At 44.5% G+C, this 57,671-nt stretch carries 45 protein-coding genes (1 of these 45 cut by a window edge); 26 read left to right on the top strand and 19 right to left on the bottom strand.

The genetic code is table 11. The features are described from left to right. Positions 1-347 precede the first annotated feature (347 nt). The 6 genes from FHS57_RS08570 (at position 348) to FHS57_RS08545 (ending at position 6,361) form a co-directional block, all read left to right on the top strand. Complete coding sequence (locus FHS57_RS08570; protein ID WP_028522858.1) at positions 348-824, top strand: Lrp/AsnC ligand binding domain-containing protein; 477 nt, start codon at positions 348-350, stop codon at positions 822-824. 145 nt (positions 825-969) lie between these two features. Further along, positions 970-2,412, top strand: a complete 1,443-nt coding sequence (locus FHS57_RS08565) for an MBL fold metallo-hydrolase RNA specificity domain-containing protein (protein ID WP_183972536.1) — start codon at positions 970-972, stop codon at positions 2,410-2,412. A 12-nt stretch (positions 2,413-2,424) separates the two neighbouring features. After that, positions 2,425-3,378, top strand: coding sequence for an acetyl-CoA carboxylase carboxyltransferase subunit alpha (locus tag FHS57_RS08560; protein ID WP_183972535.1), 954 nt, complete (start codon positions 2,425-2,427; stop codon positions 3,376-3,378). Next, the gene (locus FHS57_RS08555; RefSeq protein ID WP_183972533.1) at positions 3,375-4,001 is read left to right on the top strand and encodes an HAD family hydrolase; all 627 of its coding nucleotides are present in this window, start codon (positions 3,375-3,377) and stop codon (positions 3,999-4,001) included. The genes FHS57_RS08560 and FHS57_RS08555 overlap by 4 nt, the downstream gene beginning before the upstream one ends. Continuing rightward, complete coding sequence (locus tag FHS57_RS08550) at positions 4,002-5,156, top strand: site-2 protease family protein (RefSeq protein ID WP_310586983.1); 1,155 nt, start codon at positions 4,002-4,004, stop codon at positions 5,154-5,156. It abuts the gene before it with no gap. Between the two features lie 47 nt (positions 5,157-5,203). Further along, positions 5,204-6,361: a pyridoxal phosphate-dependent aminotransferase gene (locus FHS57_RS08545; protein ID WP_183972531.1), complete on the top strand. Its 1,158-nt coding sequence runs from the start codon at positions 5,204-5,206 to the stop codon at positions 6,359-6,361. Between the two features lie 17 nt (positions 6,362-6,378). Here the strand turns inward: FHS57_RS08545 and FHS57_RS08540 are convergent, their stop codons facing one another. Then, the gene (locus FHS57_RS08540; RefSeq protein WP_183972529.1) at positions 6,379-7,059 is read right to left on the bottom strand and encodes a hypothetical protein; all 681 of its coding nucleotides are present in this window, start codon (positions 7,057-7,059) and stop codon (positions 6,379-6,381) included. A gap of 311 nt (positions 7,060-7,370) precedes the next feature. On the opposite strand from FHS57_RS08540, the gene eno reads away from it, so the two are divergent. The 5 genes from eno to FHS57_RS08515 all read left to right on the top strand — a co-directional run bounded on the left by eno (position 7,371) and on the right by FHS57_RS08515 (position 11,818). Beyond that, a complete protein-coding gene (eno, locus tag FHS57_RS08535) occupies positions 7,371-8,648 on the top strand; it encodes a phosphopyruvate hydratase (RefSeq protein ID WP_183972527.1) in 1,278 nt (425 codons plus the stop codon). Between the two features lie 135 nt (positions 8,649-8,783). Continuing rightward, the gene (locus tag FHS57_RS08530; protein WP_183972525.1) at positions 8,784-9,098 is read left to right on the top strand and encodes a septum formation initiator family protein; all 315 of its coding nucleotides are present in this window, start codon (positions 8,784-8,786) and stop codon (positions 9,096-9,098) included. Positions 9,099-9,172: 74 nt separating this feature from the next. Beyond that, positions 9,173-9,667: a low molecular weight protein-tyrosine-phosphatase gene (locus FHS57_RS08525; RefSeq protein ID WP_310586982.1), complete on the top strand. Its 495-nt coding sequence runs from the start codon at positions 9,173-9,175 to the stop codon at positions 9,665-9,667. 14 nt (positions 9,668-9,681) lie between these two features. Next, positions 9,682-11,217, top strand: a complete 1,536-nt coding sequence (gene gpmI, locus FHS57_RS08520) for a 2,3-bisphosphoglycerate-independent phosphoglycerate mutase (protein WP_183972521.1) — start codon at positions 9,682-9,684, stop codon at positions 11,215-11,217. 37 nt (positions 11,218-11,254) lie between these two features. Continuing rightward, entirely contained in the window at positions 11,255-11,818 is a 564-nt protein-coding gene (locus tag FHS57_RS08515) for a hypothetical protein (RefSeq protein WP_183972519.1), read from the top strand. A 70-nt stretch (positions 11,819-11,888) separates the two neighbouring features. Here FHS57_RS08515 and FHS57_RS08510 read toward each other — a convergent pair whose 3' ends face one another. Then, on the bottom strand, positions 11,889-12,461 hold the full coding sequence (locus FHS57_RS08510; protein WP_183972517.1) for a DUF4136 domain-containing protein: 573 nt from the start codon (positions 12,459-12,461) through the stop codon (positions 11,889-11,891). A gap of 101 nt (positions 12,462-12,562) precedes the next feature. Continuing rightward, positions 12,563-13,591, bottom strand: coding sequence for a 3-dehydroquinate synthase (gene aroB / locus FHS57_RS08505; protein WP_183972516.1), 1,029 nt, complete (start codon positions 13,589-13,591; stop codon positions 12,563-12,565). A 236-nt stretch (positions 13,592-13,827) separates the two neighbouring features. Here aroB and FHS57_RS08500 point away from each other — a divergent pair, with 236 nt between their 5' ends. Genes FHS57_RS08500 through FHS57_RS08490 form a run of 3 tightly spaced genes read left to right on the top strand, consistent with a single transcriptional unit; the run spans position 13,828 to position 19,381 of the window. Then, positions 13,828-16,953 carry a SusC/RagA family TonB-linked outer membrane protein gene (locus FHS57_RS08500; protein WP_229601289.1) on the top strand — a complete coding sequence of 1,042 codons (3,126 nt, stop codon included), beginning with the start codon at positions 13,828-13,830 and terminating at the stop codon, positions 16,951-16,953. 45 nt (positions 16,954-16,998) lie between these two features. Beyond that, positions 16,999-18,555 carry a SusD/RagB family nutrient-binding outer membrane lipoprotein gene (locus FHS57_RS08495; RefSeq protein WP_183972514.1) on the top strand — a complete coding sequence of 519 codons (1,557 nt, stop codon included), beginning with the start codon at positions 16,999-17,001 and terminating at the stop codon, positions 18,553-18,555. Positions 18,556-18,598: 43 nt separating this feature from the next. Further along, on the top strand, positions 18,599-19,381 hold the full coding sequence (locus FHS57_RS08490) for a DUF4397 domain-containing protein (RefSeq protein ID WP_183972512.1): 783 nt from the start codon (positions 18,599-18,601) through the stop codon (positions 19,379-19,381). 493 nt (positions 19,382-19,874) lie between these two features. On the opposite strand, the gene FHS57_RS08485 is transcribed toward FHS57_RS08490, so the two are convergent. Beyond that, the gene (locus tag FHS57_RS08485; RefSeq protein WP_183972510.1) at positions 19,875-20,588 is read right to left on the bottom strand and encodes a LytR/AlgR family response regulator transcription factor; all 714 of its coding nucleotides are present in this window, start codon (positions 20,586-20,588) and stop codon (positions 19,875-19,877) included. A 15-nt stretch (positions 20,589-20,603) separates the two neighbouring features. Continuing rightward, complete coding sequence (locus tag FHS57_RS08480) at positions 20,604-21,701, bottom strand: sensor histidine kinase (protein ID WP_183972508.1); 1,098 nt, start codon at positions 21,699-21,701, stop codon at positions 20,604-20,606. A gap of 344 nt (positions 21,702-22,045) precedes the next feature. On the opposite strand from FHS57_RS08480, the gene FHS57_RS08475 reads away from it, so the two are divergent. Beyond that, positions 22,046-24,304, top strand: coding sequence for a S9 family peptidase (locus tag FHS57_RS08475; RefSeq protein WP_183972506.1), 2,259 nt, complete (start codon positions 22,046-22,048; stop codon positions 24,302-24,304). A gap of 106 nt (positions 24,305-24,410) precedes the next feature. Here the strand turns inward: FHS57_RS08475 and FHS57_RS08470 are convergent, their stop codons facing one another. Both FHS57_RS08470 and FHS57_RS08465 read right to left on the bottom strand, forming a co-directional pair. Next, positions 24,411-25,541 carry a MalY/PatB family protein gene (locus FHS57_RS08470; RefSeq protein ID WP_183972504.1) on the bottom strand — a complete coding sequence of 377 codons (1,131 nt, stop codon included), beginning with the start codon at positions 25,539-25,541 and terminating at the stop codon, positions 24,411-24,413. Positions 25,542-25,543: 2 nt separating this feature from the next. Continuing rightward, entirely contained in the window at positions 25,544-26,752 is a 1,209-nt protein-coding gene (locus tag FHS57_RS08465; RefSeq protein ID WP_183972502.1) for an ATP-grasp domain-containing protein, read from the bottom strand. Positions 26,753-26,839: 87 nt separating this feature from the next. Between FHS57_RS08465 and FHS57_RS08460 the strand changes: the two genes are divergently transcribed. Then, positions 26,840-28,060 carry an ABC transporter permease gene (locus tag FHS57_RS08460; RefSeq protein WP_183972500.1) on the top strand — a complete coding sequence of 407 codons (1,221 nt, stop codon included), beginning with the start codon at positions 26,840-26,842 and terminating at the stop codon, positions 28,058-28,060. 207 nt (positions 28,061-28,267) lie between these two features. Here FHS57_RS08460 and FHS57_RS08455 read toward each other — a convergent pair whose 3' ends face one another. Beyond that, complete coding sequence (locus tag FHS57_RS08455; RefSeq protein ID WP_183972498.1) at positions 28,268-29,116, bottom strand: helix-turn-helix domain-containing protein; 849 nt, start codon at positions 29,114-29,116, stop codon at positions 28,268-28,270. Between the two features lie 151 nt (positions 29,117-29,267). Here FHS57_RS08455 and FHS57_RS08450 point away from each other — a divergent pair, with 151 nt between their 5' ends. From FHS57_RS08450 to FHS57_RS08430, 5 genes are all read left to right on the top strand, one after another. Continuing rightward, complete coding sequence (locus FHS57_RS08450) at positions 29,268-30,257, top strand: phytanoyl-CoA dioxygenase family protein (protein WP_183972496.1); 990 nt, start codon at positions 29,268-29,270, stop codon at positions 30,255-30,257. Between the two features lie 414 nt (positions 30,258-30,671). Next, positions 30,672-31,454, top strand: coding sequence for an HNH endonuclease (locus FHS57_RS08445; protein WP_183972493.1), 783 nt, complete (start codon positions 30,672-30,674; stop codon positions 31,452-31,454). Between the two features lie 373 nt (positions 31,455-31,827). Further along, positions 31,828-32,826: a serine hydrolase domain-containing protein gene (locus FHS57_RS08440; RefSeq protein ID WP_183972491.1), complete on the top strand. Its 999-nt coding sequence runs from the start codon at positions 31,828-31,830 to the stop codon at positions 32,824-32,826. Between the two features lie 243 nt (positions 32,827-33,069). Then, on the top strand, positions 33,070-33,516 hold the full coding sequence (locus FHS57_RS08435) for a GNAT family N-acetyltransferase (protein ID WP_183972489.1): 447 nt from the start codon (positions 33,070-33,072) through the stop codon (positions 33,514-33,516). A gap of 330 nt (positions 33,517-33,846) precedes the next feature. Continuing rightward, a complete protein-coding gene (locus FHS57_RS08430; protein ID WP_183972487.1) occupies positions 33,847-34,401 on the top strand; it encodes an NIF family HAD-type phosphatase in 555 nt (184 codons plus the stop codon). A gap of 216 nt (positions 34,402-34,617) precedes the next feature. Here FHS57_RS08430 and FHS57_RS08425 read toward each other — a convergent pair whose 3' ends face one another. Both FHS57_RS08425 and FHS57_RS08420 read right to left on the bottom strand, forming a co-directional pair. Further along, a complete protein-coding gene (locus FHS57_RS08425; RefSeq protein ID WP_183972485.1) occupies positions 34,618-37,074 on the bottom strand; it encodes a TonB-dependent receptor plug domain-containing protein in 2,457 nt (818 codons plus the stop codon). A gap of 129 nt (positions 37,075-37,203) precedes the next feature. Further along, on the bottom strand, positions 37,204-38,898 hold the full coding sequence (locus FHS57_RS08420) for a T9SS type A sorting domain-containing protein (RefSeq protein ID WP_183972483.1): 1,695 nt from the start codon (positions 38,896-38,898) through the stop codon (positions 37,204-37,206). A 113-nt stretch (positions 38,899-39,011) separates the two neighbouring features. On the opposite strand from FHS57_RS08420, the gene FHS57_RS08415 reads away from it, so the two are divergent. Together FHS57_RS08415 and FHS57_RS08410 are read left to right on the top strand one after the other, a co-directional pair. Then, positions 39,012-39,467: a hypothetical protein gene (locus tag FHS57_RS08415; protein WP_221225576.1), complete on the top strand. Its 456-nt coding sequence runs from the start codon at positions 39,012-39,014 to the stop codon at positions 39,465-39,467. Beyond that, on the top strand, positions 39,467-40,336 hold the full coding sequence (locus FHS57_RS08410) for an alpha/beta fold hydrolase (protein WP_221225575.1): 870 nt from the start codon (positions 39,467-39,469) through the stop codon (positions 40,334-40,336). Before FHS57_RS08415 ends, FHS57_RS08410 begins: the two co-directional genes overlap by 1 nt. A gap of 41 nt (positions 40,337-40,377) precedes the next feature. Here the strand turns inward: FHS57_RS08410 and FHS57_RS08405 are convergent, their stop codons facing one another. The 4 genes from FHS57_RS08405 to FHS57_RS08390 are packed head-to-tail and all read right to left on the bottom strand — an operon-like array spanning position 40,378 to position 44,879. Continuing rightward, positions 40,378-41,430, bottom strand: coding sequence for a VOC family protein (locus FHS57_RS08405; protein WP_183972478.1), 1,053 nt, complete (start codon positions 41,428-41,430; stop codon positions 40,378-40,380). Positions 41,431-41,488: 58 nt separating this feature from the next. Beyond that, positions 41,489-43,774, bottom strand: a complete 2,286-nt coding sequence (locus FHS57_RS08400) for a GH92 family glycosyl hydrolase (protein WP_183972476.1) — start codon at positions 43,772-43,774, stop codon at positions 41,489-41,491. Between the two features lie 33 nt (positions 43,775-43,807). Further along, positions 43,808-44,398, bottom strand: a complete 591-nt coding sequence (locus FHS57_RS08395; RefSeq protein WP_183972474.1) for an acyl carrier protein phosphodiesterase — start codon at positions 44,396-44,398, stop codon at positions 43,808-43,810. A gap of 1 nt (position 44,399) precedes the next feature. Next, on the bottom strand, positions 44,400-44,879 hold the full coding sequence (locus tag FHS57_RS08390) for a deoxycytidylate deaminase (protein ID WP_122930674.1): 480 nt from the start codon (positions 44,877-44,879) through the stop codon (positions 44,400-44,402). A 64-nt stretch (positions 44,880-44,943) separates the two neighbouring features. On the opposite strand from FHS57_RS08390, the gene FHS57_RS08385 reads away from it, so the two are divergent. Further along, complete coding sequence (locus tag FHS57_RS08385) at positions 44,944-46,044, top strand: DUF922 domain-containing protein (RefSeq protein WP_183972472.1); 1,101 nt, start codon at positions 44,944-44,946, stop codon at positions 46,042-46,044. 3 nt (positions 46,045-46,047) lie between these two features. Here FHS57_RS08385 and FHS57_RS08380 read toward each other — a convergent pair whose 3' ends face one another. The 4 genes from FHS57_RS08380 to FHS57_RS08365 form a co-directional block, all read right to left on the bottom strand. Beyond that, complete coding sequence (locus tag FHS57_RS08380) at positions 46,048-46,821, bottom strand: alpha/beta hydrolase (protein WP_183972471.1); 774 nt, start codon at positions 46,819-46,821, stop codon at positions 46,048-46,050. A gap of 78 nt (positions 46,822-46,899) precedes the next feature. Beyond that, entirely contained in the window at positions 46,900-47,487 is a 588-nt protein-coding gene (locus FHS57_RS08375; RefSeq protein ID WP_183972469.1) for a Crp/Fnr family transcriptional regulator, read from the bottom strand. A 119-nt stretch (positions 47,488-47,606) separates the two neighbouring features. Continuing rightward, positions 47,607-49,136: a SusD/RagB family nutrient-binding outer membrane lipoprotein gene (locus tag FHS57_RS08370; protein ID WP_183972467.1), complete on the bottom strand. Its 1,530-nt coding sequence runs from the start codon at positions 49,134-49,136 to the stop codon at positions 47,607-47,609. A 33-nt stretch (positions 49,137-49,169) separates the two neighbouring features. Then, the gene (locus FHS57_RS08365) at positions 49,170-52,346 is read right to left on the bottom strand and encodes a SusC/RagA family TonB-linked outer membrane protein (protein ID WP_183972465.1); all 3,177 of its coding nucleotides are present in this window, start codon (positions 52,344-52,346) and stop codon (positions 49,170-49,172) included. A gap of 565 nt (positions 52,347-52,911) precedes the next feature. Here FHS57_RS08365 and FHS57_RS08360 point away from each other — a divergent pair. Next, complete coding sequence (locus FHS57_RS08360; RefSeq protein ID WP_183972463.1) at positions 52,912-55,293, top strand: penicillin acylase family protein; 2,382 nt, start codon at positions 52,912-52,914, stop codon at positions 55,291-55,293. Between the two features lie 45 nt (positions 55,294-55,338). Then, positions 55,339-56,442 (top strand): non-hydrolyzing UDP-N-acetylglucosamine 2-epimerase, encoded by a 1,104-nt coding sequence (gene wecB, locus FHS57_RS08355; RefSeq protein WP_183972460.1) that lies wholly within the window; start codon positions 55,339-55,341, stop codon positions 56,440-56,442. Positions 56,443-56,549: 107 nt separating this feature from the next. On the opposite strand, the gene FHS57_RS08350 is transcribed toward wecB, so the two are convergent. Further along, a protein-coding gene (locus tag FHS57_RS08350) for an alpha-amylase family protein (RefSeq protein ID WP_183972458.1) crosses the window boundary here: on the bottom strand, positions 56,550-57,671 show its 3' portion. 906 nt of this gene lie beyond the right edge of the window; 1,122 of the gene's 2,028 nt are visible here — the last part of the coding sequence; its start codon lies off the right edge, out of view; it ends in the stop codon at positions 56,550-56,552.

The following is a 57,671-nucleotide window of genomic DNA, read 5'->3' as shown; positions in this document are numbered from 1 at the left end:
GAATGCTGTAGGAGGGGGATTCGAACCGCCCACGGTGCAGTTAGCCGCGATACAAAGTTTGGTGGTCTACCCCAGTCGACTAGAGTGCCGGCATTATATCGTGTTTGTCCTGAACTCACCACCCCCGAGACAGGAGGGCATGGCTGCCAAGTTTCATCATCCTACAGTATAAAGAACTAAAGTCAACTAATTTACTTGTTGCCAAGTGCTTTTTTCTTTAATTGACAATGCAAAACTAATAGATATTATTTTTTGTTGCAAATTTTCCATAAATATTTTTAAAAATTTTGATTTCATTCAACAAAACAGCACTTTTGTTAAATGAAATCTAATTTTACCACTTCATCATGGAACGAAATTTAGAAATTGATAAAATTGACGCAACTGACTTAAAAATTTTAGCGCTTCTTTTAGAAGATGCACACCTAGCTTACACCGAAATTGGCAAACGGGTTCATGTTTCAGGAGGTACAGTTCATGTGCGAATGAAAAAACTTGAGCAGCTTGGAATTGTTAAAGGGGCACAATTATTGGTTGATCAAACTAAATTAGGCTGGGATATTAGCGCTTTTTTAGGTATATACTTAGACAAAAGTTCGCTCTATGAAGAAGTCGCTATTGAGCTCGAACGCATTCCCGAAGTAGTTAATATTCATTACACTACGGGTATTTACAGCATTTTTGCTAAAATCGTTTGTCGTGATACAGAACATCTGCGGCAAGTTCTTCACGATAAAATTCAAAAAGTAGGTGGTATTCAACGAACCGAAACATTTATCTCCTTAGAGGAACGAATCGCCCGTCCTATTCCGTTAGCAGAATAATGTTTTTTTAAGCTGTTTTTGATACTTTTGCAGAAACCCTTCTTCAATCGCTTATTCGCATTATTGTGTTTAAACCTTTGAAGGAAACGTAACGAACTCTCCTCTTGTTCCGCATTGAGTACATAAGAGGAATAACTGACTTCATATGAAATTAACTTTTTGGGGGGCTTCACAACAGGTTACTGGTAGCATGTACCTCCTAGAATTGGAAGACGATTATCGTATTTTGATTGACTGTGGTTCTGACTTTGAAAGCGGCGACCGAAGACGCGCGCTCAACGATACCCCACCCCCATTTCCAAACGCACTTTTCCCTTTTGAAGCTCCGTCAATTAACGTAGTTTTATTGACTCACGCCCATATTGATCACTCTGGAAATATCCCAAACTTGTATCGAGATGGATACGAAGGACAAGTACTGTGTACCGATTCTACTTTTGCTCTAACCAGTATATTACTTAAAGATGCAGCAATGCTGAATCAGAAGCGAATCAATGAATTGAACAGTTCGGATTCGCAACGTAAACGAAAAAAAGGCAGAAAAAAAGAACTTCCTAAAGATTTATACCTCGAAAAACAAGTACGTCAAGCACTCGAAAACTTTGTTCCACTTGCCTTTAATCGCCGTTTTAGGGTATCCGACAACGTCATTATTACTTTTATCCCCGCAGGGCATTTATTGGGTGCAGCACATATCGTAGTTGAAGTTTGGGAAAACGGGCAGAAAAAAACCATTGGATTTTCGGGTGATGTGGGCCGTAAAGGCTACCCACTTCTTATTGATCCAGCTACTTTGCCCCAAGTTGATTTCTTAGTATGTGAAACAACCTACGGCAATCGTTTGCATGAAAAAGGCGTTTCGCCCGATTTGGCTTTGGCAGATGTTATCAAACGTACCTGTGTTGACATTCCAGGGCGGCTTATTATTCCGTCTTTTAGTGTGGGACGAACTCAGGCTTTATTATATACCTTAAATAAATTATATAATAATCATCAGCTTCCTCCCATCAAAGTTTTTGCCGACAGTCCGCTTGCTTTTGAAAGCTCGCGGGTCTATCAGCGGAACGTTCGAATGCTAAACCGCGAGGCCCGTGAGTTTAACGAAGAGAATGAATCGTTGTTTGACTTTGAAAATTTAATCTACCTCGAAAGTACAGACGCCAGCCGCGCTATTTCAAACCATGTAGAGCCTTGTATCATCATTTCTTCCTCTGGAATGGTGCAAGGTGGACGCGTCGAATACCATGTGGCTCAGAACATTAGCAATCCTTACTGCACCATATTGCTCATCGGTTATTGTGCCGAAGGAACGCTCGGATGGAGGCTTCTGAATGGCCAAACAACACTACGCATTCGAGGGAAAGACGAGCAAGTATTGGCCAATATCGAAAAAATTGACGTATTTAGCGGCCACGGAGACAAAGAAGACCTTCTGACGTTTGTTCAGCAACAGGCACCTGCCGAGTTAAAAAAAATCTTCCTTGTCCACGGGGAAAAGCCAAGTATGGACCACTTTAAAAACACTTTACAATCAGTCGGTTACGAAAATATCGAGATCCCCACAAAGGGACAAACTTTTGAATTGTAAGCAACCAACTTTATGCCAACTTATTTAGATTTTGAAAAACCTGTGGCAGAGCTCGAATCCAAGCTTGCCGAGTTAAAAAAACTCGCCGATACAACACAAGTTGACGTTTCGGAAGCTGTTATTAGACTCGAAGACAGCATTATACAATTACGGAAAGATACGGCTCAAAACCTCACTAGATGGCAACGGGTGCAGCTTTCTCGCCACCCTGATCGCCCTTATACCCTCGATTATATCGAACTAATGTGTGAGGAGTTTATCGAACTTCACGGTGACCGTACCGTGCGCGACGACCCTGCCATGGTCGGTGGATTTTGTAACATTGATGGTCAAAGTATGCTCATCATTGGTCAGCAAAAAGGCCGTAATACCAAGCAACGCCAACACCGCAACTTTGGGATGGCTAACCCTGAAGGCTATCGCAAAGCCCTTCGGTTGATGAAATTAGCCGAAAAGTTCAACAAGCCTATCGTTGCACTTATTGATACCCCAGGCGCCTTTCCTGGCCTAGAAGCCGAAGAACGTGGTCAAGGTGAAGCCATTGCGCGCAACTTGAAAGAAATGTTTATGCTTAAAGTGCCCGTCATCTGTATTATTATCGGCGAAGGTGCTTCAGGGGGAGCGTTGGGAATTGCCATTGGCGACCGTGTTCTCATGCTCGAAAACACTTGGTACTCAGTAATTTCGCCCGAATCTTGTTCATCTATTCTTTGGCGTAGCTGGAATTTTAAAGAACAAGCAGCCGAAGCTCTCCGCTTAACGGCTTCGGATATGACAATGGCAAAATTGATTGATGGAATTGTAGAAGAACCACTTGGTGGTGCTCACTTAGACCACCAAGCCATGGCTAACATCCTGAAAAATGTCATTTTAGGCAGTATTAATGAACTCCAAAAGCTAACGCCCGAAGAACGAATCAATCAGCGGATTGACAAGTTTTGTTCGATGGGGGTCTTTACGGAATGAAAGCAATAAAAAACATCATTTTTGACCTCGGAGACGTCATTATCAACATTGACGTTCCACGGGCGGCACAATCTTTTGCGGAGCTGGGTCAACTTCCACTGGAAGATGTGCAACGGCTTATTCAGCACAATGAGGTTTTTAAGAAGTTTGAGACGGGGCAGTTATCTGCCCCTGATTTTAGAAACTACATTCGTGAGCTCCTCGCCCATCCGGAATGGACAGACGCCCAAATCGACGAAGCTTGGAATTCACTCCTACTCGATATTCCTCCCCAACGGGTTGAAACAATCGTCGCTTTAGCCAAAAAAGGCTATCGACTTTTTCTATTGAGCAATACTAGCTCAATTCACGTTGAGGAAGTAAATCGCATTCTTCACCGTACGACTGGCATTCCAAAACTGGATGCGTTGTTTGAAAAGCTTTTTCTTTCGTACGAAATGGGCGTGATGAAACCCCACCATGATATTTACCACGGTGTATTAACAGACGCTGGAATTTTACCGCAGGAGTCTTTGTTTTTGGACGACAATGCCGATAACATCAGAGCCGCAGGCGAAGTTGGTATTCAGACCATTCACGTTCAAAAACCAACCTCGATTGTCGAATACCTAAAAGATTTTTAAGTGAACTCTACCCGCACCTTACTCCTCCAGCTCCTACTGTTTGTACTCACCATCATAAGTACGTCCTTAGCAGGCGCCGAATGGATGTTTGGGCGACCTTTTGACCTTCCATTTTACCAGATTGAAAATCCATTAGGCTGGGAACATTTTTGGCAAGGTTTCCGATTTTCGATTCCTTTTTTGGGGATTTTGACCGTTCACGAGTTCGGGCATTATTTTGCAGCCAAATACCACAAAGTCAAAGTTACCCTCCCCTACTACATTCCGCTCTGGCTTGGAATTGGACAAACCATCGGTACACTTGGGGCATTTATTCGTATCAAAGAGTTTATTCGCTCACGCGAAAAATACTTTGATATTGGGATAGCAGGACCACTTGCGGGGTTTGTGGTTGCCGTTGGCGTTCTTTGGTATGGTTTTGCCACCCTTCCTACCCTTGATTACATCTTCAAAATTCATCCCGAATACCAAAAATATGGGATGGGCTTTGCACGCGTTGTCTATGCCAAAAATCAAGCTGGAAATATTTTATTGGGCGATAATCTGCTTTTTACTTTTTTTAAAACCTACGTCGCCGATCCAACTCGCCTACCTCCTCCTCAAGAAATCATGCACTATCCGCTACTTTTGGCGGGTTATTTGGCGCTATTTTTCACGTCGCTCAACCTTATTCCCATTGGACAACTTGACGGTGGACATGTGTTGTACGGGCTTATTGGCAACAAAAACTACCGGATAGTTTCTCCCATTTTGTTTTTTGTCTTTATTACTTACGCAGGGCTTGGCATGTACCGTGCCGACGAGTTTGCCATTGCCAATGCAAACTTATTTTGGGAACAATTCGCCTCTCTGGGGATTTACATTATTTTCCTTCAACTATGTTATAGTCGAATCGACGAAAATAATGCGCTCACCAAGTGGATGTTAGCTCTTTTAACGGTCACGATTCAACTCGGGCTTTCTCTCCTATTTCCAACCGTAGAAGGCTACTCTGGATTTTTAGCGTTCGGGTTCTTGATTGGTCGTGTTTTAGGCGTTTATCATCCCTCAACAGACGACATTGCCCCGTTAAGTAACTCCAGAAAAGTCGTGGGTTGGTTAGCTTTGATTATCTTTGTACTCTGTTTTAGTCCAAAACCTTTCGTTGTATTGTAAAATAAACGACGTTGTAGAAACATTTCGACGCAACGTTGCACCCATCCATGGTTATTTCTCTTGCAAAACGCGCCACTCAAGCGCAGGAATACTACTTCTCGGTGAAGCTCGCCGAAGTTCGAAAGCTACTTGCCGCAGGACATGATGTCATCAATATGGGGATTGGAAACCCTGACCAAGCTCCCTCAGAAGCAACCATTGAAGCATTAAAGAATACGGCTTCACTTACTGATACCCACGGGTATCAATCGTATAAAGGCATTCCTGCCCTTCGTCAAGGTATATCAAAATGGTATGAGCGTGTGTATGGCGTACAGCTCGACCCCGAACACGAAATCTTGCCCTTAATTGGTTCCAAAGAAGGCATAACGCACATCAGTTTGACTTTTTTAGACGAAGGGGACGAAGTGCTTGTTCCCGAACTTGGCTATCCTGCCTATCGTGCTGTAAGCGAAATGGTGGGGGCAACGGTCATTGAATATCCCCTTCAAGAAAATAACCAATGGCAGCCCGACTGGGAAGCTATGAAAGGTATAGTAAGTGCCAAAACAAAAATTTTGTGGCTCAACTATCCACACATGCCTACGGGCGCACCCGCCACGCGCGAGCTTTTTGAAAATGCCGTTCGTTTTGCCAAAGAGCATGGCATTTTATTATGCCACGACAACCCTTATAGCCTGATACTCAACCAAAAGCCTCCCATTAGCTTGCTTTCAATTGAAGGGGCGAAAGAGGTGGCCATTGAGCTAAACTCCATGTCCAAGTCGCACAACATGGCGGGCTGGCGAATAGGCTGGTTATCAGGGGCTAAAGAATACGTGGACGCTGTACTTACCATAAAAAGTAACGTGGACTCTGGGATGTTTTTAGGCATTCAACAGGCCGCTGTAGCCGCCCTTCAAAATTCAGAAGAATGGCACGCCGCCCAAAATGCCGTGTATCACAGTCGATTGGATGCCGCCAAAACATTTTTAACAACCCTAAACTGCACTTTCGATTTGGCCCAAGAAGGTATGTTTCTGTGGGCAAAACTCCCTGATGAGGTTGCCTCGGCAGAACAACTTGTGGACGATTTATTATACCAAAAACATATTTTCATTGCTCCTGGATTTATTTTTGGTCCTAAAGGCCAACGCTACATTCGGGTTTCACTTTGTATGCCTGCCGAACGAATTTGGCAAGCTATTGAGCGTCTGAAAAGTTAGAAAAAAATGGGCAACTTCTAATTTAAGTTGCCCATCAAAATAAAAGACGCACCAACAGATAAACTGCCTTCGTATTCCTTTGGATTATGATCCGCTTCCAACACATTATAGTATATAAGTACCTTGAGCCAACTCGCAATGCCATTGTCTAGGTCGTTGTAATAACGGTATTCTTCCAATTCTTTTTCCCATCTTTTGGTTGATGTCGAAAACCTTCTCCGTAAGAAGTGCTCTAGGGTCATCAATTGCTCCCCATCTTGAACATAATACTGATAGCGCCCATGTTCGTGGGCTGTTTCAGGAGCATCATCGGTGGTGATTGAAGTAAAAGTAAGAAGCCGTTTTCGCGAATAAGGCTTGAGGAAACGTTGAATTTTCAAAGCCCCATCAGCCACATTTTCAAAAAGCACTTCACGCCCACTGTGCGGCAAATGGCTTTTAACAAAATGACGAGTCTGTTGTTTTTTGGCATCCCAAAATGAAAACGACACCAGCTGTCGGCTTCCATAGGCGCGGTGGCGGCCATCGTCAAGTTTTATTGATACGACCTCAACTTCGGGAGCATACAGCAGCTCTCCTTTCATTCGTTCGCCCGTAGCGAGCTTAATTTCCCCTCTTGACCAATTATCCTTTGGTCGGGCTTCCACGGAAAGCAATACCATCCATGCCAAGCCAAGGCTCAGTAAAATTTTCTTCATGTAACTAATAATGTGCGTGTGTGTTGTGTGTAATCGACCAACTATTATACCAAATATAATAACTTTGACAATACAATCAATACCTATATTCTACTTTTTTAGAATTTTATTTGCTTAAAACAAGAAGCTCTTGGCAAAATACAATTGGTATGTTAAATCATTGGGTATGAATCTACTTTCGCCAATAAAATCACTCACAAAATTCATTTATAGTACTGATTCTTTTTCCCTCACGCTTTTTTTGCGTTACTTTGTATGCTAAACTATTTAACAGGCAACGTTTTATTATTAACAAAACCTACCTAACAAAGATGAGTACAATCCAATCGGTACACGCCCGTCAAATCCTTGACTCTCGCGGTAATCCAACAGTAGAAGTAGATGTTCGCACCGAAAACGGCTTCCTTGGCCGTGCAGCCGTGCCATCTGGTGCCTCTACAGGTATTCACGAAGCAGTCGAACTACGTGATGATGACAAGAGCGTATATCTCGGAAAAGGTGTATTGAAAGCCGTTCAGAACGTAAACGAAATCATCTATCCTGAACTTTTGGGACTTTCTGTATATGATCAAAATCTGATTGACAAAATCATGATTGAGCTCGACAGCACTGCCAACAAAGGCAAGTTGGGCGCAAATGCTATTTTGGGCGTTTCGTTGGCCATTGCTAAAGCCGCAGCGCAAGAAGCAGGTCTTTCATTGTTCCGTTACGTAGGTGGAGTAAATGCAAATACGCTACCTGTGCCAATGATGAACATCATGAACGGTGGTGCACACGCCGACAACGCCATTGATTTCCAAGAGTTTATGGTTATGCCTACCAACGCTACTTCGTTCTCTCAAGCACTTCGCATGGGTACGGAAGTTTTCCACGCGTTGAAGGGTGTTTTAAAATCAAAAGGTTATTCAACAAACGTAGGTGATGAAGGTGGTTTTGCCCCTAACATCCAATCAAACGTTGAAGCCCTCGAAACGATTCTTATTGCCATCGAAAAAGCAGGATACCGCCCAGGTGAAGATATTTCAATCGCCATGGATGCTGCGGTTTCTGAACTTTGGAACGAAGAAAAACAACGCTATATCTTCAAGAAATCAAGCAAAGAAGAGTTGACTTCTGCTCAAATGGCTGATTTCTGGACAGAATGGGTTAACAAATACCCTATCATTTCAATCGAAGACGGTATGGCCGAAGACGATTGGGCTGGTTGGAAATTGCACACAGACGCGATTGGTTCTAAATGCCAGCTCGTAGGTGATGACCTTTTCGTAACCAACGTGAAACGCCTTGAAATGGGTATCGAGCAAGGAGTTGGTAATGCCGTTTTGATTAAAGTGAACCAAATCGGTTCATTGACCGAAACTATCGACACTGTTAGTTTGGCAAAACGCAATAGCTACAAAAACATCATGAGCCACCGCTCAGGTGAAACGGAAGATTCGACCATCGCTGACTTGGCAGTGGCGTTGAACACTGGCCAAATCAAAACTGGTTCAGCTTCTCGTTCAGACCGTATGGCTAAATACAACCAATTGCTCCGTATTGAGGAAGAATTGGGCGAAACAGCTTACTTCCCTGGAAAGAAATTTTAATTAGTGTCGAGTGTCAAATGCAGAATGTCGAATGAAAATAATTAATCGACATTCTGCATCGTACGGGTAACTCCGTCGGCACTCGACATTCTCTTTCTGCATCAAACAGGTGTCACCTTTTTATCTTCTACACTTATGCAGTTCCTCCAACGTTTCCGTTTTCTCAAAGATTTCTACAAAGCAAGTGCGCTAGGTTTGCTTATCTGGTTGATGTTTTTTGAACTGAATAGTATTCCTGACCAACTTGGAAACTGGTGGGAACTTCGAGAATTAAAGGCCCAGAAAGAATACTACGAGGAACAAATCGTCCTGCTCAAAAAAGAACAAGCATCCACCCTTGGCACCGACAAACTTCTTGAGAAATATGCCCGTGAAAAGTATTTCATGAAAAAAGACAGTGAGGAAGTGTTTGTGTTGGTCGATAAAAATGGGGAACCATTTGAAAAATAATTCGTTCATTTGGTCAGTTGAAAATGACGAGGTGTGCTAATTTTCATTTTCAAATTGGCCCATTTTCAACTTTCGTGAAACTTCAAGTACTCTTCGTCTGCCTCGGCAATATCTGCCGCTCTCCCCTTGCAGAAGGCGCTTTTCGTGAGCTCGTTGCTCAAAAAGGGCTATCAGATAGCATTTCTTGCGACTCTGCTGGTACGCATGGTTATCATATTGGTGCCCTCCCCGACCGTCGCTCTCGCCGTGTTGCGGCCGATTACGGCATTACCCTCACCCATCACGCCCGAAAACTTTCTAGCGACGATTTTGCCAACTTTGACTACATCATTGCCATGGATGAATCCAACCTTGAAAACATCCAAACCCAAAGCTATCGCTCCACGGGTTTTTATCCCGAAGAAGGGCGCGTGCTTCTTTACCGTGATTTTGACGACCAAGCTGATTCTCCCAATGTACCTGACCCTTACTACGATGACATGTCAGCCTTTGAAGATGTCTTTCAAATCGTAAGTCGGTGCGGAGAACATTTCTTGGAATACTTAATAAAGGAACATAATTTAGTGTAAAAATAAAACCCACAATGAGTCAAAAAGTAATTCTTATCATCATGGATGGTTGGGGTATCGCTAAAAATGGCGAAGAAAACCGCTCGGCCATCATCGCCGCCAACACGCCTTTTTACGACCGAATCCTTCAACAATACCCACACAGCAAACTCGAAGCAAGCGGATTAGCCGTTGGGCTTCCTGACGGACAAATGGGAAATTCGGAGGTGGGCCATACCAACCTTGGCGCAGGTCGTATCGTGTATCAAGACCTGGTTAAAATCAACTTAGCGGTCGAATCAGGCTCTATTGCCCAAGAACCAACGCTGGTTGAAGCTTTTGAATACGCAAAAGACAATCAAAAGAAAGTTCACTTTATCGGTTTGGTCTCAGATGGTGGGGTTCACTCTCACATCAACCACGTCAAAGGGCTTTGCAAAGCCGCACAAGAAGCAGGACTTAATGACGTATATGTTCATGCTTTTACCGACGGCCGCGACTGTGACCCTAAAAGTGGCGCAGGCTTTTTGACCGATTTGCAGGCTTCATTGGCAACCACAACGGGCAAAATTGCCAGCGTAACGGGGCGTTTTTATGCCATGGATCGCGACAAACGTTGGGAACGCGTGGCCAAAGCCTATAACGTGATGGTCAACGGCGTGGGTCAATCGGTTGTCGATAGTCAAATTGTATCGGCAATTGAGGCTTCTTACGCAGCAGGTGTGACCGACGAATTTATTGAACCCATCGTGGTTGTGGACGAAGCAGGTGCTCCCGTAGCGACCATTGCCGAAGGCGATGTTGTGTTGTGTTTCAACTTCCGTACCGACCGTGGGCGCGAAATCACCGAAATGCTTACTCAGCAAGATTTCCCAGAACAAGGCACAACTAAATTGAATTTGTATTACCTCACCATGACCAACTACGACGATGCGTTTGTTGGAGTGAAAGTGATTTATGACAAAGACAATCTCAAAAACACCCTTGGTGAAGTCATTGAAGGAGCAGGGAAAACCCAAATCCGCATTGCGGAAACTGAAAAATACCCGCACGTAACTTTCTTCTTCTCAGGAGGCCGTGAAGTGCCATTTGAAGGCGAAAAACGACTTTTGTGCCCTTCGCCCAAGGATGTAAAAACCTATGACTTGAAACCAGAAATGGCCGCTTTCGACATTCGCAATGCCATTCTTCCCGAAATCGAAGCAGAAACCGCTGATTTTATTTGTCTCAACTTTGCCAACCCTGACATGGTAGGCCACACGGGGGTTTTTGAGGCCGTTATAAAGGCTTGTGAAACCGTTGACCAATGCACCGAAGCCGTTGCCACTGCGGGTCTGGCACACGGTTATACTTCCATCATTATTGCTGACCACGGCAACTCTGATTACATGAGAAACGACGATGGAACACCAAACACCGCCCACAGTACCAACCTAGTTCCTTGCATTTTTGTAGGCAACGAATACACTGGGCAACCGAAAGATGGAAAATTGGCTGATATCGCACCAACCATTTTAGCACTTTTGGGCGTTGCTCAACCAGCCGAAATGACGGGGGTAAGCTTGTTGTAATACCGAACTTTTTGCAGGCGGTGAGGGTTATTGAGCCATGAAACCACTTTTTTGTATTTTCGTCGCGCTCGTTTTCCTCGCTGCCTGCCAGCCCCAAACCGAAACCAACCAAGTTAAGTCGTATTTTGATTTAAAAGGCTTCATTGAATCACAGCTTCGTGAATTAGAGAAACGCAAACCGACGGTTGACAAAAAAATGTCACTTGATGGTGAAAGCGAGTCAAAGCAAACAAATGAAATTAATTGGGCCAAAGAATTAGACCTGTTTATCCAAGCAGATATTAACAAACAGGCGTATCAATCTAGCTACGAAACCACGCAACCGACGCCCAAAACTAACCTTTATACCCTCAAAAAAGGCGAAAATCAGCCCGTTCAATCTTTGAAGGTGACCTTCGATGATAAAACCCAGATGCCTTCACTCATTGAAGTTTCGTTGAAGGAAGAAAATAAACTGTACGATTCTGAGAAACAGCTTCGCCTCACGTGTGGAATGCGACCAGAAGGGGTTTGGCTAATAAAAACATACGAAATTTCTGGTTTTCAGCACCTGTCTTTAACCGATAAAAAATCGTTTTCCATTGTAGGAACTATCTATTAGTTAGCTTGCCAGAAAACGTTGCATAAAAAAAGGACGCCGTCGGGCGTCCTTTTTTTGTGTATCTCAGCCACTAGCGACCATTGGACTGGCCACCGCCGCCTCGTGGATCATAACCCGAAGCAAACAGCGGATATTGGTCAAAAATTGTACGTACTACGTTTCGATAATAATTATTGGCAGCATTGGGATTCTTAAAAATACCCGCCGCATATCCGCGCCAAACAACCTGATCCGTATCTGCATCAATCAGCGATACAATGATTGTACCTTTGTCGAGCGAATAGCGAATAGGTTCATATTTAAACGAATCATCTTCTGTATCCACCCAGTTTTTAATCACGGGCTGCATGTACCCTTGGTAGCGCAAGTTATCGTAGAAAATACCGTAATTGACCAACAACGAAGGTTTGTTGGTGGTAAGTCGGTATCCACGCGCCTGCATTTGTCGGTGGATGGCATTATAGACTTCTGTACACACATTACCCGTATCACGTTCACATTCCAAGAAAGCGTACGTGCTGTAGGCTTTGAAATTAGTTTCGTAACTGTAATCGTGTTCAACAAAAATTTTCTGACTCGTGTTGCAACTTGCTGCCACAATAACAACAACACATCCAAGCAGTAAAAGTTTGACAAGCTTCATAGATAGTTCGTGGTTTGGGGTGTTTGAGAGAATATTTGATTAAAAATACGAAATTTTCTACAAAAGCAAATTTTTTACTGCAAAACTTACTATCACCCAAATTAACCTACGTAATAAGCGATAGCTTGTTGGATTTCAGCTGGTGTCACTTTCACATCATACGCACACGTTCCGATACCATCTAGCACTGAAAAACGCAACTCTCCTCCTCGGTTCTTTTTGTCTTGCTGCGCCAGTGCAATCACCGTTGGCGCATCCGAAAGCTGGACATCGGCTTTGCCAAACACTGAAAATATAAACTCCTCAACCTGCTCAAGTGTTTGCAAATCCACCATTTTTTTGCGGTAGGCCAAATAGGTTTCCATAATCATTCCCGCCGCAATCGCTTCCCCGTGCAACAACCGCTCTTTGGGTGGTTTGCTTAAAAAATAGGTTTCTACCGCATGACCTATGGTATGTCCAAAATTCAAGATTTTGCGAAGCCCTTTTTCCGTTGGGTCAGTAGCCACAACTTTTTTCTTGATTTCAACCGAGTGCGCAATCAGATCTGTCCAATTTTGTTGTTCAAAGTCTTTTTTACGAATTTCTTCCCACTTGGCCGCATCTGCAATCAAACAATGCTTCACAATTTCGGCAAATCCAGAGCGCAATTCTATATACGGAAGGGTTGACAAAAAGGATGCGTCAATCAAAACATTTTTTGGTTGGGTAAAAACCCCCAAATGATTTTTAAAACCTTGGAAGTCGATTCCTAATTTTCCACCCACGCTGGCATCCACTTGAGAAAGCAGCGTCGTCGGGATTTGAACAAAATCAATCCCTCTTTTGTACGTAGCGGCACAAAACCCGCCCATGTCTCCAATCACTCCTCCACCCAAGTTAAAAACAACCGCGTGACGGTCGAGTTGTGCTTTGGTCATTTCGCCCCAAATCTTTTCACAGGTTGCCAGGGTCTTGTGCTGCTCTCCCGCTGGAACAACGATAAGGTCATGTTTGGGCAAAAGAGGCTTTACCTTTGCGTAGCAGTGTTTTTTGGTATTTGTATCGGCAATAACGACAACTTTGGAGTACTGATGCGCTGAAAGGTACGCAGGGAGACTCTCCTGAATCGGGGCAATGGTTACAGACATAGTGAGTTCGGAATTTTAAAAACCAAAAAGGATATACATTTACCGCGAATTTACACCCGTACTTTCATCCGTGCAAAAATCCGCACAAATCCGCATCATTTACGCCTTTAAACCGCATACTCATGCAATTTTATTCGGAAAAACATTGCAAATCCGAACGTTTTTGATTTTTTTTGAAGTAAATCCGAACTTAGTTCACCTCAACTTATCATTTCTAACAACCAAATTCACTAACTATGAAAAAACTTCTTCATCGAAGTATGGCTTTTCTAGTTGTTTTTGGCATATGTCTTACGACATGGGCACAAGACCGACTCATTTCAGGAAAAGTCACCAGTTCATCCGACAACAGCGTGCTTCCAGGTGTAAGCATCGTTGTCAAAGGAACCTCCAAAGGTACCACCACGGATGCCAACGGAGAATTTAAGGTAAATGCTCCTACCAATGCCACCCTTATTTTTAGCTACATCGGCTACATTCGCCAAGAAGTTAAAGTTGGGAGCAACAACACCATCAATGTTTCGCTAGAAAACGACGAAAACATCTTAAATGAAGTCGTGGTAACTGCCCTTGGGGTAAAACAAGAGAAACGCGCGCTGGGTTATGCCGTGCAGGAAGTAAAAGGTCAAGATTTGTTGGACTCTCAGCGAGACAACTTCATGATGGGACTTCAAGGACGGGTAGCAGGTCTTCAAATGACCCCAACCAGCGGTACTGCGGGTGGATCGGCCGTTATTCAGTTGCGCGGTGCGGGTTCGATCGGGAATAGCAACCAACCGCTTTATGTCGTTGATGGTTTGCCTATTTCAAACAACACCTTTGCCCAAGGAGCGTTGGTTTCTGACCGCCCCAACCGCGACATGGACTACCAAAACCGTGCAGCGGATATTAACCCCAACGACATTGAGACAGTCACCATCCTAAAAGGACCAGAAGCCGCTGCTTTGTACGGTATCGAAGCTGCCAACGGTGCGATTGTTATCACCACCAAAAAAGGCGGCACAGGTCGCGGAAAAATCACCTACAATGGTTCGTTGAGTATTCGTGATGTGTATCGTTTCCCTGAAGGCCAAACCACCTACGGACGTGGTTTCAACGGCGTCTTTAACCCAAACAACTTTTCTTATTTTGGGGGTGAAGTGTCCCAAATCGGCGAAGGTGGCGGTAAAGTATATGACAACGTTGGCAATTTTTTCCAACAAGGACTTCGTCAGTCGCACAACGTAACAGTAGAAGGTGGAAGTGAAAAAGCGACCTATCGCTTATCGACTTCGTATATTTCGGACAAAGGAGTGGTACCTACCAACCAAATGGACCAGATTAACATCCGTTTGACTGGGGTAGGACAAATTACCAAGAATTTGCGGGCAACCACCTCCTTCAATTACATCGGAACCAACAACCTCCAACCACTTCGTAGTGCCCAAGGTTTTCTCATTGGCATGTTGGCTTTCCCGTTTTATTTAGATGCACGGCAATACCTCACGGCAGACGGCCGCCGTTTCCGTACTTTTGGAGAAGATGCCAACGACTTGGACAACCCGTTCTTCAACGTGTATAAGAACATCAACAGCAACCGAATCAACCGTACTGTTGGTAACATTCAGTTGGATTATAACGTAACGCCTTGGCTTACTTTAGCGGGAATCTTAGGGGCCGACATTTTTTCAACGCGTTACAACCGCTTCCAACATCCAGAATCCAATGCGGGTATTACGGCCAAAGGATTTGTGGAAAATGCCACAGAAAACAGTCAATTGCTCAACGGTAACTTCCGTGCTACCGCTAAAAAAGACTTTGGCAAGCTAAAAACATCACTCATGGTGGGTACAACCGTAGATGACCGCCGCTACGAAACAACGGCTATTTACGGGGAGCAACTTTATTTGCCCGACTTCAACAGTATCAACAACACGTTGAACAGCACCCAACGTAACAAGTCAACCCTTCTTCAACGTCGTTTGGTGAGTGTGTTGGGCTCGCTCAATTTGAGCTATGCCGACATGTTGTACTTAACCGTTACGGGGCGTAATGACTGGTCATCGACCTTGCCTGTTCAGAACAACTCCTTCTTCTATCCATCGGTTAGTTTAGGGTTTGTTTTCACCGAACTTCCTGCGTTTGAGCAGCAACAAGTTTTGAGCTATGGAAAAGTTCGCTTTGCCTATGCTGAAGTTGGTAACGACGCTACCCCTTACCGTACGCGCCCTCGCCTCGTGCCACAAACAACAACGGGTGGTGGCTTTTTGTATGACTTCTACGGCGGCAACGAAAACTTACGCCCAGAGCGTGGTCGGAGTTTTGAAACTGGCTTAGAGCTACGTTTCTTCAAAAATCGTGTAGGATTGGATGTAACTTACTTCAACAAGAGCAATTTTGACCAAATCACGACCCAGCGTTTGAGCTACGGTACTGGATTTATTTTTGGTTTGTTGAACGGTGGTGAAATTCGCAACAGTGGACTTGAAGCCCAATTGAACATTACGCCCATCAAAGCCAAGAATGTTCAGTGGGACATGAACCTCAATTTTACGCGTCTTCTGAATGAAGTAGTGAGCCTTCCTGGCGAAGTGGCGGAGTATTACAACTCGGACACATGGTTGTACGGAAACGTTCGGGCAAGTGCCATGGCACCCAACCAAAGCTCTTTCTACCCTAATTTATCGTACGTAAACACCCGTGGTGAGGGAAAAACTACCGCATTGGCAGGATACAGCTACTTGCGCAACAAACGCGGCGATATTCTTGTCAGCCCAAGCACAGGTCTGCCAATTTCAAACCCTGTTTTCTTGCCCATCGGTGATCGTAACCCTAAATTTATGGTAGGATTTCAAAATTCAGTTCGTTACAAAGACTGGTCACTTTCGGTGTTGTTAGACATTCGTAGAGGCGGTGACGTTTTCAACGGGAACGAAATGTACATGTTCCGCAATGGTCTTTCTACGCGCGTTCTCGACCGAGAAAATCCTTATGTTTTCAAAGGCGTACTGCGCGATGGCCGCGAAGACAGCGACGCACCAACGCCAAATACCATCCAAGTTACGCCTCAATTCCGTTCTGATTTTTACGGGGCGTTCACAGAAGAAAGTTTTGTTGAAAAAGACATTAACTGGGTTCGTTTGCGCGACGTAACGCTCCGTTATAGTTTCCCGCAGTCTATCTTAGACAAGCAGAAAATATTCCGCTCAGGAAGCATCTTTGTTTCTGGCAATGAACTATTCCTCTTGACCAATTATACAGGCGCAGACCCCGATGTAAACGGTACAAGTGCTGGAACGTTAGGTATCGGAGCACGTGGTTTTGACTATGGAACGTTGGCCTTGCCACGCACCATTACCGCAGGTTTGAATTTTTCTTTCTAAGCGATGCTTGCGCACAGTTAATTGAGATTTTAAACAGACTTTAAAATGAAAAAGATAAAACTTATATCGCTTGTTACCCTGCTAGGGGTGGGACTGACAAGTTGTGAAAAATACTTAGATGTAAATTTTGACCCTAGTTTTCCTCAAGTATCCCAAGGTTTTGCGTTGCTGCCTCCCATGCTGGGGCAAATGGCCCGTGCCGAAGCTTTCGACGGCCGTTTTACGGGACAATATTGCCAGTATTGGCTAGCAACTGCCGCAGGAAATGCCTGGGATCGCCATGGCTACGTCGCAGGAAGCGATAACGGCGGCGAAATGTGGCGTTCACACTATTGGTCAATTGGTAAAAACGTGGATTTGGTCATCGAAGATGCAGTAGCCAAACAACAATGGGATTACGTGGGTGTGGCCAAAGCCCTCCGTACTTGGGGCTGGCAAAGTACCACCGACGCCAACGGCGAGATGATTTTGAAGCAAGCTTGGGAGCCAAACCGTTACGTATTTGAGTACGATTCGCAAGAAGACGTTTACAAAGAGGTAGTTCGACTTGGAACGGAAGCCATTGCTGACCTTTCTCGTACCGACGGTGGTGTATCTGTTGCTTCCCTTAGCCGTGGCGACTTGGTTTATAAAGGAGACCGTACCAAATGGATTAAGTTTGTAAATGCGATTTTGGCGCGTAATGCCAACCACATCAGCAACAAAAAAACCTATAATCCTGATGCCGTAATTAAGTTTGTTGATGCTTCATTTAGTAGCAATGCGGATAATTTTTACATCCCACAGGCAGGAACCAATACCGCCGATGCTAACTTCTGGGGACCTCTTCGTAACAACATGAACTCGTTTCGCCAAAGTAGCTATTTGGTTAGCTTATTCAATGGTACGTTATTTCCGAATGCCATTGATCCACGCATGGCGGCTATGCTTACCGCAAGCGACGACAAAGTATATAGAGGGGTAAACGTGAACCTTGGTGATGCCAACAACGTAGCGGGACGTACCAATCGGGTGGCCAACTTCTGGGGGCAATCACAGCCTACCGCCACCACACCTGCCACTGGAAAATCTATTTTCGATAATGGCACCGCCCACCCGCTTATTACTTACTGGGAAATGCAGTTTGTGAAAGCCGAAGCAGCTTTTATCAAAGGCGATAAAGCCATGGCCTTCGATGCTTACAACAAAGGCATCAATGCTCACTTGGACTGGGTGTTTTCACTAATGTCCTCAACCGACGCAGCGGGGCGTGCAGCTTTTACTACAGAGCGTGCAGCCTACCTCAAAAGTAGTGCCGTTGCTCAAACATCCGCAGCATTGACACTCAGCGACATTATGACCCAAAAATACATTTCAATGTTTGTGCATGGCCACATGGAAAGCTGGGTTGATATGCGTCGTTACAAGTACAGTCCTGATATTTTCAAAGGATTTACAGCGCCAACAGGCTCTACTTTATTCCCAGACAACGGTGGCAAATTGGCGTATCGTTTGCGTCCACGCTACAACTCCGAATACGTTTGGAACCGCGCAGCATTGGACAAAATTGGCGCATTAAACGCGGATTATCACACCAAAGAAATTTGGTTTATGCAACCTTAATCGTAGGTTTTTCAACCAATTACGAATCCAAAAGAAACAAACAATGAAGAAATTTCAATCCATAACAAAAAGCATTTTGCTCGCAGGTGCGCTTTCCGCTGGACTTTTTGCGTGTATAGGTGAATCAAGTGACCAATTAACGATTGTTACCCCTGCCACTGGAGCACGCGTAAAATTCCACCACATGGTTTCGGACGGCCCAGGTGTGAGTATTTTGGTAAACGACCGTCAGTTTTCAGGGGTGCTTACCGTCGCCCCTGCCTCACCAGGCGTTATTACCTACGGGAATATTTACCCAGCTGTTGACTATGCAACGATTGATGCGGGCAGTGCCAAAGTTGAGGTAGTAGTTCCTGCCAGTGGAACTAGCCAACAAGTATCACTTCTGACAGGGACTGTTCCGCTAGAAGCCAACAAATATTACTCGGTTTTTGCGGTGGGTTCTGCAGCTACTGCCACGCTTGAGCCATTGGTCGTAGAAGACAAACTTACGCCAGCGGATACCTCGAAAGCCTATTTTCGGGTTGTCAATACCATTGTTAATGCAACGACGGGCTACGACGTAGGTTACAATGGCACTTATGCGCCAGCCATGACCAACATTGGTTACAAAAAAGCCTCTGATTTTGTGGCCATCACGCCTGTTCCAACGGGTGGAGCCGCTTTGCCCGTTCAAGTTCGGGTGAATGGTACCACCACCAATCTTGCTCCTGCCACGTTTACCCTTTCTCCCATCAAAGGGCGTTTTTACACCATCATTTTGCGTGGTAGAGTTGGCGGTACAGGTACGCAAGTATTGACCATAGGGGCAGTAACAAACCGATAGTTTTGCAGCAAAAGTCGCATATCACTTCAACAACTTTAGTTAGTACCCAATAAAAAACTCCTTCTTGCTCTTTGAGGTACTACCTCATCGAAACAAGAAGGAGTCTATTTTTTACTTAAAACGATCCCTGTTCACCTAGAAAAGAACGGGCTTTTGAAACAAAAAATCATCTCTTTATCTGAGAACAAAGTTCAAAAAACCATTGGGTTACCCGCTCTGTATGTTCATCTAAAGATACCAATCAATAGTTTGACAAATAGCCCCTAAATCAGTACAATTCATAAAAATGTACAATTTAGAGGAGTTTGCAGAATTATGGTCGAAGGGTGTATCTTGCATTTGTATTTCAGTTTTGTCGCAAAAACCAAATACACAAAAACCCCGAAAATGGCCAATTTTGGCTCTTTTTCGGGGTTCATTTATTTATAAAAACTGTATACCAACAGGTTAAACCTAAAAAGGAAAGCCTTTCGTTGCGCATGCAAGCATTGTTTTATTCGCCAATTGCTTTCATAAACTCCTCAACATATTGCTCTCCCACTGGAATGACGGCTTCGCCGATGTGGATTTTTAGGTTACGTACCGATTGGATTTTGTCAAGAGACACAATGTATGACTTGTGTATCCGCATAAACTCATGGGAAGGAAGTTTTTGTTCGATTCCTTTGAGGGTCATTCTGGTAATCACTGGATGGCGTGCGGAGGAAAGGTAAATCTTCACGTAGTCTTTCAACCCTTCGATGTACAAAATTTCGTCGTAGCGGATTTTTACCAAGGCGTAGTTGGCATTTACAAAAAAATGCGTCGTGGTTTGCTCAGTAGGTGTTTGTTGGTGCAGTTTAAACAAATCGTAGGCTTTGTTGACCGATTTCAAAAACCGCTCAAAGGCCACTGGTTTCAACAAATAATCTACAACGTCCAACTCAAATCCTTCTAACGCATACTGTTCATAAGCCGTTATAAAAATCACCATCGGGGTTGTGTTTTGCCCCTGAATAGATTTCAAAAACTGAACGCCCGTAATGCCAGGCATTTGAATATCCAAAAAAATCAAGTCGGCTCCTTGTTCGTGCAAAATATCCATGGCCTCAAACGCATTATGACAACTTGCTACTAGCTCCAAAAAAGGCACTTGGCGAATGTTGTCTTCTAAAAGTTCGAGGGCTAGGGGTTCGTCATCAACCGCTATGCAACGTAGCTTAGGCATGTTCATTGTTTGTTTTTACTTCAAAACTATTTCTAAATCTGTCACAAACATAGCCTTATCTTTTGAAATTTGTAATGTATGGGTTTCAGGATAGAGTAATTCGAGGCGGCGTTTTACGTTGGCTAGTCCAATTCCCGAACTATTGTCCTTGGCTTCCACAAAGTCGGAATTGTAGCGATTTTGTACTTTGAACCGTATTTTATTGTCACCCGATACCAACATAATCTGAATAAAAGGTTCACGAATAAGCCCCGTACCGTGTTTAAACGCATTTTCTACGAACGGAATCAGCAGCATAGGCTCAAGCGCTAAGTTATTGTAGGACGTATCAAAAACCATGTCCACCTTCACTTTATTTCCAAAACGCAATTGTTGCAGCTCCACATAACTTTTCAAATAATTTATTTCTTTGTCCAAAGGGATTTTTGAATCGTCTGAATCGTACAACATGTAGCGCAGCAAATCCGACATTTTGACAATCATTGGCTCTAGCAAATCTGATTTTTTTCGGGCCAATGCTGCCAAGCTATTCATCAAATTAAACATAAAATGTGGGCTAATCTGAGAACGCAAAAACGACAATTCCGACTGTAGCCGCACCTTCTCTTGTTCGTTTTGCAAGCGATGTTCGCGTTGATAATCGCCCAATAATCGAAAACACGTACTAATGCCAAACGCCGAAATCAACGAATAGAAAGTAGTGTAGCTAAACCAAGTCTGGGGAGGCATTCCCCACATCCAGTACCGAAAAAAATACGTAATCGTAAGGACTAAAATCAGGGCAAGCACAATCACCAAAATATACACCCCAAGCCCTCGCTTTTTGAATAACCTTGGTAGTAAAATTTCGGAGTTGGTGTAAAATAACAATACGGAGAAGAACTGACTAAAATAAAAAATTGTCTGCCAAATTCGGTCTTTTTCTTCTTGTGATAATTTAAGTTGAGAACTCGCTAAGGCGTTGGCTTGCTGCTGCGATTGTATCAACAAAAAGGGCAAAAAGATGAAGCAAGCCCAGAAAAATATATGGGTGACCACCACCAAAACTTGCCTCCAGCGGATTTGCTTGGTGCCTGGTGGTACTGGTAATGAAAGAGTCGTAGTAGATGTCATGGTAAGTCAGTAAGAGATTTTAAGCTTATGAGGTTAAGAGAGATATTCTTCAAAAATTATGTAATGGTCGTTTTATCTTTTTGAAAATTAGCAAATAAAAGCCACGATTTCAATAGGAAGCGACGTTTCGGGAAAATGATTAGACAAAGTAGGGCATCATGCCACCCATTCAGGTATTTTGGCATTAAAAATATGCCTAATCTTCAAAAAGGGCGCTTATTCCCATCATTTTGATAGGTAATTTCATGCCAAGTAGCTAAAATAGTACTACTCTGTGCCAATTAGGACACCACAAAAAAGGGAAAAGATAGCTAGGTTTGTAAAAACTTAAACCCACTCCAACCATGCAAACTTTAATTAGGCGCGTTTACCAAGGCTTGGTTATGCTTCCCCTTTTAACTGGGCTGTTGTCCCCTATTTCAGCCTTCAGTCAAGGAACGGCAGAAGACTACCAACGCTCGGAGTTGCTTAAAAACAAGCTAAAAGACAAAGTCTATAACGCCCCCGCTCAGGTATTTTGGTCAAAATCAGGCAAAATCGTTTGGTACGCCATTCAAACCCCTCGCGGTAAAGAGTTTATTTCGGTAAACCCGCAAACCAAAACGCGCCAGTCGGCCTTTGACCATGAGCAATTGGCTCAACAGTTGGCCACGTTATCAAAAACCGAAGCCAAACCTTTCAGCTTACCTTTCAATTCCATTGCTTACGTCAAAGACGACCAAGAAATTGAGTTTAGCGCAGAAGGATTTGTGTGGACGTACGGGCTCACTACCAAATCGTTACGCAAAAAAGAACCCATTCGTAACGACCCACAACGGTATTGGGCAGCCGCTACCAGCGACCAACCCGAAAAACCCGTTTTCTCTCCCGATAGTTTGTGGACGTCGTACATCAAAAATCATAACTTGTACGTTCGTTCGGAGAAAACTAAAACAGAATCACAACTTACCTTCGATGGCTCCGAAGGCGAATACTATTCAGGCTATGTCCAGTGGTCGCCCGATTCTAAAAAACTGGTAGCCAACAAAATACGCCCCAACCAAAAGCATCTTATCTATTTTGTGCGTTCGTCGCCCGAAGACCAGCTACAACCCAAACTCGAAAGCCGCGAGTACCTCAAACCTGGCGATGCGTTGCCGATTCGTCGCCCACATCTTTTTTTGGTTGAAGAAAAAAAACACATTCCCATCGACGAAGCGCTGTTTAATCATCAGTACAACATTTCGAGGATTGATTGGCGCAAAGACAGTCGCGCTTTTAGTTTTGAATACAACCAACGGGGGCACCAAGTGTATCGGGTGTTGGAAGTCAATGCTGCCAATGGGGCAATTCGTGCGCTCATCGACGAGCAAAGTCCCACCTTCATTGATTACAGCGGGAAAAAGTATCGCTACGATGTGGCCGACGGCAAAGAAATCATTTGGGCTTCTGAACGTGACGGCTGGAACCACCTTTATTTGTACGATGGTGTGACGGGTAAAGTAAAAAAACAGCTAACCAAAGGTGAATGGGTAGTGCGTAACGTGGTGAATGTCAACGAAGAAAAACGCACCATTACTTTTGCCGCCAGCGGAATGAATCCAAAACAAGACCCGTATTTCACGCATTACTACCGAATCAATTTTGACGGTACAGGACTGACGCCGCTAACTTCCGAAAACGCCAACCACACGGGCGTATTTTCATCTGACAATCAACTGTTTGTTGACACTTATTCGCGGGTAGATATGCCTCCTGTTACCGTACTTCGCTCGGCAGCCGACGGTTCGGTGGTGATGGAACTGGAGAAAGCGGATATTTCGGAATGGTTGAATGCAGGTTGGAAAACACCTGAGGTGTTTACCGCCAAAGGGCGTGACGGAAAAACGGACATTTGGGGAATCATTATCCGCCCGACCAATTTTGATCCCAACAAAAAATACCCCATTATCGAAAACATCTACGCGGGGCCGCACAGCTCGTTTACACCCAAAACGTTTATGACCTACAACCGAAGCATGTTTGAATTGGCCGAACTTGGGTTTATTGTGGTTCAACTAGATGGCATGGGTACCTCCAATCGTTCCAAAGCTTTTCACGATGTATGCTGGAAAAACCTCAAAGATGCGGGCTTCCCCGACCGAATTTTGTGGATGCAGGAAGCCGCACGCAAATACCCTTCGATGGACGTAAGTCGGGTGGGGATTTATGGAACGTCGGCGGGAGGACAAAGTTCAACGGGAGGGTTGTTGTTTTATCCCGATTTTTACAAAGTAGCCGTTTCTTCTTGTGGCTGCCACGACAACCGTATGGACAAAATTTGGTGGAACGAACAATGGATGGGCTACCCCATTGGCCCACACTACGAAGAATGCTCTAACGTGGTGAATGCCAATAAACTACAAGGAAAACTGATGCTTATTTTGGGAGAAGTCGATGACAACGTTGACCCAGCATCGACGATGCAGCTCGTCAATGCCCTCATCAAAGCCAACAAAGATTTTGATTTTCTGATGGTTCCCAACATGGGACACTCCACAGGCGGCGAATACGGTGAGCGCAAACGCCGAGACTTTTTTGTCCGCCATTTGTATAAAACCGAACCTCCAGCTTGGAAAGAATAACAGTTAGTATCGAATGTATAATGTCGAGTGCAGAATGTAGAGTGTCGAATAAGGGTATTAAATTCGACATTCTACATCGCACGGGCGCCCCCGTCTACACTCGACATTAAAAAACAGTTTTTATTCTCCGAACTACTTCTTCTAACGTGGCTCGTGGACAGGCAAAATTGAGACGAATGAACCCTGCGCCGTCAAATTGTACCCCGTCTGATACACCAATGCCGACGGCTTCCAATTTTTGGGCAAAATCAACGATACCCGACTCCCGCGTATCAATCCATGCCAAATAGGTTGCTTCCAACGGCACCATTTTCATGCCCTTCAACTGGTTGATTTCGTTCAGTAAAAACTGGTGATTTTGGCGAAGATAGTCCAACAGTTCTTCGTGCCAAGCAGCGCCGTCGCGGTAAGCTGCCAAGGCCGCTTCGTAGGCATAGGCCGAAAGCATAGGCATAAGGCCCGCTTTGGTTTTGATAAATTTAGCCCGAAGTTCATCATTCGGAATGATAGCCATTGAACAACCCAAACCTGCAATATTGAACGTCTTGCTCGGCGCTAACAGCGTAATTGTATGCTGTGCTGCCTCGGGGCTAAGGGTAGCAATCGACAGGTGGTTTTTGGTTTTGTCGAGTAATAAATCACAGTGAATTTCGTCCGAACAAATGACAATGTCGTTTTTAAGACAAATTTCTAGCAATTTTTCTTGTTCTTCTTTGGTAAAAACCGTTCCTGCGGGATTATGGGGATTGCAGAGTAAAAACAATTTTGTTTGGGGTGTAACCGATGCTTCTAACGCCTCGAAATCAATGACCCAACGGTTGTTTTTTAGTTGTAAAGGTACTTTTTGTAACGTGCGACCCGCCGCATGGGTTTCCAACATAAAAGGATGATAAACGGGTGTCGCAGTCATCACTGCGTCCGCTTCGGTTGTGACCGTTCGGATAGACAAGCCGATACCTGGCACCAAGCCTGGCAACCACACAATCCAATCTTTTTTTACATCCCAGCCATGGCGGTTTTTCAAACGTTCAATAACGACGTCATAAAGTTCATCGGGGCATTTCGAATACCCAAAAATGCCGTGCTCGGTCACTTTTTGTAGCGCCTCCAAAATCGGCGGGGCGGCTTGAAAATCCATGTCTGCTACCCAAACAGGAATCACATTTGGGTCAGCGTATTTGTCCCACTTGTAACTATTGGTATTTTTTCTGTCAATAACTTGGTCAAAAATGCTCATTATTAATGCGTTGGTTTATCTTGGGCGGGTGCCGAGGCGTGATAATCGTGGCGAATCATCTCGGCATATTTATCCATCAATTCCATGACACGGCTCCGACTTGGCGATTGCACAATCAGTCCGACATGGTATTCTTCTTTCATTTGCCACACAATTTCGGGGTCATTAAACGGCGACATGTCGGGCCATTGTTGGCGCGCCAAAGAGATAATGATGCCCGAGTATAAATTCTGAACTTCAGGCAACACATAGTCTGCATTGATTGCCTTGGCATGTTCGATGTGCGCCCATTCTTTCCACAAATTAATCCCCGACGAATAATCGACCATTTCGGCCAAGTGCGCTCCACCTACCCGCGAGGCCGTTTCAAGGAAATAAAACTCCCCATCTTCGTAACATTTAATCACCTCCGTGTGTGAAGCACTGTAGTTCATCTGGAATGCTTTCAGCACTTGTTCATTTACTTTTTTGAGCGCTTTGGCATCTTTGGTACCAAACTCCACCGTTACCGAACGAAAAATACCACCCCCGTGTGCTACTTCAAATGGGGTATTGAGGTATTGGCTACTTCGTTCAAAAATCACTTTTTTATCCAACGTCAGCGCATCTACGTGATAGACATCGCCAGGCTTAAATTGCTCAATCAGAAACATGTGCCGTTCTTCCCCGAGGCTGTGAATGGTATTCCAAGCTTCGTCAAAACTATGGACTTTTTTGATGCCTGCCGCCGAGGCTTCGGCACGTGGCTTGATTACCCACGGCGCTTGGGTAGCGCGCAGGTACTCCGTAATCTCCACGTCGTTGAACAATCCAGTAAAAGCGGGCACTTTAATTCCAGCATCACGGGCTTGTACGCGCATCGCCAATTTGTCCCTAAAAAAACGGGCGGTGGTTTGCCCCATGCCTGGGATTCGGAAATGTTCGCGCAAGATGGCTGCTTTTTCCACATCAAAATCATCCAAAGCTACCACGCGGTCTATTTTTCGCGTGCGCATGAGGTACGCCATTCCTTTGATGATGTTTTCAAAGTTTGACAGTGTATTCGAGTCATCCTCTAGGTAAAAAAACTCATCAATCGACTCGTAAGGCCATTCTTTCCCTTCCGTTCGTCTGGCGGTCAACAAATAAACTGTGTTGCCAGCCTCTTTACAGGCCCGCAAAAAATCACCGCCTTTAAAATAACACGTAATACACAAAAACGTTAAACTCATGGGTAGTTAAGGTTTAATCAGAAAACGTTAGTATTGTAGGAACTTTTCAAACTTACAAACTATCAAACATTCAAACAAACACCACTTGTGAATTTCCCCTTTTTCGTAGCTCGTCGTATTAGAGAGCCTCAGCAAACCACTTTTTCTGCGACGGTGTCTCGCGTCGGAATCGTTACCATTGCCTTGGGTGTAGCAGTCGGAATTGTTGCATTATCGGTCTTATTTGGCTTTAAAGATACTATTTACCAAAAAGTCTTCCTTTTTGGCTCGCACCTTCAAGTAAACAAACTTTCGCTCAATCAATCTTTTGAAAGTGCACCCCTCCCCCTTCATACCAAGCCTTACGACCAATGGCAACAAATCAAAGGGATTCGACATCGGCAGGCGGTGGCGCACAAAGCTGGCATCCTAAAAACGCCCGACGAACTCCAAGGTGCGGTTATCAAGGGCGTGGGGCGCGATTACGATTGGAAATTACTCGCTGAAAATTTGGTGGAAGGTCGGGTGATTCAGTATTCTGACACCGCCTATGCCAACGAAATCATCGTCAGTCGCATCATTTCTCAAAAACTCAATTTAAAACTCAATGATGAGGTCTTGATGTACTTTGTACAAAATCCACCCCGCGTTCGCAAACTGAAGATAGTCGGCGTGTATGAAACAAACCTCGAAGAATTTGATAATCAACTGGTTTTGGGTGATATTGGGCTGGTTCAACGCCTCAATGGCTGGGGCCCAGACTCGGTAGGTTCGTACGAATATTTTGTCAAAGACTTCGCCCAACTTGAGCCTACCGCCAAGGAACTTTACGCCCAATTGCCTAGCTACATGCGCCTCGAACGGGTCACCGACAAATACCGCCCGCTGTTTGAATGGCTGCAATTGCTCGACCAAAATACCATGGTCTTGCTAGCTTTGGTATTTTTTGTGACTTGTTTCAACATCGCTTCCGTATTGTTGGTAATGATGATGGAACGCACTCCCATGCTGGGGCTACTCAAAACCCTCGGCAGTCCCGACAGCCAAATCCGTCGCATTTTCTTTTACGTAGGGCTGCAATTGACCCTGAAAGGCTTAATTATTGGAAATGTCGTCGGTTTGGGGCTTTGTTGGCTTCAAAGTAAGTTCCAAATCATCCCGCTCGATCCCGTCAATTATTTCATGAGCACCGTTCCAATCGTTTTTGATTGGCCCTCTTACTTGTTTCTCAATATCGGAATTTTGAGCGTCATTACGTTAATTTTACTCATTCCAACCCTCATTATCAGCCGCATTCGTCCAGCTCAATCCTTAGTTTTCAAAAAATAGAAACATCGGGTGTACGAACAAATCTAGGATATGGTAACATTCTTTTAAAACACATAGAAAATAGTAGAATAAACACATATGTAAACATAGCTAGTCTTTTGTGTGCTATGTGAAAATTCTATATGGACTATGTGTTTACATTTTCCTAGTCGCCTGCAATGTTTCGCACCCAAAAATCAAGATACATGGGTAAATTTGTCCTTAAATCTACTTGCTCAAATACCTTTTCTTAAACGACAAGGGGTTCTCGCCTGTCACTTTTTTAAAGGTTCGGTTAAAATAAGACAAGCTATCAAAACCACATTCAAAACAGGTTTCCGTCACGTTTTTGTCCATCAAAAGCAGTTTTTGGGCTTGATTGACGCGGTAATGGTTTAAAAATTCGGTAAAGGTCAAACGGGTCATTTTTTTAAAATACCGACAAAACGCAGGAATACTCAGGTGGCATAAACTCGCCACCTCTTCCATCTCTATTTTATGGTGAAAATGCTCGTCGATAAATCCGTAAAGTCGTTTTAGACGCTCTTGATCTTTTTTAGTATATTGATTTTCAACGGGTTGGTCGTGTAACAAAGTAATATCCGAGGCATTGGCCAGTCTTTGCAGTATTTTCAATATTTCCAGAAACTGCTCAAAAGGTGGCAACCCCGTCAAGTGTCGCATTTGTTCTCCAATCAGTTGCTTGGTATCAGCGCCAAACGCCAAACCATGCTGTGCTTTTTGAAAAAGATGGGCAATGCTCGACAATTCGGGTGTAGTCTCGAAAGCAGCCCCCAAAAAATCACTTTTAATGTGTAAAACGACTTTTTCGTAGTCAGATTTGATACCATAATCGAAGTTAAGGTGCGGGATATTTGACCCAATCAGCACCAAATCGCTGCCAATAAAACGCGAAATGTGTTCTCCAACGTGCCGCATTCCACTTTCTGCTTCAATATACACCAGTTCCAACTCAGGATGAAAGTGCCAATAAAACACATCACTAAGGCGCGGGTTTAGAAGTAACCGAAATGAGCTATTTGAATCGGGAACGAAAGCCTCAAAAACAACTTTCATACGAAGCAGTTTGTCTGTTTTTAACTTTTATATTGCTTAAAATTACTATTTATATCAATACAATTCAAATTTATGCAACTATTGGCGAAGATTTTAGCTGCTTCATTGCGCTACCTTTGTATAATTATTTTCATTCAAAATAGTACATATCATGGAAGCACATACAATGACCCCAACCATGGCCCCAGTTAAAATGGCCAATACCAACCACGAGGACATTCCTGGCAACCCATCAACTGCGACAAGTAGTCATTTGACCCTCAACGACCGTTCCAATGGAGAACCTTTGCAGGTGTTGAGCGAAGAAGATTGGCAGTTTTGGATGCACAACGGCTACATTGTCATCAAAAACGCCGTTCCCCGCGAGCAAGCACTCAAAACCGCCGAGTTTTTGTGGGAGTTTGAGGAAAAAAATCCTAACGACCCCGAAACATGGTACGCCCCCCCTCGTGCAGAAATGAAAATGAAGGAATTGACGGGAACGGGAATGGTGGAAGTATATAACAACCAACACCTTTGGGACAATCGCCAAATGCAACGGGTCTATGATGCTTTTGTTGACATTTGGGGAACAGAGAAACTGTGGGTGACCATTGACCGTGCCAACTTAAACTTTCCCATTCGTCCAGGTTTTGAATACAAAGGCTTTATTCACTGGGACTATGACCCCGAAACAAAGCCTCAAAACGTACAAGGTGTACTGGCTTTGGCCGACCAAACCGACGAAAACATGGGAGGCTTTCAGTGCATTCCTGAGCTGTATCGCACCTACGATACGTGGAAATTGACACAACCCGCCGACCGTAATCGTTTCCAACCCGACACCACAGGCTTAGAAGAGCACATCGTCAAAGTAAAAATGGAAGCGGGCGATTTATTGATTTTCAACAGCACGCAGCCCCACGGCATCCGCCCCAATTTATCAGGAAATAAAGTTCGGATAGCGCAATACATCTCCATGATGCCCGCCGAGGAAGAAAACGAGGCCCTACGCAATTGGCGCGTCAATTCATGGAAAAATCGCATTTCGCCCGAAGGGTATGCCTTCCCAGGCGACCCCCGTCACTGGGAACAAACCAAGTACGATGTAGCCGAATTGAACGACCTTGGCAAAAAACTGCTAGGACTTGAAAAATGGTAAGTAGGTGTTAACGCAGAGTTAATAGTTAGCCTAAAGCCCGAGCAAAACGCTCACGCTTTAGGCTTTTTTGTCATTTCAACGACAGGAGAAATCTACAACAACCTCAGTTAGCCTCCGATAGTGCGAGTGTCACACTCGTGCTATTTATTTTTAGGCTTCTAGCCTTTTCGACATTATCTAATCTAATAGGCTGGATGCCTTTGAATAGTGAGCACGAGCAGGGACGCTCGCGCTATCAAATTGTTTTTTTGTATCCATTTTTAAAAACTTCAAAATCAAAAACATACAAGTAGCTTATTTTCAACACATTATAACGATTACTTGAAAATTAGTGAGAACTTCTCTATATTGCAGAATCATACACAACAGTTATTTAAGAATTAGGCGATATTTTAACCAAACTCCACGAAAACTATGACAGAATGGATTATTTCGGCAAATGCTAAAATGTACGACCACAGTTCTTCATTTGAACATTTTGAATTTATAGATTGGCGACAAGGAAATACAAAGTATGAAGTAAATGATATAGTTTATATTTATGCTACAAGGCCAATTTCATCTATTCGCTACAAATGCTTGGTTGAGAAAATTAATCTTAAACATTCAGAAATAAGAGATGATAAAGAATACTGGAAAAATCTTGACGAATACGAGAAATCTCTTCAAGGAAATTTTATTAGACTAAGGTTAATTGAACAAGTTTCGAATAGAAAACTAAACTTGGAAAACCTTAAGGAAAATGGACTTTCTGCCGCTCCACAAGGACCCGTAAAAATAAGAAAAGAACTATCTGAATACCTAAAAATACATTTCACGGACAATAATCAGACTGACTATTTTCCAGATACAATAGGTGATAAAATAATATACGAAGGAATAAAGAAGGTTATAACCGTAAATAAATACGAACGAAGTTCAATTGCGAGAGATAAATGTATTGAGTTTAATGGACTAAATTGCTTTGTTTGCGGAATGAATTTCTTTGATGTCTATGGAGAAATCGGGGAAGGCTTTATTCACGTACACCATTTAACACCAATTCATCAAATTGGAAAAGAATATAAAGTTAATTATAAGGAAGATTTAGCTCCTGTATGTCCTAACTGTCACGCTATGTTACACAGAAAAATTAATGGAAATGAGCCGACAATTAACGAACTTAAAGAAATAATGAACAAAAAATACATCGCTTAATAACTAAGAATTCGTGGTAGCCGAAGGTCAAACCATGAAGGCGATGGGGGACGGCCAGTCTTGAACGGAACTCGGGCGGGCGGCCAGCCTGGCGGTGAGTATAAGGAAATTGACTAGTTTCGGCTGACAAAGAAATCTTACGACCAATTTACAACAAACGTAACGATTAGATACTTGACAAAGAACAAATTGACAAACAGTTTATATAGAAAAACGCCCTTTAGGTTTTGAGTAAGGCGTACTGACATACATACTTAAAGCTTTGTTCTTCTAATAAACATTAGTAATAAATTTGGAACTTTGTACTTCGAAACCCGCTCGAACGCAAAGCTAAAAACCGACAGCAGCAAGCAGACAACAACAAAACTATCAAATGACACGACCTGAAGAGTTTATAGATAAGATCACAAACATTATTAAAATTTTACCAGTTTACACGGAAGTTTCAATTTCTGTGACGGAAAATAATACGACAACTTATTACGGATTAAAAAATGAAGGTGAAGAAATTTCTTACCCAAACAATAAAACATCAGCATTTGAAATAGGCTCTGTTACTAAATCTTTTACAGGGAATGTACTAGCACAATTAGCAGTTGAAGGTAAAGTTCGTCTTGACGACCCAATTTCAGATTTTCTTCACTTTGAACTGAAAGATAATACAGCTATAACGTTGAAACAATTAGGTATGCATACCTCTGGACTTCCGAGAATGCCAATTTGGTATGACGATAGAAGAAATTTTATTAAAGAAAACCCTTTTAGTAATTACTATGAAGAAGATTTAATAGGCTATTTAAAAAATGACCTTAAAATTGAATCTCAGCCTGGAGAAAGAGTAATGTATTCAAATTTAGGCTTTGGTTTGCTTAGTTATATTATGTCGAGGATTCAAGGACAATCTTTTGCAGAAATAGTTGAAGCAAAAATTTTCAAGCCATTGAAAATGCAGCATTCGGCATTTAACATTAATAAGATTTCCACAAAATTGATTAAAGGCTTAGATAAAGAAGGAAATTTTACACCATATTGGGATGGCGGAATTCTTGATGGTTGCATTGGTATTATTTCCACATCCGAAGATTTGGCAAAATTTGCAATAGCAACTTTAGATGTGAGGAATAAAATGATGGATTTACAAGTTTCTAATGCTGTTTTGGCTAAACCAGAGGTTTATTCGGCAATTGGTTGGGTGTTGGTAAAATCTCCTGAAACGGAGCCTGTTTTAAAAATAAATGGCGGAACAGCAGGTTTTTCCTCTTCCATTTTTCTCAATCGCCAAACCCAAAAAGCATTAACCTTTTGCTCTAATATTCACCCCGACACCTATATGAAATTAATAGAACCATTGTGTTCCGAGGTTGTGAAATAACTTTTGGATAGTTTATCGACTACCACCAGACGCTGGTAACTAAGCTTTAGTAATGGCTGAAAGCCACGCCATAAAACTCCCGATAGCGCGAGTGTCACACTCGTGCTATTTATTTTAAGGCTTCTAGCCTTTTCAACATTATATACCTTGAAAAGTCAGCACAATAAAGCGACACAGCGACAACAAACAGTTGACAATTTAGGATAACCCATCGACAGAAAAATAAACAGAATGAAATAAATTATGACTATTAGAGAAGCTACCATTGACGACATAAAACAAATTCAGATCGTAAGAAATTCTGTAACTGAAAATACATTGTCAAATCCTAACTTGGTGACAGACGAAGATTGCGAAGAGTTTATTACAAAAAGAGGAAAAGGATGGGTTTGCGAAATTGACAAACAAATTGTGGGTTTTGCTATTGCTGACTTGAAGGAAAATAACATTTGGGCGTTATTTTTAGACCCTAAATTTGAGAAAAAAGGTATTGGAAAACTATTGCACGACACAATGTTAGAGTGGTATTTTACACAGACAAAGGAAAAAGTCTGGTTAGGAACTGCTTTTAATACAAGAGCAGAAAAGTTTTACAGAAAAGCAGGATGGACAGAAGTTGGAACACACGGAACCAAGGAAATTAAATTTGAAATGACGTATGATGACTGGGCAACAAGCCCGAACCGCTAACAGTAGTTTGGCAATATGATGGAGACCTTACTTGAAAGTTCGAGGAGCTTAGACGAAGCCCCAACTCGTTCTAGGACAACTGCCACTGTTAATTAAGCTTTCGTAGTAGCTGAAAGCCAATCCATAAAAATCCGACCTCAGTTAGCGAAAGTGTCACGCTCGCGACATCAAACTGCCCAAATCAATAGCAGACAAACATCTTATTTTCAGCACAATACAACAATTACTTGAAAATTAGTGAGAACTTTCCTATTTTGGCAGTACCAACACAAAAGTTGCGTATATTTGGGAGTTATTTGCCACCTTACAGGCCCACTTACTAGTTGACAAATGGACGAAAAATCTGACAAACTTTTAATCCTTGACTTAGACGAAACACTAATTCACGCCACTGAAAAAGAATTGGGTTTTTCGGCAGACTTTAAGTTTGACAAATATTTTGTTCATAAACGACCTCACCTTGACCAGTTTCTTGTGGACATCTCAAAACATTTTAAAATTGGAATTTGGAGTTCGGCGGACGACGCCTATGTAACCGAAATCGCAAATAACATAAAACCAGACAATGTAGAACTTGAAATTATTTGGGGACGTAGCAGATGTTCTCTAAAAAGAGATTATACTTTTGACAATTACTATTTTGAAAAACGTCTTAACAAACTAAAGAAGAAAGGGTTTAGACTTGAGAAAATCATTATAGTTGACGACACCCCTCAAAAATCAAGAAACAATTACGGAAACGCAATTTATATCAACGAATTTTCGGGTAATGCAACAGATGAAGAACTCAAACATTTGCAGGACTATTTGCTGACTTTAAAAAATGTTGACAATGTTCGGACAATTGAAAAACGTGGTTGGAGGACAAACAAAGGCGGCACATAATAACTAAGCTGGTGGCTGAAGGCCAAGTCATGAAGGCGCTGTTGAACGAAACCTTCGGTGGCGGCAAGTACCCACCAAACCCTTTTTTGTTTTGGAGTTATCGTTGAAAGTGCAACTACCCCAATCGCACACGTCTCCCGCTCACACCCTCACCCCCATTCACGCAAAAGCCGCCCTCGATGAATTGTCGGGGCGGCTTTTTTGCTTTTCAGCTACCTAGTTAACTTTAAACGTACTTTCTTTCACACCCATTGCCCCCGTAGAATTCATGCCTTCTACCCGAACTTTTACGTCGGTTTGGGCGTCAGAGGCAAAAAAAGAAACCTTGGCTTTTCCTTCCTTATCGGTCTGTATCATCGGCGACCAATACAACGTAGCCCGAAAGTCAGGCTGAACGTGTTCGGGAATTGCTTTGTCGTATTTGGGTGCGTAAAATTCCCGCACGGGGCTGTAGCCCAGTATTTTCTCCGTAATCACCCCTTCGGCTTTGTCTTTGGTCCAGTCGTAAGATGAGCCACCCCGCTTGGTTAAAATCGCTACCACTCCCCCGCCACCTTGGCTACCATAAATAGCGGCGTTGGCGCCCTTCAAAATGTCAACCGCCTCCACATCGCTTGGTGGAATTGAAACAATGGCATCTTTGCTCACAGCCATACCATCCAGCAAAAACAAGGGCTCAACCGCTCCACTAAAGTTGGCTGCTCCTCTGATTTGGATGGAGCGATTCATGCCACTTCCCGTGATTTGAACCCCAGGTACTCGCCCCTGAATAACGTCAAAAATCGACATCGCTCCCGCCGTATTCATGTTGTCAAATTTTACGGTATTGCTAGGCTCCCCATACATGGCACGGCGCGAATCGTCTTTGATTGGGTCGGGGCGTTTGGCTTTTACTACTACTTCATTTAACAATTGCTCCCGACTTGCCCGAATTTGGCGCTCAATTCGCAAGTACTCTTCCGTACGCTTGAGGTATTCAGCAAGTTCGTTGGGGTCAAATTCGATGGGATTGAAGGGTATTTTTGTAAAAGATACTTTGGCAGGTTGAAATGGGTTAAGCATGATGGATAAGTTTCGGTTTCCGCGCTCTGTAACTGCCTGCACCAGCACAGTAGTTGTGTCGCGCACATCGAGGTCATAGACCAAAAACTCACCCGTTTCGGCCGTTTCGCCCATCAAGACCGACCGCGTGCTATCCTTCTGAACCAGCAGATAGGTCAATTTCACCTTTCCAGGCTGTTTTTTGTTCATACGCGCTACTTTTCCCGAAAATGAAATGCCTTGTTCTACGTAAAAAGGAGCAGGCGCTAACGAATCTTTCAGTACTTCACCCCAGTTAAAGCGACGCCACCCTTGCGTCATCAGCAAAATGTCCAGTTGCGCCGCCGCATTTGGGTTTGTTTTGTCGAAATAATAACTTGGTTGTTCAATGCTTCCTTTGACATCTGACGCAAGCAGAAAATACGAGCGAATCGACAACGCATTGGGCTCTTTATCAAGCACTTGTTTTGCGTCTGTAGCAGCCAATGAAAAGTTACCCATTACAGGATTACCCTCGGAGTCTTTTGCTGTAATCTCCAATTCCACTTTTTCCCGTGGTTTGTACGCATTTTTATCACTTGCAATTTGTAACTCAATCTCCCGATTGCGCTGAATATACACCAGTCGCTCTGCCGTCGGAAGGTTATTTTCGTCAAAAACCGTGATGTGCGTAATTCCGTCGTTCAAATTAGCACGTGGGATATTGAATAAAACCGTTTTTTTGGCCAAAGTTGCCTTGGCAGCGTAGCCCACGGCCCCACGGGTATGAACAAAAATCGACATTTCTGCCGACGGATTCAGCGGTTTGTTATGGCGCACAATCACCCTCACGTTGTCTTTGTTGGACAAATTATCGACCGTCACCGTAAACCCTTCTTTTTTAACCTTAGGAATAGGGTATTTCACGTACTGTCCGTTAGGTTTTCGTACTTCGATACGGTACTCTTGACCAGCTTCGGGCATAAAACTGAAAAATCCCATCCCGAGGTGCGAGGTCGAAAACCCTGCCAAGGTATCATTGGTTTGACTGACTACCGCCCCTGTGATTCCAACGCCTTTCCCTAGCGCGTTGACGGCTTTGAAAGCCACCCGACCTTCTAATCCTTGCACCAAATCTCCGCCTTCGGGCATAAATTGCACGTCAATGTCATCCGCATTGTGGGGCAACGAAGTAACTGGTTTGTTGGACTTTAGTACGCGAACGTCGCGGTGGAAGTAAAAATCTTCCGAAAAATTGCGCATCCACTGGGTGTAAGCACGAAGTTGGTACTCTCCCTCCTGCAACGAATCTGCCAGGGCCATTTCGCCGTGACCTATTCCCCCGTTTAAGGATACTTTTTTGAGCAACACCACTTTTGATGTTGTTTTGTCCACCAAATCAACGTACAAAACGCGGCTGACCGAATCGGCGGCATGGCTGATTCCGTACACTAAATAGGCTTTAAACCAAATCGTTTCCCCCGTTGAATAATAGGGACGGTCAAGGTGCAAATACGCCTTTTCGGCAGGATAGGTTTGTTGGTATTTTTCAAACTTGGCGACCAATTTGTCTAACCACTTGTCTTCCCACGGAAGAACTTTGGCCCCCAGCAACACCGAGCTAAGGGCAATCAGAATAAAACTACGATACATGGCTGTACACTATTTTAGTTTGGGTTTTAGAAATAACGCAAGTATAACTAACAATTGTGTACTTCGCAACAAAAAAAACTAACCGAATAGTAAACTGGCAAAAACGTACCGCAAACAGACCAAACTATGTCACTTAATAAGTACTCGTTCGGATAGTCGCCGCCCATTCACTTCTACGTGAAGTAGGTAAGTACCCGTTGGTAATTTTGAAGCATTGATTTCACGTTCGTTGATGCCCTCTTTAAGCATCGCTTCTTCTTTTGAATGCACTTTTCCTACGAGGTCGGTCAGAAAAATGGAGGCCGCTGCACTCGACACGCTTTCCACCCGATAGTAAATTTTTTCGTGGGCGGGATTAGGCGTCACTTTTATGTCTTTTAATCCATGCGTTTCCTCCACCGATGTAATGGTATTCAAATCAAAAGAACATAAAAACACTTCGCGGCCTTTGAGGGTGATTGTTTTTTGCCAATTTTGAAAACTTACATTGATTGTTGTTTCTTGGGTATCCGACGAAACATAGGGGTTTTGGGCCGCAATAAGAATGTTTGAGCCTTTAACAACGCCACGCCAAATGGCTGATTTTGCCTTCGATGATTCCAGGGCAGGCGTGGGAATGACCAACTGATTGGCCCCCTCAAAAAACTCCTTAAACTGCGATAAACGGTACAAACCACCAATAAAATATTCATAACTCGCGTAGTTATCTTGGCGAGTATCGTCAACGGGTGCCTCCCAAAGCCAAAGCCCTTTCGCACCCGAAAAGAAAGGAAAAATGGCCGTAGCCTCTGCCACAAACGAAGGAACAAAAGGCACTGTTGGGTTAAACGCATCGTGGTAACGCATCCAGATGTAAGGAATCACGGGCTTGTCGGACCACACCCGATTGGCCTCAATAACAAACAGCAAATAGGCCAAATAATCTTTGCCCAAAGGAGAGGTATTGTAGTCGTAATAGTAATAACAAGAAGGTGTGAGCAGGTTGAGTTGGTTGTAAAAAGGCCCTCCAGGTTGGCCCGACGTCGAGTCTTTCATCACGTGCAGTAACAAATTGGAGTTGGTCGTCCAATCTTTCCAAGTTGTCAAGTCCATGGCCAGCCAATTGGTAAAACTTCCCCGAACCAAAGCATCGCTGTAGCTCCCAATTTTGGTAGTCTCCACTGATTTTTTACGCAAAAAATCAACGGGTGCGGCATATTGTCGCTGCATATCGCGCTTGTATCGTTCCACAAACTGCGCGTCGCTCAAGGAACGGTATGCCTCAGGAATCCTTGGTTGGGTTTTTATGGCTGCTATTTCGCGGTCAGTATCAAAAATCCGTTCGATGTCGAGTCCAACAATACTATAGGCCAACGGCTTTCCGCCCTGTGAATCTTGAAAGGCATCGGCGTGACCACGAAGTTGGTTCTCCCAAATCGAATTGTACACGTTTTGATCATTTCCCCAAGGACTTCTTATCGCCCTGTCGGCCCAAGGTTGGCTACCCGCTTCAGTGGCTACGTGGTACCAAGTCACTGCTCGCTGCTCGAAGGGCAAGGTCGCACTTTCATTTCCCGAAAAAGTAGCTAAATGGCTAAACCCGCGACTAAGTGGGAGCGATTTTGTGTCGCCAAAGCGTGGCCCTTCATAGATAATTGTAAACGGCAGCGAAAAGGCAGGAAATTTTTCCCATTCGATAACGTTATTCGTTTTGACGGGTGTCCATTGAAACGACGAAGTACATTCTTGTGCTTTTAGCTCCATTCCTCCAAACCCTGCCAGCACACAAGCAATTTTAACAACTAAATGGGTAACTCGAAACGGTATATTATTCTTGTTTTTCAATCGTATAAAGTTTAAAATGATTCCCCAACGTCCGTCAACCAATATCCTATCTCAGCGGATTGTCTTAGAAAAACGCTAAATTTGAGCACAAATTTAACCCGTAATCAAAAGCTATGAAAAAGTGGTCGGTTCTTTGTTTCGTATTCGTGTCAATTTTTCTTGCAAATTGTAAGAAAGTAGAGGTAACTGACACCCCAACTACGCCCGATGCAACGATTAGTGTATTAACAACCAATCCTTGGAAAGTTAACAAAATCACCGACTTAAACGGCAATACCATTGACAAAAACTTGTTGCCTACCGAAGTCAAAAGCTTTTTTGAAGTATATATTTATTTTAAGGAAGACAAAACGGTACGCGCACTCGACCCCGTCGCCCTGACGGTGCAGCAAGGTGGTGCTTGGGATTTGTTGGACAATTCTAAAACGTTGTACATCGACTTAGGCAAAACATTTAAGGGCAACTACCCCATCAATAAACTTGACCGCGCTCGGATGAGTTTACGTCATACTGCTGTTTATAGTGGCCTCAATTTTGACGTGTTTTTGGAACTTGTCCCCGCAATTTAATGCCATCTCACCCGATTCGGTTTGAAACAGAACCTCATTTTTTTCTGTCGGCAGAAGGTTGGGGAAACCCAGCCCATCCACCCTTAATTTTACTTCATGGTGGCGGGCAAACGCGTCATTCGTGGGGAGATACCGCCCAAAAATTAGCAGACCAAGGTTGGTATGCCATCACTTACGACGCCCGTGGGCACGGAGAAAGCGATTGGTCAGTCACGGGCAACTACTTGGTGGATGGTCTAGTCGCTGATTTAAAAGCAATTATTCGTCAACTTGGCACCAAACCCGCCCTTGTTGGCGCTTCCATGGGCGGGCTCACCGCCATGGTGTTAGACGGCGAATCGGACGAATCGCTCGCCTCAGCCATTGTCTTAGTGGACATTGCACCTAAAGCCGAACAAAAGGGAATTGAGCGTATTTTTGCCTTTATGAGCTCACACCTCGAAAGTGGTTTTGGCAGCTTGGAAGAAGCCGCTGCTGCCGTATCGGCCTACTTGCCACAGCGCTCAAAAAATTATGACCCCAGTCGGTTAGAAAAAAACCTCCGTTTTCGTGAAGGACGGTATTATTGGCATTGGGATCCACAAATGCTCCACGTGTGGAAAAATGCTACCCCCGACCAACAAATTGCGTACGAAGAACGTCTTTATCAAGCCGCCCAGCGGCTAAAAGCGCCCACGCTTATCGTTCGTGGTGGCATGAGCGACGTGGTGAGCGAGCGGGTGATGGCGGAGTTTTTGGATGCAGTGCCGCACGTTCGGAGCACCACCGTTTCGGGCGCAGGTCACATGGTAGCAGGCGATTCTAACCATGCTTTTACCAATGCCGTTATTGCTTTTTTGGAGGAAATATATCCCCCTCATCGCTCTTAAAACAAAACGCCACCGCGTTGTGCGATGGCGTTTGACAACTATTAATCTTTTACTTTGCCCCAACCCAGGGTCGCTACCATCCAGTCGGGTAAGTGTGTTTGTTTCTTTCTTTTTTTCAAGTTGAGATAAATTCCCAATTTCTTCACGATAGGCACTTTGTGCGTTTCGACAAACTCAATAAGTGTTCCGTCGGGGTCTTCTACGTACGAGAATCGTCCTGCGGCTTCGCCCATGTCAAACGAATCGGCGCTATCGACCGTAAACGGAAAACCATTGGCTTGGCACTGATTCTTGAGGGCATCCATGTCAAGGGCATCAAAACAAAGGTGAATAAAACCTGCATCGCCCCAATCGCGGTCTTCAAAAATTTTGCGCGGAGTCCGATCCAACGCCTGTACCAGCTCGATTTCGATACCGCCGAGTAGCTTGCCAAATGCGCCTACTTTGCCCAACGTTTTGCGCAACAACACCCGACGAAAACGTTGCTTCTCGACGCCCAAAAACGCAAAATCCTCGAAAGTGCCCGTTTTATCATAAACGATTTGGTCGATTTGAAGCGTTCCTGCGTAAAAAGTAATGGCTTTGTCCATGTCACTTACCCCGATAACTGCTCCGCACACACCCCCTGTTAGGTGGCCATTGGGACGAAACCACGAGTCGTTGGGCACAATTTGAAGAATGTTATTACGGAAATCGCGCAGCCAAAATTGCTTGCGGTTTTCGGGAGAAGCACCTAAAGCCGATTTTTTCTCCTTGCTGCTGAGTTGTGTATAAAACGTAGGAACGTCAAGGCATTTAATTTTGATAGAAAAAATCCCTAAATCACCCAACACAGGCTCAAAGGTGGGTTCGACTGGAATGCGATTTTTGTACTGCCAAATTTCGACACCTCCGCCGCCCGCCATGTTTAAGGCCATGATGGCATGACGACGACGAACTTCCCCTGAAGTATAACACGTCATCAATTTCGCATCTGCTTCATCATTAAAAATGGGAACATTCAGACCAAGTGTTTTTCGGTACCACGTAAAGGCATCATTGGCGTTTGGAACACCAATACCCACTTGTTGAATTCCGCTAATTAGTGCATTCATAAAAGTAGAGAAAGAGGGGGTTGGGTTATTTGATGATGGCTAATATAAGAAGTTTTTTTTAATATGAAGACAACTTATCGACCTCTTTCCCCCATTTGAGGTTTGGAGTTTCGCTCATTTCTAATTCTAATACGCCACCATTTTGAAGTTGTTCGTGGGTCAAAAACGCTGTTTTTAAAGGTTTTCCATTCAGCACAGCCGACCGAATATATCTATTTTTAGGGCTTTGCTTTTTGGCAATAAGTTGAAAAGATTTCCCATTGGCCAACCGCAACGTTGCCTCTTCTACACTCGGGCTTCCCAGCACGTAGTAGGGCTTTCCTGGACAAACTGGGTAAAATCCAACCATGCTAAAAACCAACCAAGCCGACATTTGCCCGCCGTCTTCGTTGCCGCTCAAACCGCCCGCGTCTGTCGAGTACTCCTCTTCTACCAGCTGCCGCACCCATTTTTGGGTTTTCCAAGGTTCGCCGCCGTAGGCATACAAATACACCGTGTGGTTGCCAGGTTCGTTGCCGTGCCAATATTTCCCTTGTTCAAACATGGTATCCAACTTTGCGATAAAACGCTCACGTCCACCCACTTGTGCAATTAACCCTTGGACATCGTGCGGAACAAACCAAGTGTATTGTGCAGGAGAGCCTTCCGTAATAAATGGTACCCTCGTGGCATAAGGGTCAAAATTTCTGCTCCATTGTCCGTTGGCATAACGTCCTCTTGCCCAGCCCGTTGCGGGATCAATAACGTTTTTATAATTCAATGCTCGGCGGCGAAGTGCCTCATAATCTGCCGTTTTGCCCAACGCCTTTGCCAATGTGCTCAGACAAAAATCGTCGTAAGCATACTCCAGCGTGCGCGAAGTTTGTTCTCGCTTATGAAACGCTTGCCACACGGAGTCTTCGAGCGGAATGTAGTTGTATTTCAAATAACTCACCAACGCCCTGCGCCCCTTGCCTGCTTCGTAGCTTTTGGGGTCGGCATTGGGCGTAAAGGCATTTTGGTGTAAATAGTGGTACCCTTTTTGAACATCAAAACCTCGAATCCCTTTGGCATAAGCATCGGCCATGGCCGACGCCACGTGGTCGCCAATCATGGCAGCCGTAAAATGATTCCAACACGGAAATATCGGCATCCATCCACCTTGTTCGGCTTTGGTTACCAGCGACTGCATAAAATGCGACGAACGCTGTGGTTCTAACAACGTATGGAGCGGCATTCCAGCCCGAAATGTGTCCCAAAGACTGAAATCACAATAGTAGTCAAATCCCTTGGTTGTATGGATTTCGCTGTCATCGGCAAAGCCTGGATAGCGCCCGTCCACGTCCGAAAAAAGCCGAGGTGTATGCTTGGTATGGTACAAGGCCGTATAAAACAACGTTTTGGTCTGCTCGCTGCCTTTGATGGCAATGCGCCCCAGTTCTTTGTTCCATGCTTCGGCGGCTTGTGCTTTGACTTTGTGCAAGTCCCAATGTGCCAGTTCGCTGGTGAGGTTGGTTCGCGCTCCAGCGGCATCCGTAAAGGAAGAGCCCACCCGAACGTTGACCACGGGATTGGTCGTTATATCTATTTCAACATAAGCCCCAACCGACACCCGATTTCCTGCCCCTTTTACTTTTTGGCTACGGGGCTGAATTTCGTTGCCTTCCCACGTTCCGAAATTTTTAAACGGTTTTTCAAACTGAATGACGTAATACCCGCTAAAGCCAGCCGATTGTCCGCTGCCTTGGTAAATACGATGCACAGGATTATAAACAACCAGTTCGTTGCGGTCGGGCACAATTTCGACGTAACCTTCGCCTTCATCGCTGTTGGGTTCAATTAATAGGTACGCAGGTGCTTTGTCCTGAAACGTAAATTTCAACAAGCCCGAACGCTTCGTTGCCGATACTTCTGCTTTGATGTGCGCGTCGGTTAGTTCAACCGAATAGTACGACGGCGAAACTACTTCTTGGGCGTGCGAATACGAAGCGGCACGGTCAGCAGCGGCAATGCGAAGTTTGCCCGAAATCGGCATCAACGTCAGGCTACCATAATCTTGTACGCAGCTTCCATTAAGCCAGTGTGTCGCACGAAAACCGTTGATTTTTGGGTCGTTATAATAATAGGGAGCTATACATTTGGTTTCGGTGGCGCGGGTTTGTGGCGTCCAGGTCGTCATGCCGTGCGGATGGCCAATGGCAGGTGCAATTTGCCCGCGCAACTCGCTTGCTCCTTCACTGTGTCGGCGGGCACTTTCGGTGGTAGAAGGTGCCGAGCCAATCAAGGGATTGACGTAATCCACGGGTGTTTTTTGAGCAAAACAAACAAGGGGCAAAAGCCCCACCAGTAGTAAAAGACGTTTCATTCTAACTAGCAAATGGTTCAACTATACCAGTATCTAAATAAGAAAATCTTCACAACTACTCACCAAATCAGGAAAAAACGAGCGAAAATAGCTTTCGTACTGCGATTCTTTCTCCGCTAACTCCGCTCCTGCGTGTTCGATGCCTTTTAAAAAAGCAAACCGACGCGACATACCCTGAAACGAACGATTCATTCCTTCAATAAACTGGTAATGATATAGCCAATCGTATTTTATCATCGAATCGACCAGTAGCAAGGCGTCGGCGGGTAAAATGGCTCTATTGGCTTCCAATGTTTGATATACTTCTGCTACAAAGTCAGGCAGGGGTTGGGCGTGGTAGTCGTTAAAATGTTTGGCCAAAAAATAATCAAAGTACATGTCCATCACAACGCCCCGATACTTACCAAAACTGGAAGGCAATGCTTGGCGGCAAGCCAACCCCACGGGATGCGCATCCGTAAAAGAATCTATGTGTCGGTGCAGCAAAATACCCTGTCGGATGGGTGTTGTGTAATGTGCATTCCGAGGGTGGTCGAGGCGACCTCGCACAAAATCGCCCAGTAAATTGCCCACAACCAGCGGTTTTTGACCAAACGACAAATAAAAATGTGCGAGATAGTTCATTTTATTGTGCGATAACCGCCGAGTGGTGGCGTTCTACTTGTACCCCAAATTTGCGCAAAAACTCCACGCCTTCGTCGATACCAATGCCTTTGTAAGCCGCATACGAGTCCAAAAAAATGACCCGTTTTATTTTCATGGTATAAATCACCCGCGCGCACGCAATGCAGGGCGAAAGCGTTACGTAAAGCGTTGTTCCTTCGAGGTTTGCGCCGTTTTTGACAGCATACAAAATCGCATTTTGCTCGGCATGTAACGCCAACGAGCAACTTCCCTTCGAATCGCGCGGGCAGCCCGTTTCAGGAAACTCTTCGTCACAGTTGTGCGTTCCTGACGGTGGGCCGTTGTATCCAATTGAAATAATCCGTGTATCTTTGGTAAGGACAGCCCCCACTTGCGCTTTAATACAATGCGAGCGCCGTGCTAAATTTTGAGCCAATTCCATAAAAATATCGTCGAATGCGGGACGTTCCTGTGAAGCCATAAAGTTTGAATAGAATACCGTGATTGAACCAGCGAGAATCTGCAAAGTAACAAAAAGAAGAGGTATGAAGCATGTTTTAAAGGCAATTATGCACTGCCTTTTCTTGGGATGGTTGTTTCCAAACGTGATTTTGGCACAGGTTCAAACCTTGACACTTCAACCTGAACGCTTGAGTATCAGGCCCAATGGCTACTATATTGCGCAAGTAGTGGACGAGCGCGCCGTCACCCCCAACATTGGCAAAATTTGGAGTCGGCCCCAACCCATTACAGCCGTGCTACAAGGAGGAGCGGCCAAGGCCATTGAGACTTTTTTGAACCGTACCTTCAATCCTACCAAAACCGACACCTTGGTTCCTATCATCGTCGTTATCAAAGAATTACGCATCAGCGAAACCCTCACGCCCGCCAACCGCGTCAACGGTGAAATCAAATTAGGACTCAACTTCGAGACGTATCGAGAAGGTAAGCGAACAGCCCTGACGGGTGCCAGTGCCGCAAGTACCTACACGCGCTCGGGCGTAACACCCGAGGATGTCATCGAATCCATGTTACGAAAACTCATTGAAAACCAGCTCAAAGGCTTTAATAGCTGGTTCTCAAAAGGCATAAAAACGTCCGACGTCTTTGTACGGGAGCTTAAACTTATTTTTGAAGATAATTTACCCATTTCCGACGGAGACACGCTGTACTATCATTCTGAACGCCCCTTGGTATGGAAAGACTTTATGGGCGCACCCAGCGTATTAAGCCGCTGGGCCGCCCAAATATTCACCAGTTTTGGTTTTGAAGCACGGTCTTCGGTCAACAATCGGGTGCTGGAACTCAGGGTTAAGACCAAAGTTTGGATGGACAAAACAATTTCGTGGGTACGCCAAGATTCTAAAAATGACTATGTCCTTGACCACGAACAATTGCACTTTGACATCACCCGCTTGGTTTCGGAGCGCTTTCGGCGGCACTTAAAAACAATGGCCATTTCGCCCGAAGATTTCAGCAGCGAAATCCAGTATCAGTACATCGAATTTTACCGCAAGCACACTGAACTTCAGCAACAATACGACGAAGAGACGGCCCACGGCATCAACAAACCCCAACAAGCCGAATGGGTCAAAAAAGTGCGGGACGAGCTTCGCAGTTACGGCATCAAACCCGCCCATCCCTGAGCATTACGCCACTTTTTTTATCCAGTTAAGCACATAGGCAGCCACTTCTTCCCAGCCTTTTTCTCCCGCTATGAAGTGACTCCGCCCCTCAAACTCTTTGAAGTCAACGAGGCTGTTTTTGTCTTTGTACGAACTTGCGATACGTTTTGTAAACGAGGAAGCAAAAATCGCATCCTTCGCTCCTCCAATAAACAACAAAGGTTGGTGTGGTTTTTTGAAGTCAATCGCCGAAAATGAACTCAACAGCGTATCACGGGCAATTTTTCTACTTTCAGGAACTGCAATTTGGTCGTACAAACGGTCGCTTTCTTCTTTGGAATAGTTGTTAAAAAAGGCTTTGTGATACCATTCTTTTGTGCCAAGATAAGGCTGGTTGCCTTTAAAGAAATTCACTACTGGCAACACAATTTTAACCGTTGCCCAAGGTGCCAAAACATTTTTTGGAGGCGCTCCGTCGATGCTAACACCCGCCACGGCTTTGTCCAGTTCAATTAATTTTTGGACAACAAGCCCCGCCAAAGAATGCCCAACGACGATGGGTTTTTCTGGTAACGTATCAATGAGCTTTACGATGTTCATTACCACATCCTCAAAACCCGTTTTGGTCAGGTCGGGGTGAACCGTCGTGCGCAGTTCCGAAGGCACGCCTTCGTGGCCTGGGTTGGCAGGGGTATAAACCTTGTAGCCTTGCGCTTCAAAATAAGTTTTCCATTGCGCCCAGCTTGTGTTGTTTACAAAAAGTCCGTGAATAAGTACGATTGTTTTGGTCGATTTCATTTTCGTAAGTGTTTGATTTTGATGACACAAAGGTCTCACTCAAGGTTGGCAATAATTTTAACCTGAGTTAAAATCGAATCACTTACGCGCTAATCTTTTTCGGATACGGCTCAAAGACGGCCCTTGAATTCCTAAGTAAGAAGAAATATGATAGAGCGGCACATTATTGAAGATGTCGGGGTGGTGTTCTATTAATTCAAGGTAGCGTTGTTCGGGCGATTTAAACAAAAAACCTTCCAGTCGCCCCATGCTGACATTGAACGCTTCCTGGGCCAGCAGCCTCCCAAACTTTTCCCATGCGTGAGACTGCTTATACAAGCTTAAAAGGTCAAGAATATTGATAAAAATAACCGTCGCATCGGTCAGTGCTTGGGTATGGTAGTCGCAGGGGGCTTGGTTGATAAAACTTTTGAAGGACACCACAAAGCCGTTGGCCGAATACAAAAAAACGTTTTTCTCCTCCCCCGTTGCCTCATCCACCGTAAACGACCGAAACACCCCAGTCGTAACAAAACCTAAATCTTTGCAGATGGTACGGTGGCGGTTGTAGTATTCGCCTTTTTTATAGGTTTTTTGTTTCCAATACCCCGCCGAAAGTCCAAAATCGTCGGCGGTGAGCCCTGCAAAATGTTGGAGTGCCATTTGTAATTTTTCACTATCTGTCATTTCATTGGGTGATTTAGGAACGATGGCTTTTTGATTAAAAATAAGCGTTGATGGCCATAAAAACAACAACCCGCACGAGAATCGCGCGGGTTGTTGTTACTATTGGAAACCTTACAATTTTATTGAAGAATCCACATCGGTTTGTTGTAGTCGTCGTTTCCAGCGTACTGCGACTGAATCGCGCTGTTTACGTTCGCTGTGTTGTAATCCAATTCTTTTTGTGGATAAATCCAACGAACTGGAAACTTGTCAGCAGGTACGTTCAAGTTTGACTTAGGATTCAATGGGAACACAGGGAAACCTGTACGACGGTTTTCAAAAAACGCATCAAACGGCGCATGGAGCATAAATGTGCTCAAATAACGCTGCGTAATGATTTGCTCCAACTGCACGGCTTCACTAGCCGTCGTTTTCAACTTCACTTTGTCTGAAGCTGCGTACGAATCAATGTAAGCATCCGTCATTTTACGTTTGTGGTGGAACATCTCGTTGTCAGGGGTAAAACCAGCCGTAAACTTCATACTCGCTTTGATACCATCCGTATAATGTGTGCTTGCCGAGCTAGTAATCCAGCCACGAAGCGCACCTTCTGCCAACATAAATTTAGCCATGGCGTAGCTGAGAATATATACAGGCTCTGCGTTGGCAAGTTCGAGGTAGCGACTATTTACGTTTGAGTAATCCTTGCCCCCAAAAATGGTTGTCAAATCTCCGTAAACCATCGAAGGATCATAACCCAAGTAAGAATCCCAGCTATCAATCGCTGCCCCTTTGGCGATTTTCACTGGCGAAGGATCGGCATAGTAGAACAAACGGTAGTCTTCCAAATCTTTGAGTCTATCCACAACCACGTTTGTCATCATGGTGTATAAGCGCGTCGTGTTTCCTAGTTTGTAGAACGGATAACGTTGACCCGCCAAGTCCGAATAGGTCACTTGGAAGTTGTCAGCGTTGCTTTCAAAGATAGGCTTGGTGGTAACGATGGTGTTAAAACGCTCTTTTACTTTCAAATCTGCCTCGCCCGTTTTGCGGTACAAGTGCAACAATACTTGAAGCTCAAAGGTATTCACCAATTTTCTCCACTTTGTGATGTCTCCACCGTAGATAGGGTCACCGTCGAATTTGATACCGCTGGCAAACAATTTGTCGGCTTCTTCTAGTTCGTTCAATACCCCCGCCATTACTTCTTTTTGGGTCGAATATTTAGGGTTCAATGTCCCTTTTTCACCCAACAAAGCCTCGGCATAAGGAATATCTCCCAACTGCATCGACAACCAGAAAAACTTATTCGCTCTTACAAATTTTCCGAGAGCGGTAAATGAGTTTTTGTACGCGCCATCGGGTGATAGTTCAATCATCTTTTCGACGTTGTTCAACACCGCCAAGCCGTCAAAATTCGCTCTTCCGAGGTAATTGTATTGCGCATTTTCGGGGAACTCCATACGGATGATGGATTTTCCGTTCATCATCGACGAGATGCTTCCGAGTGAGTTTCTCGATACATCAAGGATAAGCGTAGTTGCCAGCATGGGCGCAGACGCTTTGGTCGCCGCGTTGGGGTTGGTATTGATCTGATCAAAGTTTGAGCAACTGCTCATTGAAAGACCCGCCACCGCGATTAAAAAGTATTTTTTCAATGTAAATTTCATACCTAATTCTTTTTAATGTGATGCAATTGATTCTTAGAACGTCAACGTGATGTTACCTCCCATGTAACGAACTGAAGGCGATGTCAACTGCGTATCGTCTGCTTTGTCTGGGTCAGCAAAACGGAAAGCTTTTGTCCACATCCATACGTTTTGGCCTGTCAAAGAAATAGAACCAGAACGTGCTCCGAGCAACTTGGCGATGTTTGAAGGAAGGTTGTAGCCTAAAGACACCTCTCTAAGTTTGAAGAACGTCGCATCGGTGATACCGCGAGTTCCGTCGCCGTACGAGCGAGCGTAATCTTGGTACGATACTTTGGCTTCGTTTGGAGCGAATACGCGCGTGTCGTTGGTAATGTTACCAAAGCTATCAAACGTTACGGCGCCTGACTTCACAATCACTCCTTGTCCTACGAACGATTTGTTTTTGTTCACCACTTCGTCGTATCTCCATTGGTTGTCTGAATCTGGGTGCGCACCCGTATCCCACATTTTGTACGAAGTATAGTTGTTCAATACTCCACCTACGCGGCCGTCGAAGTTGACCATCAAATTGAATTGCTTGTATTTGATGGTATTGGCAAAGCCCCACAAGAATTTAGGATCTGTGTAACCACGTAAGTAGCTATAATCGCTCAACAATGGCAAACCATTGGTACGGTGAATCATGCTTCCAGAAGCTGGGTCGGTCATCCACACACGGTCTGTGTAAACATCCATACGTCCACCTGCGACAGTCCAAGCATTTTTAGCTGAATTTGGCGCAATTTCTTTGAAATAACGGTGGTTGTACGAGTAATTGGCGGTGGCATCCCATTGCCAATCTTTGTTTTTAAGTATGGTTGCATCAAGGCTCACTTCCAAACCTCTTCTTACAATCGTCTCATCCCAGTTGATAAGTGTACTGTTAAATCCTGAAGCGGTAGAAACGTTGGCAAATGTTTGACGGTTGTAGGTGTATTTGTTGAAGTACGCTACGTCCAATTTTAAGCGTTTTTTCAAGAAATACGCCGCCGTTCCCACTTCCCACGTACGGTTAGTTTCTGGAAGGATGTTTTCAGCGTTACGGATGGTCGTCGGGTAAGCTGCTGAGTTAAATGTATTCCACGCACCAATCGTCGTTCCGTACGTTTGGTTGGTAGCATAAATACCCAAATCAGACTTAGAAAGCGTCCAAGAACCGCGCAATTTCCAGAAATCAAGCCAAGAAGGCATTGTACCCAATACTTCACTGATCACGAAGCTACCACCCACCGATGGATAGAAGTACGAACGTGAGTTTTTAGGCATGGTTGAGCTCCAGTCATTACGACCTGTTGCATCCAAGAAGAGCATGTTTTTGTACGAAAGTGTTAACTTCGCGTAAGCACTATTTACTTGCTTAGCGCGGGTTCCTTTACTAACGTCAGTAAATCCAAGTGGATCTGCTCCCACAGATACGTTAGGACGTTCAACCGAGTTATTCAACGAATAATAACCTGGAATCAAAATACCACTCCGTGTTGAGCTATACAAGCTGTTGTTATCCATTTTATAAATAGCCGCTCCTAGCAATCCATCAATGTTGAACTCGCCAAAGTTTTTATTGTAGGTCAACAAGGCGTCTCCATTGAAACTATAACCCGTACTTTTGTTAATCGAATACAAACCTGGGGTATCCCATCCACGGTTTGAGAGAATGTTTGGCGGATTACGTTTTGTTTCGTCGTTGCTATACAAATCAAAACCAGGACGAATCACCAAGTTAGCTCCTTCAAACAATTTATACGTAGCGGTAAGATTCGCATTCAAACGGTTTTCGTAAACACCCCATACTTTTTCGTGCGCCATCAAATACGGGTTGTCGTACCAAGCCTTGTAATGCCAGTTTTGCTGAACGTCAGGAATCAACCAATAGTTGTCCTTGTAATCGGCCAAACGGTACTCAGGTCCCATCCAAATTAAGATATTGTACATGTAGCCTTGGTCGCTATACCCTGCTCCCATGATTTGGGGGGCGTTACGCTTGTTATAGCCCATTTGGCTCGACAACTTGAAACGATCGCCCACTTTCATCTCACCACTTAGGGTAAAGTTGTAGTTGTTTGAGGTCAAGTTTGGATATTGGCCTTTATTGTAAACGTGGGTCAACGAGGCACGGAAACTACCATTTTCGCCCGTTTGTGCCACACTTACGCTATTGTTGGTAATCAACCCTGGAACCAAGAAATCATTGAAGTTGTCTTTTCCGCTTGATACTAGCTCACGCATTTCCATTTGTTTGGTAAATGGATTCCATTGGTTTGCCATTTTACCCGCGTCCAATTTTTGTCCCCACACGTAGTCAGTTGGGTCATACACCCCACCAATCCCTGCGCTGTATGAACTTTGTACTTTGGGAAGCATCAAGAAACCTGCATTGAACATGTTGTTGGAGTTGACCGTAACGGTAAGCCCTTTGCCTGACGCCCCTTTCTTGGTCGTGACAATGATGGCACCGCTACCTCCGCGAGAACCGTACAAAGCCGAAGCCGTTGGTCCTTTCAACACGTCAACGCTCTCGATGTCATCTTGCGCGATGTTGTTGAGAGAGATGTTATTATAAGGTACCCCATCAATCACAATAAGCGGCGATTCACCCCGCAAGCTGATGGCTGGCATTTGGTTAAACTCCGTACTGTTGCGTACCCACAAACCCGATACGCGGCCCGTCAATGACGTACCAACGCTTACTCCCTTTACCGTTTGGAGCGAAGGGCCTGATACTTTTTGTACGGCATACCCTAGTGATTTTTCTTCGCGTTTCACCCCCAAAGCCGTTACCACTACCTCGTTCAAGATTTTGGTATCGGTTGTCATTTTAATGGAAAGTGAAGTTTGGGTACCTACCACAATTTCTTGAGAAGCATATCCAATGAAAGAGATGGAAAGGACGGATTTGTCGCTTTTCACCGAAAGTTTGAACTTACCAGCGGCATCCGTAAGCGTACCATTGGTTGTTCCTTTTTCAACAACGTTCACTCCTGGAAGCGCCTCACCATTTTCATCGGTAATTGTTCCAGTAATGTCTTGTGCTGCTTTCTGAGTCCCTACTTTGTGTGAGGGTGGGGTGGCAGCATACGCCCCCGTGATAGTTGAACTGGTTAGTACAGAAAGCGAAAGCATAGAACCCGCTACAAATAACAATGGGCTCCTGTCTTTCAGCAAAATGTGGGAAAGTAACGTTTTTCTCATTTGCTTTTTATTGAGAGTTGGGAAATAAAAAAACAAAAAAATACAATTTCCACGCGTAAAACGGTGGCAAAGAAGGGCAGAAACAGTGTTTGATCAGTTAGTTAATTAAGTTAGTTTGTGAATGATTTATTTAAAATGATGAGGTTGCTAATATACTATTTCTTTTACATTCGTGAGCAAAAGTGGTGCAAAAATAGTTTAGGCATTCTACACACAAAAGCCAACGTTGTTATCAAAACATTAACTCTATTGTCAAAAGTCCCTATTTTTTTCAAAAAAACATGAGCCATAGTATAGGTAAATTAAACTATAAGCCTCCCTTTTTTATCCGACGTTTTCTATTTTTTATTAAAACAAAAAACTATATTTAGGTACATTTTCACTCCAACAAGGCGTAATTGAAATTATCCAAGAAAATGCTTTGTTTGGTGGTCGTTGCTTAAATTTTTGCCAGCAATCCCCAAACTACATACAGCTGAATAGTAAAAAAAGACTACTTGTAGTATGTTATTTTATTGTTAAATTTCATTTTCAAACGTAACCTCTCCCAACCTAATCTACCCTCGTGAAACGCTTCAAACTGCTCTCGTTTTGCCTTACTTTGGGGCTAGTTTGCTCCCTTTCTGCCCAAGAACTGTCCGTCAAAGGGTTTAAACAACCCGTCGAAGTCATTCGTGACCGCTGGGGAATTTCGCACATTTATGCCCAAAATGAGCATGATTTATTTATGGCACAAGGCTACGTAGCGGCCTCCGACCGTCTATTTCAGCTTGAAATTTGGCGACGACAAGCTACGGGTACGGTGGCCGAACTGCTAGGAGAAAAAGAGCTAAAACGAGACATTGGCACGCGTTTGTTTAAGTTTCGCGGTAATCTAACAACCGAGCTAAACCACTATCACCCCCGTAGTGCGCAGATTATCAAGGCATTTGTGGAAGGAATTAATGCCTATGTGGGCGAAATGCGACAGCATCCCGAAAAACTTTCCTTTGAATTTAAAGTATTGAATACGCTTCCTGATTTTTGGACGCCCGAAGTTGTAATCAGTCGGCACCAAGGCTTACTGAGTAACGTCAAAGACGAATTGAACAACGCCCGAATTGTGCATTTGGCAGGCGCCGAAAAGCTCCGAGAATTGCAGTGGTTTCATCCCGTCCGAAACGCGCAGGAGCCCGATTTGAGTCTTGATAAAGTCATCAAAGGGGAAGAATTGTTTCAACCTATTTTGGATATATATGAGGCATTTCGGTCGCCCTTAAAATTTACGAAAGAAGACAAACGCACGGGGCAAGCCTTCGATTTTGACGCTTGGTACGAAGAAGAAAAGCTCCAAGTAGGTTCTAACAACTGGATAATTGACGGAAAACACGCTCAAAGTGGCTACCCCATGCTCGCCAACGACCCGCACCGCGCGCAATCGGTGCCAGGACTTCGGTACTGGATTCACCTCAACGCTCCAGGTTGGAACGTGATTGGCGCGGGTGAACCTTCGCTTCCAGGGGTTTCCATTGGCCACAACGACCACGCCGCTTGGGGGCTCACCATTTTTGAAACCGACAACGAGGATTTGTACGTCTATGAAACCAATCCGCAAACCCCCAATCAATACAAATACCAAGGGAAGTGGGAAGCCTTGAAGGTAATTCAAGATACCATTAAAGTAGCCAACCAGTCGCCCGTGGTAGTTGCGTTGAAATACACCCGCCACGGCCCCGTGACGTTTGAAGATACCAAAAACCACAAATTATATGCCGTAAGGGCAGGTTGGCGCGAAGAAGGTTGTGCGCCTTATTTGGCCAGTTTGCGCATGAACCAAGCCAAAACGTGGGAAGAGTTTCGTACGGCCTGTACTTTCAGTCGGATTCCTGGGGAAAACATGATTTATGCCGACCAAAAAGGCAACATTGGTTGGCAAGCCGTTGGGATTTCTCCCATTCGCAAAAATTGGACAGGCTTAGTGCCCGTTGCTGGGGATGGCCGCTACGAATGGGCGGGTTATTTGCCGATTGTGCAACTTCCACATAAAATCAACCCTTCGGAGGGGTACGTCGTTACGGCCAACAACAACTTAACGCCCGTTGATTTTCCGTACCGAAATGCCGTTGGTTGGACGTGGGCAAACCCCGTCCGTGCGCACCGCATTGAAGAAGTGCTCAATGCGGGCAAGCGGATGAACCTTCAGGATTTTGCCACCTTACAAACCGATTATCTTTCTGTTTCGGCCCGTACACTCGTGCCGCTTCTCCTCAAAAATCCAACCTATGGTTCGAAAGAAGCCGAACAAGCCAAACAACGGCTGACGCAATGGGATTATCAACTTACCTCCACCTCCATCGCCGCCGCTATTTATGCCGAATGGGAAACGCAGCTAAAACTAGCCATGCACACGTTGATGGTGCCCGAAAACATTCGAACGTATTACAAAACCTTGCCCATGAAACGAATCGTGGATTGGTTGGTGACGCCAACGTCGGCATTTGGTCAAAACCCCGTGGCAGGCAGGGATGAGTTTTTAAGTAAATCGTTCCAAAAAGCGATTGAAACGCTCCAAAAAAGACTTGGTAATGATCAAAATCAGTGGCAATATGGCCAACCCAAAAACAAACACATCGCCCTCAAACACGCGCTGAGTGAGTTGGTCAGTGAAGAACAACGGGCAAAAATCAACCTTGGCCCACTCCCACGCGGCGGCTATGGCGAAACGGTGGGCAATACAGGAGGCCAATTAAATCAGGAACATGGCGCTTCTTTTCGGATATTGGTGGATACCGAAGACTGGGATAAAACCTTGGGAATAAACAACCCAGGCCAATCGGGCAACCCCGACGACCCGCATTACCGCGATTTGTTTGAGCTTTGGGCCAAAGACGGTTTTTTCCCCGTTTATTTTACCAAAGATAAAATCAAAACCATTGCTGACCGAACGTGGACGTTTAAGGCTCAGTAGAAATACGTACTTTTACCCCAAAGTCAGACCGAATCTTACTGTAGAATGAAAATAGTGAATATCGTGGGGGCACGCCCCAATTTTATGAAGGTGGCACCATTGCACCGAGCCTTTCAAAAACGAAGCGAAATTGAGTCTAAAATTGTCCATACTGGTCAGCATTACGACGCTAAAATGTCGGATGTATTTTTTAATCAACTCGAACTTCCTCAACCTCATTATTTTTTGGGTATTGGCGGCGGAACACACGCCCAACAAACCGCCAAAATTATGTTGGAGTTTGAAAAAGTAATGGAAGCAGAGCAGCCCGATTTGGTGCTCGTGGTTGGGGACGTTACTTCTACCATTGCTTGTGCGCTCGTTGCCAGTAAAATGCACGTGCCGATTGCGCACGTTGAAGCGGGTTTGCGTAGTGGCGACCGCCGAATGCCCGAAGAAATCAATCGGATTTTGACGGATAGCATTTCAGACTTACTTTTTGTGACCGAACAAGCAGGCATCGACAACCTAAAACGCGAGGGAGTTCCCGACGAAAAAGTATTTATGGTGGGAAATTGCATGATTGACTCGTTGGTGCATTACCGCCAAAAAGCCCAACAACTTAGGGTTTTGGCTGATTTTGGGGTTACGAAGGGCGAATACGTGCTAATGACCATGCACCGCCCCGCCAACGTCGATACGGCCGAAGGACTTTCGAGTATTCTGCAAATTGTAGCCGATACCGTTAAATACAAAAAAGTCATTTTCCCGATTCACCCAAGAACCCGTTCTAACATCGAAAAATTTGGGTTGAGTGACCAACTTGCCAGCATCGAAGGCATGTTGCTTACCGAGCCGCAGGGCTATTTGGAATTTCTTCACTTGATGGAGAACTCGGCATTGGTCGTTACCGATTCGGGCGGAATTCAGGAAGAAACAACGTATTTACAAGTGCCATGCCTGACGTTTCGGGACAGTACCGAACGCCCCGTTACGGTTGAACTAGGTACCAATCAGTTGCTCGCCGACTTAAATCCCCAGACGGTTCACGAAAAAGTAGTTGAAATTTTGGAAGGGCGAACCAAACAAGGAATCATTCCTCCCCTTTGGGACGGTAACGCCGCCGAACGGATAGCGGATATTCTGAGTCCGTTATCTGTTATTCGTTAGCCGTTATCTGTTAACCGTTATCTGTAAAACACTGCTTTAACCATCCGTGTGCTAAAATCGTCGATAATAGCACACGGACACATATTTAACTGGCCTAATTTCGTACCTTAGTTTATTTTCCGATACACTTGGCCACTGCTCGCAGTGATGGTTGAGGCTTCCGTTGGAGGCTCGGTGGCAAAGACCAATTCATATCCTTCAAGCGGCAACTCATCCAAGGCTACTTTTTGTACCGCATCCAAATTTGCGACAAAAACGTAAGAATCATCTTCCGCCAATGTCCAAGCAATTAGCTTGTTTGTGGCCGTCGCATCGGGGGTGAGTAACCATTTTACAGTTTTTGCATCAATCTGCGGCCATATTGTTTCCGCAAAAAGACGCAACTCCAGCATTTTGGTAAACTGCTCCATATTTTCACCCCACTCAAACGGCCCGTGGGTTACTTTGTCGGTCTCGGCATCGTCGTGGATTTGAAAGACGTAGAGCTTGGTATATTCTTCGTTTTTACCGCGTTGTTGGTGCAAGTTTCTTACTTCAAAGCCCAAACTATAATAACTCGGCATATCTGTCAAAAACAGCCCTGTAAAGTACCGAACGATGTTGCCCGCACGGTAAAATTCATCAAAACGAGGATCGTCTTTGTCGGCCGTAATCATGGTAAAACTAGGGGCAAAAGCCCGCGAACGAAGCAATTGATCATACAGGCTAAAACGCTCCATAAACGTAGCCTTCCCTACTACCGACGACTGTAAATCGCCCAAAGTTGCATCGGCACGAATCGCCTCCAAGTGGTCAAATTCGTCGCCATAGCCCATTGTATCAGGCGGTGCGATAAACGTTTCGGCATAAAAAGCAAAATGTTGGGCGCCGTGTTTTTGCACATATTCTTTTACCGCCCGCAACGGGTCATAAAAATGATCGGGCTGGGCAGGAACGCCCTCCGCCCGCATTTGGACGTGCGCCATGTCCCCCCGCATAAAATCAAAATTATACTCCTGCTGACATTCGTGGTATTTGCGCGTAAAATACGCCCACGCCGCCATGTGTGGATTCTGAAAATCAAGTTCCCATTGCTGATTGTCGTTTTTAGAATGATAAAAACGGTAGCGCGTCAACGGCCCAAATACCCGCGACATGTCCTGTGGATGGTCAAACTCGTATTGGTACCAAGGTGTACCGCGTTCGTCGAGCACAAACTCCTCAGGGTTAATGTGTAACCCACGGTAAGG

This window comes from Runella defluvii, from assembly GCF_014195535.1.
GTDB lineage: Bacteria > Bacteroidota > Bacteroidia > Cytophagales > Spirosomataceae > Runella > Runella defluvii.
Note: the sequence above shows the minus strand (reverse complement) of the source record. Positions and strands in the feature narration are given on the sequence as shown.

Coding starts and splice junctions, on each gene's coding strand:
- FHS57_RS08490 (WP_183972512.1), top strand. CDS start 18,599: ATGAAGAAATTTCAATCCATAACAAAAAGCATTTTGCTCGCAGGTGCG.
- FHS57_RS08510 (WP_183972517.1), bottom strand. CDS start 12,461: ATGAAGCTTGTCAAACTTTTACTGCTTGGATGTGTTGTTGTTATTGTG.
- FHS57_RS08570 (WP_028522858.1), top strand. CDS start 348: ATGGAACGAAATTTAGAAATTGATAAAATTGACGCAACTGACTTAAAA.
- FHS57_RS08465 (WP_183972502.1), bottom strand. CDS start 26,752: ATGAGTTTAACGTTTTTGTGTATTACGTGTTATTTTAAAGGCGGTGAT.
- FHS57_RS08390 (WP_122930674.1), bottom strand. CDS start 44,879: ATGGCTTCACAGGAACGTCCCGCATTCGACGATATTTTTATGGAATTG.
- FHS57_RS08485 (WP_183972510.1), bottom strand. CDS start 20,588: ATGCCTAAGCTACGTTGCATAGCGGTTGATGACGAACCCCTAGCCCTC.
- FHS57_RS08405 (WP_183972478.1), bottom strand. CDS start 41,430: ATGAATGCACTAATTAGCGGAATTCAACAAGTGGGTATTGGTGTTCCA.
- FHS57_RS08475 (WP_183972506.1), top strand. CDS start 22,046: ATGCAAACTTTAATTAGGCGCGTTTACCAAGGCTTGGTTATGCTTCCC.
- FHS57_RS08450 (WP_183972496.1), top strand. CDS start 29,268: ATGGAAGCACATACAATGACCCCAACCATGGCCCCAGTTAAAATGGCC.
- FHS57_RS08540 (WP_183972529.1), bottom strand. CDS start 7,059: ATGAAGAAAATTTTACTGAGCCTTGGCTTGGCATGGATGGTATTGCTT.
- FHS57_RS08430 (WP_183972487.1), top strand. CDS start 33,847: ATGGACGAAAAATCTGACAAACTTTTAATCCTTGACTTAGACGAAACA.
- FHS57_RS08555 (WP_183972533.1), top strand. CDS start 3,375: ATGAAAGCAATAAAAAACATCATTTTTGACCTCGGAGACGTCATTATC.
- FHS57_RS08415 (WP_221225576.1), top strand. CDS start 39,012: ATGAAAAAGTGGTCGGTTCTTTGTTTCGTATTCGTGTCAATTTTTCTT.
- FHS57_RS08445 (WP_183972493.1), top strand. CDS start 30,672: ATGACAGAATGGATTATTTCGGCAAATGCTAAAATGTACGACCACAGT.
- FHS57_RS08565 (WP_183972536.1), top strand. CDS start 970: ATGAAATTAACTTTTTGGGGGGCTTCACAACAGGTTACTGGTAGCATG.
- FHS57_RS08500 (WP_229601289.1), top strand. CDS start 13,828: ATGAAAAAACTTCTTCATCGAAGTATGGCTTTTCTAGTTGTTTTTGGC.
- FHS57_RS08380 (WP_183972471.1), bottom strand. CDS start 46,821: ATGAAATCGACCAAAACAATCGTACTTATTCACGGACTTTTTGTAAAC.
- FHS57_RS08495 (WP_183972514.1), top strand. CDS start 16,999: ATGAAAAAGATAAAACTTATATCGCTTGTTACCCTGCTAGGGGTGGGA.
- FHS57_RS08410 (WP_221225575.1), top strand. CDS start 39,467: ATGCCATCTCACCCGATTCGGTTTGAAACAGAACCTCATTTTTTTCTG.
- FHS57_RS08365 (WP_183972465.1), bottom strand. CDS start 52,346: ATGAGAAAAACGTTACTTTCCCACATTTTGCTGAAAGACAGGAGCCCA.
- FHS57_RS08440 (WP_183972491.1), top strand. CDS start 31,828: ATGACACGACCTGAAGAGTTTATAGATAAGATCACAAACATTATTAAA.
- FHS57_RS08385 (WP_183972472.1), top strand. CDS start 44,944: ATGAAGCATGTTTTAAAGGCAATTATGCACTGCCTTTTCTTGGGATGG.
- FHS57_RS08425 (WP_183972485.1), bottom strand. CDS start 37,074: ATGTATCGTAGTTTTATTCTGATTGCCCTTAGCTCGGTGTTGCTGGGG.
- FHS57_RS08530 (WP_183972525.1), top strand. CDS start 8,784: ATGCAGTTCCTCCAACGTTTCCGTTTTCTCAAAGATTTCTACAAAGCA.
- eno (WP_183972527.1), top strand. CDS start 7,371: ATGAGTACAATCCAATCGGTACACGCCCGTCAAATCCTTGACTCTCGC.
- FHS57_RS08470 (WP_183972504.1), bottom strand. CDS start 25,541: ATGAGCATTTTTGACCAAGTTATTGACAGAAAAAATACCAATAGTTAC.
- FHS57_RS08370 (WP_183972467.1), bottom strand. CDS start 49,136: ATGAAATTTACATTGAAAAAATACTTTTTAATCGCGGTGGCGGGTCTT.
- FHS57_RS08375 (WP_183972469.1), bottom strand. CDS start 47,487: ATGACAGATAGTGAAAAATTACAAATGGCACTCCAACATTTTGCAGGG.
- gpmI (WP_183972521.1), top strand. CDS start 9,682: ATGAGTCAAAAAGTAATTCTTATCATCATGGATGGTTGGGGTATCGCT.
- FHS57_RS08395 (WP_183972474.1), bottom strand. CDS start 44,398: ATGAACTATCTCGCACATTTTTATTTGTCGTTTGGTCAAAAACCGCTG.
- FHS57_RS08560 (WP_183972535.1), top strand. CDS start 2,425: ATGCCAACTTATTTAGATTTTGAAAAACCTGTGGCAGAGCTCGAATCC.
- FHS57_RS08480 (WP_183972508.1), bottom strand. CDS start 21,701: ATGACATCTACTACGACTCTTTCATTACCAGTACCACCAGGCACCAAG.
- FHS57_RS08545 (WP_183972531.1), top strand. CDS start 5,204: ATGGTTATTTCTCTTGCAAAACGCGCCACTCAAGCGCAGGAATACTAC.
- aroB (WP_183972516.1), bottom strand. CDS start 13,591: ATGTCTGTAACCATTGCCCCGATTCAGGAGAGTCTCCCTGCGTACCTT.
- FHS57_RS08400 (WP_183972476.1), bottom strand. CDS start 43,774: ATGAAACGTCTTTTACTACTGGTGGGGCTTTTGCCCCTTGTTTGTTTT.
- FHS57_RS08455 (WP_183972498.1), bottom strand. CDS start 29,116: ATGAAAGTTGTTTTTGAGGCTTTCGTTCCCGATTCAAATAGCTCATTT.
- wecB (WP_183972460.1), top strand. CDS start 55,339: ATGAAAATAGTGAATATCGTGGGGGCACGCCCCAATTTTATGAAGGTG.
- FHS57_RS08435 (WP_183972489.1), top strand. CDS start 33,070: ATGACTATTAGAGAAGCTACCATTGACGACATAAAACAAATTCAGATC.
- FHS57_RS08515 (WP_183972519.1), top strand. CDS start 11,255: ATGAAACCACTTTTTTGTATTTTCGTCGCGCTCGTTTTCCTCGCTGCC.